The sequence below is a fragment of the Clostridium thermobutyricum genome, from assembly GCF_000371465.1.
GTDB classification, from domain to species: Bacteria; Bacillota; Clostridia; order Clostridiales; family Clostridiaceae; genus Clostridium; species Clostridium thermobutyricum.
Genome location: NZ_KB850956.1, coordinates 2572816 through 2630486 on the forward strand (window position 1 = coordinate 2572816; position 57671 = coordinate 2630486).

The following is a 57671-nucleotide window of genomic DNA, read 5'->3' on the forward strand; positions in this document are numbered from 1 at the left end:
CGCCTTGGTGAGCCGTTACCTCACCAACTAGCTAATGCGCCGCGGGTCCATCCTATAGCGGATTGCTCCTTTAATCCATGTATCATGCGATACTAGGATATTATGAGGTATTAATCTCCCTTTCGGAAGGCTATCCCTCTCTATAGGGCAGGTTACCCACGTGTTACTCACCCGTCCGCCGCTAATCCATTTTCCGAAGAAAATTTCATCGCTCGACTTGCATGTGTTAGGCACGCCGCCAGCGTTCGTCCTGAGCCAGGATCAAACTCTCAATAAAAAGTTTAATCTTTTAGCTCTTAAAACTTACTTATAAAAGAATTGTTGGTTTAAGTTTGCTTATATATTATTCTGTTCAATTTTCAAAGATCTTAGCTGTCTTTCGACTGCTTTATTATAATATCACTTGAACTTTTCTTTGTCAACAACTTTTTTAAGTTGTTTTGAAGAATTTCTTCAAGTTGTGTGCCTCATTTCCTGAGGACGTGTATTATAGTAACATGATTATTCTTTTATATATCCCTATTATTTCTATATTAAATAAATTTATTCATATATATCTCTATTTATCTTTTATTTTCTTTTATTTTCTTATAATGATACGCCTGGAAAAGTTATCACTATTTTTTCTTTTTTAAAACTATTTTTGTTAATATAGTTCATTTTTAGTATATAATATATACATATATATTGTAATTTTTAGGAGGGTAAAATGAGAAAATTATTTATATTATCTTTATTTACTTTAATGTCTATTTTTTTATTTGGTTGTAATAAAGATAATTCTGATGAAAAAAATATTTCTTCATCATTAAATTCTATAAATACTATTGATTACTCCAAAGAAAAAAAAGAAGTTTCAAATAAAAAAAACAATAAAAATTTTTTATTAACAGAAACTTCTGTTACTACATCCCCATTTATTTTAAATAATTCTATTTTATATTTTCCAAATTGGGACAACAATAATAAAATTTCACTTATAAATTTTTCAAATAAAAATTTTAAAATTACAAATAAATCTGTTGGTGAATTTTTCGAATACTCTACCAATTCTATGACTTTATTACATAATGAAATTTTTTTTGCTAATGGAAATGATAATTATAATTTTTCTAAAATTAATCTAACAAATAAACAAGTGACTAAAATAAATAATAAATCTGTTAGAGATATTTGCAATGATAATGTAAGAATATATTATGTAGATTATAAAACAAATGAACTATTCACTTATGACCCTATAGATAATATATCTAATAAAATAACCTCTAATAAAGTCGGCAAATTTATAGTTAATGGAAACAACATATTATATCAAAATGCAGATGACAAATATAAACTTTATAGAGTTACTATAGATGGATCATTAAATGAAAAATTACTTGATTATTCTGTTGAGAGTTTTGCTGTTTATAATGATAAATTATATTTTATAAATTCTTCTGATAACAACTATTTATATTATTTAGATCCTGAAACAATGGATACAAGAAGAGTTGCTATTATATCTGCTAGAAATATATCAGTTTATAAAAATAAGCTTCTATTTATTGATATTAATGATTTTAATAAACTTAAAAGTATAAATATTGATTTAAATAAAAACAAATTTAATACAAGCATTATTATTAATGATAGTATAAATGATTTCTATATATCTGAAAAAGGAATATTCTATAGAAAGGGAATTGATGTTAATAGTGCTTGGTATTTAATTACTCCTTAAATATTAAATTTTATTAGTTGATAATATTTTATTGATATAAAACTAAAATTTTAATATTACTTTAAATTAATTTTGCTGTAAAAGTTAAGGAACTGTTATTTCTATAACAGTTCCTTATATATTTTAATCGTTATTTATTTCTATCATTTTTAATATCTACTATAAACTTTGTATTATCTCTTTAAATTTGTTTCCTCTTACTGCGAAATTTGGGAACATGTCAAATGATGCACATGCCGGAGAAAGTGTAACTATATCTCCTTTTACAGCTATTTCTCTTGCTATATTTACTGCATCTTGTAAATCTTTAGCTTCTCTTATAGAAACTTTTATTCCTTTTTCTTTTTCTAACTTGTGGAAAGCATCTTTTATTTTTTCTTTAGTTGCTCCCATTACTATTAATTCTTTTATATATTTATATCCTTCTTCTGCTAATGGTGCAAATGGAATATGCTTGTCATATCCACCAGCTAATAATATAACTTTTGTATCAAATGCATGAAGTCCTGCAAGAGTTCTTGTTGGACTTGAAGCTATTGAATCATTATAATATTTAACTCCATCTATCTCTCTTACTAATTCACATCTATGTTCCACACCTGTAAATGTTTCTGCTACTTTTTTCATAGATTCTATACTTACATCATCTTTAGTAGCTAAGAATGCTGCTAAATAGTTTTCTACATTATGCATTCCTTTAAGAACTATATTATTTTTTTCTACTACCTCTTTTCCTTGTAAGTATAATTTTCCATCTTTATAGTATGCTCCATCTTCAATCACATTTTTTGAACTGAATTCTAGAACTTTCCCTTTTACTTCTGGTATAAATGAATGTGTTATTTCATTCTCTCTATTTAATATAACTATTCCATCTTCTTTTCCATATAAGAATATATTTTTCTTAGCATCTATATATTCTTGCATATCTTTATGCATATCTAAATGATTTGGGGCTAAATTTGTACAAACAGCTACTTCTATTGGTAAATCCATAGTCATTAATTGGAAACTTGAAAGTTCTAATACTACCATATCCTCTTCTTTAACTTCTTCTATCTGAGAAAATAATGGTGTTCCTATGTTTCCTCCAACCCAAGTTTTATATCCTTGTTCTATTAAAAGTTTTGATATCATTGTAGTAGTTGTTGTTTTACCATCACTTCCTGTTACTGCAAATATCTTACCTTTACAATATCTTACGAACTCTTCCATTTCTGATGTTATGTATGCGCCTTCTTTAGCTACTCTAACTAATGCCTCACTATCTATTCTCATTGATGGTGTTTTAAATACAACATCAAATCCTGTTAATGAGTCTAGATAATTATCTCCTAATGATAATTTTACGCCTTTATTTCTAAAATCTTTTGCAACATCTCCTAGTTGTTCTTCATTCTTTATATCAAAAGCAGTAACTTTTGCTTGTAATTCTACTAAAAAATTAATTAGCGGAATATTACTTACTCCAATTCCTACTACTCCTACTTTTTTATTTTTTATAAATTGTTTAAACTCATTAAAATCTTTTTTCATGTTAAATCCTCCACAATTACTACTTTTAACATTAATAATATGAACTATTTTTAATTTTGTCCCATTTATTTCTAATTATAACACTATATTTTTTTATTTTCAGTATTTTAAATTTAGTATATATTTAATTTAAAACTATTTTAAAATTGCCATATTTAAAATATATAAATTTTTCTATATCTTAAATATAGCAGCCTATAATAATAGGCTGCTAGTTAATTAAAACTCTAAGCTTTTTTCTATATAAGCTGATAAGTCTTCTATTTTTATTCTTTCTTGTTTCATTGTATCTCTATCTCTAACTGTAACTGCTCCATCATTTTCAGTATCAAAATCTACAGTTATACAGAATGGAGTACCAATTTCATCTTGTCTTCTATATCTCTTACCTATGCTTCCTGCTTCATCATATTCAATATTGAACTTCTTAGCTAAATCAGCATATACTTCTAATGCTTTTTCTGAAAGCTTTTTAGATAGTGGTAATATAGCTGCTTTATATGGTGCTAAAGCAGGGTGTAAATGCATAACTACTCTTGAATCTTTTTTATCTTCAGTTGATAAATCTTCCTCATCATATGCATCTACTAAGAATGCTAATGCAACTCTGTCTGCTCCTAATGATGGTTCTATACAATATGGTATATATTTTTCATTAGTTGTTGGATCTAAGTAGCTTAAATCTTGCCCTGAATGTTCTGCATGCTTTTTAAGGTCATAATCAGTTCTATCTGCTATTCCCCAAAGTTCTCCCCAACCAAATGGGAATAAATATTCTATATCTGATGTTGCATTTGAATAGAATGATAATTCTTCTTCACCATGATCTCTTAATCTTAAGTTTTCTTCAGTAACACCTAAGTTAAGTAAGAATTTCCAACAATAATTTCTCCAGTAATCAAACCATTCTAAATCTGTTCCTGGTTTACAGAAGAATTCTAATTCCATTTGTTCAAATTCTCTTGTTCTAAACGTGAAGTTTCCTGGTGTTATTTCATTTCTGAATGATTTACCTATTTGAGCTATACCAAATGGAACTTTCTTTCTAGTACTTCTTTGAACTGATTTAAAGTTTACAAATATACCTTGAGCTGTTTCTGGTCTTAAGTATATTTCATTTTTAGCATCTTCAGTTACACCTTGGAATGTTTTAAACATAAGATTGAATTGTCTTATATCTGTATAATTCATTTTTCCACATTTAGGACAAACTATATTGTGCTCTTCAATATATGCTTTTAGTTGTTCATTTGACATTCCATCAGCTGAAGCTACTTCTACTCCACTTTCTGTCATATGATCTTCAACTAATTTATCTGCTCTAAATCTTGATTTACAATCCTTACAGTCCATTAATGGATCTGAGAATCCACCTAAGTGTCCTGATGCAACCCAAACTTCTTTATTCATTAATATTGCACAGTCTACTCCTACATTATATGGACTTTCTTGAACGAATTTTTTCCACCAAGCTTTTTTAACATTATTTTTGAATTCAACTCCTAAAGGACCGTAATCCCATGAGTTTGCAAGTCCACCATATATATCAGAACCTGGGAATATGAATCCTCTGCTCTTACATAGTGCAACTATTTTATCCATAGTCTTTTCTACTGCCATTTTAATTCCTCCATTACTTCTATATATTTAAAATATAATTTTTTACAATAAAAAAAGCCTTAAGCACTTAAAGGGACGAAATTTTCTATTCCGCGGTTCCACCCTTCTTGGCTAAAGCCCAACTTTAATTAAATATACTAAAAAGCTCCCTTCACTTTAATTTATTGATAATTTTCACCAACCACTATCTCTCTAAAAATAATTTTAAAGCTACTCTTCTTTTATCATCGTATATATTGAATTATATATTAATTTTACCAAAAGACTTTTATATGTCAATATGTATTTATCTATTATTGTATAGAGTGTTTGTACTTACTATATAATATTATAATATAACATATCATTACTAAGGAGAAATTATTATGAAATATATATTAGATACAAAAGAAATTAAAGATGGGTTTCTTGTATATGATAATTACAATAATAAATGTTTTTCTATAGAAAAAACTCATCTTCTTTTTTCAGATACTATAAAACTTAAAAATATTAATGGAAGTATCTTATTTAAATTAAAAAAACATAAAGTTAATCACCATGAAATTTTTGAAATTTTTCGTGCAAATGAATCTTATGGTTATATTAGTGAAACTTTAATTTCTTCTACGAAATCACAATTTAATTTAATATATCACTTAGGAAAAATTACAGCTAATGGTGAATTTTCATCTGCTGACTATCTTATTTTAAAAAATAATGATTTTGTAATTGGAAAAGTTTATTCTGAAAATAATTCTATAATTGTTGAAAGTGATAAATTTAAAGAATTATCTTTAATTCTAATATTAATCTTTATTATTTATATTAAATATAGCAATTAAAATATTTTAAATAAAAAAAAGATAGCACTTGCTATCTTTTATTCATATGATATTCTTTTCTAAATCTATAAATTAATCAATTAATTAATTACTATTTATTTTAAATTTACCTCCAGATAAATTTTTAGTTTATTAAAATATTAAATTCATAATATAAATTATAATTACACTTCCCATAGCTACCTGAATTAGACTCTTACCTTTATAAGCTAAACATATCCCCACTATAGTCCCTATAATGGAAAATAAAATATTCTCAGTACTATAAAATACTGTTGGAAATGTCATAGATCCTAAAACACAATATGGCATGTAGTATAGCACAGACTTTATATAATTAGATTCTATTTGCTTATTTATAATAAGTGGAATAACTCTAGGTATATATGTTACTACAGCTAATATTATTAATGAAATTATTAAATACATATTTATTCTTCCATTATAGGTTTTAATTTTGCCATAATCAAAGCCCCAATTAAGGAACATATTATTATTGAAAAACCACTTGATATTTTATTCAAATAAGGAAAATAGAATATTATAAAACTAAATACTATTGATATTACTATTCCTAATGCTATATTTTTATCTTTTTTACCTGCTGGTATTATTATAGCTAAAAACATACCATATAAAGCTATGCCTAAAGCATCTTGTAGATTAGCTGGCATAAATTCTGTACTTATTGCTCCTATAAAAGTTCCTACAGCCCAACCCAAATAAGGTATTAATATAAGTCCAAACATAAATTTATAATTTATTTTACCTTCTTCTACAGAAGCTAAAGTATATGTTTCATCTGTTATTCCAAATGCTATTATCATTCTTTTTATAAGAGATGTTTTTTCTAATTTTTGTGAGATTGCAAATGACATTAGTGCATATCTTATATTTATAATAAATATTGTTAATGCTAACTCCATATATATTGCATTATTTAAAATCAAATCCACTCCTGCAAATTGACCTGCTGATGTCAAATTAGTCATTGATATTAAAACTGCTGTAGAAACATCTAATCCACCTCTTGCAGCTATCATACCAAAAGTTATTGATACAGATAGATATCCAAGTCCAATAGGTATTCCTTTTTTTATTCCCTCTCTAAAATAACTCTCTACTTTTAAATTTTCTACCCCTTCCATTTCTTCTCCCTTTATATTGATTATAATTATATTTTAACATTCATTTTTTATTTTACAAATATTTACTTATTTAATTTACGCATTAAAAAAAGTAGTGATCCCTCACTACTTAAAATTCAAATGGCTCCGCGAAGAGGACTCGAACCTCCAGCCTATCGGTTAACAGCCGAGTGCTCCACCATTGAGCTATCGCGGAATATTATTTATTTAATTTGTAATAATTGAATTAAAGATGGCTCCGCGAAGAGGACTCGAACCTCCAGCCTATCGGTTAACAGCCGAGTGCTCCACCATTGAGCTATCGCGGAATATTATCTTTATTTGATTTGTACTAAATGAATTAAAAATGGCTCCGCGAAGAGGACTCGAACCTCCAGCCTATCGGTTAACAGCCGAGTGCTCCACCATTGAGCTATCGCGGAATATTTAGTACACTAATTATTATATAGAATTATTTATAAATTGCAAGTACTTTTTTAAATTTTTTATATATAATTTTGTAAACATCTATGAAACAAGCTATTTGCTTACCTTTTTTAATAAAATTATGAAAATTAATCCTATTTATTCTTTAATATAAATAAAAAAGAGTATTCTTAAAGAATACTCTTTTTTATTCAAATTATTTGTTTATTGGTTTCATAGTTGGGAATAGGATAACATCTCTAATTGATGATGAACCAGTTAAGAACATTATCATTCTGTCTATACCAATTCCAAGTCCACCTGTTGGAGGCATTCCTGTTTCTAAAGCACTCATGAATTCTTCATCCATCATGTAAGCTTCATCATCTCCATATTCTCTTTCTTTAGCTTGTTGTTCAAATCTTTGTCTTTGAACTATTGGATCATTAAGTTCTGAATATGCATTACAAACTTCTCTACCAAATATAAATCCTTCGAATCTTTCTGTGAAAGCTTCATTCCCTCTCTTCTTCTTAGTTAGAGGTGAAATTTCAACTGGATAATCAATTAAGAAAGTTGGTTGAATTAAGTTTGATTCACCATATTCTTCAAATAACATATTAAGAACTTCCCCTTTAGTTACTTTATCAAGCGCTTTAGGGAATTCTAAATTCTTTTCTTTTGCTATAGCTTGTGCTTCTTCATCACTCGCTATTGTATTAAAGTCAATTCCAGCATATTCTTTAACAGCATCAACCATAGTTAATCTTCTCCATGGAGGTGTTAAATCTATTTCTGTTCCTTCGTACATTATTTTAGTAGTACCATTTACTTTTTCACAAACATATGCAATCATGTTTTCTGTAATTTCCATCATATCATTATAATCTGAATATGCTTCATATAACTCAATTGACGTAAATTCTGGGTTATGTCTTATTGAAACACCTTCATTTCTGAAGTTTTTACCCATTTCATAAACTTTTTCAAATCCTGCAACTATTAATCTTTTTAAGTATAACTCTGGTGCAATTCTTAAATACATATCTATATCAAAAGTATTGTGATGAGTTATAAATGGTCTAGCAGCAGCTCCACCAGCTATTGTTGCTAATATTGGAGTATCTACTTCTAAGAATCCTCTATTATCTAAGTATTCTCTAATTGCTTTTATTATTTTAGTTCTCTTTAAGAATGTATCTTTAACTTCTGGGTTAGTTATTATATCTACTTCTCTTTGTCTATATCTTAAATCTGGATCTTTTAATCCATGGAATTTTTCAGGTAATGGTTTTAATGCTTTACAAGTTAATAAAATACTTGATGCTTTTATTGAAACTTCTCCAGTTTTAGTTTTGAAAACTTCTCCTGTTACAGCTACAAAATCTCCTAAATCATATGTTTTGTATGCCTTTAATGTTTCTTCTCCTACTAAATCAACTTTGATGAATAATTGAATTTTTCCATCTCTATCATGAATATCTGAGAATACAACTTTACCTTGCCCTCTTTTAGACATGATTCTTCCAGCTACTGTTACTGTTTTTCCTTCTAACTCTTCAAAATTATCAATTACTTCTTTTGATGTATGTGTTCTTTCTACTTTATATACATCAAATGGGTCTTTTCCTTGATTTTGAAGTTCTACTAATTTTTCTCTTCTTAAAGCCTCTTGTTCACTATATTGAGCCTCTAATTCTTGTGTATTCATTTCATCCTCTAACATTTACATTACCTCCACACTATGATCTTTTTATTTCTAATATTTCAAACTTACTTACGCCGTCTGGAATAGCGATTTCAACAATCTCCCCAACTTTTTTTCCTAAAAGTCCAGCACCTACTGGTGATTCATTTGATATTTTAAACTCCATTGGATCTGCTTCTGCTGAACCTACTATTGTATATTCAACTTCTTCGTCAAAATCAAAATCTTTAACTCTAACTCTTGATCCCACTGAAACTATATCTGATGGGATTTCTGCCTCATCAACTACTTCAGCGTTTTTAAGCATGTTTTCTAATTGAATTATTCTTCCTTCTGTAAAAGCTTGATCGTTCTTAGCTTCATCATATTCTGAGTTTTCACTTAAATCTCCATATCCTAAAGCAACTTTAATTTTCTCAGTTATCTCTTTTCTTTTTACAGTTTTTAAGTATTCTAACTCAGCCTCTAGCTTTTGAACACCCTCATAAGTCATTATAAATTTTTTTTCACTCATATTTAACTCCCCTTCAATCATCATGGTAATTTATTCAAAATATATTATTAATTTCATTTATAATTTAGTTATTTTTTTAATAATGCGTTTAGGACATTATAAAGCAGCCTTTATAATATGTCAATTAAATGACTATGTTTCACTAATAGTATATTACTTATTATATATCCAGTTTTTATATAATAATACCCTTAAAAACAAAATCCACTATATTTTAAATAGAATTTTTCATTTTATTTTAAATAACAATTATTTTTGATTTATTTTCTATTGATAGTTTTAAGTTCTTCTTTATATTCTCTAAGTCTTTTTATTACTTCTTTACTGTCATCTAATCTATTTATTTCGTTTCTTATATCAGTGCATTTAGCTAATCCTTTTATGTACCAAGAAGCATGTTTTCTCATTTCTCTAACAGCTTTCTTTTCTCCATCATATTTTAAAGCTAGCTCATAATGTCTTATACACATATCTATTTTTTCTTCTGGTGTAACTTCTGGTACTTCTTCACCTTTTAACGCTTTTTCGATTTGCTTAAAAATCCAAGGATTTCCCATACTTCCTCTTGCAATAAGTATTCCATCACAATTAGTTTGTTCTTTCATCTTTATAGCATCCTCAGGTGTAAATACATCACCATTTCCTATTACAGGTATGGAAACACTCTCTTTAACCTGTCTTATTATATCCCAATCTGCTACTCCTTCATACATTTGTTTTTTTGTTCTTCCATGTATTGCTATAGCATCAGCCCCTGCTTCTTCCATAAGCTTGGCAAATTGAACTGCATTTATATGTTCATCATCAAAACCTTTTCTAAATTTAACAGTAACAGGCTTTGTTGAAACAGCTTTAACCTTTCTAACTATTTCCGCAGCTAAAAAAGGTTTAAGCATTAATGCTGAACCATCCCCATTTTTTACTATTTTAGGCGCAGGACATCCCATATTTATATCTATTATACAAATTTCATCAATTTTATTTAAATGTTCCTCAACAACCTTTGCCATTATATCTGGATCACTTCCAAATATTTGTACTGCAACTGGCTTTTCTTCATCTGCAATTCTTAAAAGAGCTTTCGTATTTTCACTTCCGTAATATAACGCCTTTGCACTTACCATTTCAGTACATACTAATCCACAACCTTGCTCTTTGCAAAGACCTCTAAAAGATATGTCTGTAACTCCAGCCATAGGTGCTAAAAATACATTATTTTCAAACTCTATATTTCCTATTTTCATTTTATTTTACTCCTTGTTCTTATTGTATATTATCCTTAAGCCCTCTAGAGTTAAATCGCCATTTACTATATCTATTACATCTGTTTCTTTAGCTATAAGATTTGCTAATCCACCTGTAGCTATAACAATTGGATCTGCTTTACACTTACGCTTCATTTCTTCTTTCATTTTTTTAACTATATATTCAACCTGCCCAATATATCCAAATAAAATACCTGCTTGCATACTTTTGATAGTATTTTTACAAATAACAGTCTCAGGAATTTCAAGCTCTATTCTTGGTAACTTTGCTGCTCTTTCAAAAAGTGCATCTGCTGATATTTTTATTCCTGGAACTATGCACCCTCCTAAGTAATCTCCTTTTTCTGTTATTCCACAGAAAGTAGTTGCTGTACCAAAATCTATTACAATATTTGGTTTTTTATATATTTCAAAAGCTGCTACAGCATTTACTATTCTATCTGCACCAACTTCCTTAGGGTTGTCATATTTAATATTAATTCCTGTCTTTATTCCAGGTCCTACAATAATAGGTTCCTTATTAAAGCACTTTTTTATCATATTTTCTAGAGAATGCATAATATTAGGCACTACAGATGAAACTATAATCCCTTCAACTTTTTTCATATCTAATCCAAATTGATGGAAAAGTTGAGAAACTTGTATTCCATACTCATCTGATGTTTTTTTAGAATCAGTTGAAATTCTCCATCCAGCTATATATTTATCTTTATCATGTATTCCCAAAACAATATTTGTATTCCCTACATCCACAAGCAAAATCATAAAAGCACCACCTTAATATAATTAAAAGCAGCTTTTTTAGCTGCTTTTATTTGGATAAAATCACTTGTTTTTAACAATATTAATTTTAACAATTCCATACCATTTGTCAAGGCTTTAACATCCTAAAATAAGCCTACTATATTCCCATTTTCTAATATATCCATCTTATTTGCAGCTGGTACTTTAGGTAGTCCTGGCATAGTCATAACATTTCCTGTTAAAACCACTATAAATCCCGCTCCATTAGAAACTTTTACCTCTTTTACTTTTATATTGAAATCAGAAGGTTTTCCTAGTAAATTCGGGTTATCTGATAAAGAATACTGTGTTTTTGCCATGCATATTGGAAGTTTATCTAAATTAAATTTTTCAAGTTCATTTATTTGTTTTAATGCAACTTGATCATAATCTACACTATTAGCTCCATATATTTCTTTAGCTATTTTTAATATTTTTTGTTTTATACTATCTTTTTCACTATATAAAACTTTAAAGTTTGATTTTTCATTTTCTAAAATTTCTATAACTTCGTTAGCAAGGTCTATTCCACCTTCTCCACCTTTTGCCCATACATCTGAAAGAGCTACTTTAACATTATTTTTTTCACAGAAATCTTTTATAAATGCTATTTCTTCCTCACTATCAGAAACAAATTTATTAATTGCTACTACAACAGGAACTCCAAATTTCTTTATATTCTCAATTTGTTTTTCTAAATTTGAAATCCCTTTTGATAAAGTTTCAACATTTGGAATATTTAATTCATCTTTTGAAGATCCACCATGATGTTTTAAAGCCCTTATAGTTGCAACTATAACAACACAATCTGGATTTAAATTCCCATATCTACATTTTATATTTAAAAATTTTTCTGCTCCTAAATCTGCTCCAAACCCTGCTTCTGTTACAACAATGTCACTAAGTTTAAGTGCCATTTTAGTTCCTAAAATAGAATTACATCCATGAGCAATATTAGCAAAAGGCCCTCCATGGATAATAGCTGGAGTATTTTCTAAAGTTTGAACTAGATTTGGCATTATAGCATCTTTCATTAACATTGCCATAGCACCAACTACTCCAATTTCTTTAGCATAAGCTGGGTCTCCATTTAACTTATACCCAATAACTATATTTCCTATTCTTTCTTTTAAATCTTCTAAACTATTTGCTAAACAAAGAATAGCCATAATTTCTGATGCAACAGTTATCATAAACCCATCTTCTCTTAAAAATCCATTTATTTTCCCGCCCATTCCAACAACTACTTGTCTAAGAGCTCTATCATTCATATCAATAACTCTTTTAAATGTAATTCGTCTAGAGTCTAATCCAAGTTCGTTTCCTTGATGTATATGATTATCTATAGCCGCACATAAAAGATTATTCGCTGCTGTTATAGCATGCATATCCCCAGTAAAATGTAAATTTATATCCTCCATAGGCACAACTTGTGCATAACCTCCACCTGCTGCTCCTCCTTTTATTCCAAATACCGGTCCTAATGAAGGCTCTCTTAAAGCAATACTTGCTTTTTTTCCTAATTTACATAGAGCTTGCCCTAATCCTACAGTAACTGTTGACTTACCTTCTCCTGCAGGAGTTGGATTAATTGCAGTAACTAATATTAATTTACCATCTTTTTTATCTTTATTTTTTTCTAAAACATCTAAAGATATTTTACATTTATTTTTCCCATACATCTCTATATCATCTTCAGATAATCCTATTTTCTCTGCGATTTTTAATATATGTTCCATTTTAGCTTCTTGAGCTATTTGAATATCACTCTTCATTTCAAACCCCTCTTTTCTTTTTTATTGTTCACCTTTTCATTTAATTTCATCACTTTTAACTTATTATATCATCTAATTTTTTCATTTCAAACCTATTTTTTCGAATATTATTTATAATTTTTACGCAATAATTCGTATTTATGATAAAAAATACCCTTAAGCATAAGCTTAAGGGTTAATATTACATGGCCTCACTATAAATTCTTTCAAATTCTTCACCATCAATTTTCTCTTTTTCTAGTAAAGCCTTTGCAACTGCATGAAGTCTATCTATATTTTCTTTAAGAATTTTTTCAGCTCTCATATAAGCTTCATCAACTAATAGCTTAACTTCTCTATCAATTTCAGCACCTATTTCTTCTGAGAAATTTCTATTCTTTCCTAAATCTCTTCCTAAGAAAACTTCATTTTGATCTGACCCATATGAAATTGCTCCAAGTTTTTCGCTCATTCCATATTCCATAACCATTGCTCTAGCTATAGCACTTGTTCTATCAATATCATTCTTAGCTCCAGTACTTATATCTCCTAAAATTAAAGCTTCTGCAACTCTTCCACCTAAAAGTCCTACCATATCATCTTTAAGCCTTAATTTAGAAGTATATGATCTATCCTCTTCTGGTAAGTGCATTGTATATCCACCAGCCATTCCTCTAGGAATTATACTAATTTCATGTACTGGATCAGAGAATTCTAAAGTTCTCATAACAACTGCATGACCTGCTTCATGATAAGCTGTAAGATTTCTATCTTTTTCACTTATAACTCTGCTTTTCTTTTCTGGCCCTGCCATAACCTTAGTTATTGCTTCTTCTAAGTTATTCATTGTTATTTCTTTTCTACCTTCTCTTACTGCTAAAAGTGCAGCTTCATTAGTTAAATTCTCTAAATCTGCCCCAGCAAATCCAGGTGTTCTTTTTGCAAGAACATCTAATCTTACATCTTCAGCTAAAGGTTTTTTTCTAGTATGAACTTTTAATATTTCTTCTCTACCTTTAACATCTGGAGCACCAACTAATATTTGTCTATCAAATCTTCCAGGTCTTAAAAGTGCTGGATCAAGAATATCTCTTCTATTAGTAGCTGCTATCATGATTATTCCTTCATTTTCTCCAAAACCATCCATTTCAACCAAAAGTTGATTTAAAGTTTGTTCTCTTTCATCATGGCCTCCACCAAGTCCAGCTCCTCTTTGTCTTCCAACTGCATCTATTTCATCAATAAATACTATACAAGGAGCATTTTTCTTAGCCTCAGAAAAAAGATCTCTTACTCTTGAGGCTCCAACCCCAACAAACATTTCTACGAAATCCGAACCAGAAATACTGAAGAAAGGAACACCAGCTTCTCCTGCAATAGCTTTAGCTAAAAGAGTTTTACCTGTTCCAGGAGGTCCTACTAAAAGTACACCTTTTGGTATCCTTGCTCCCATTTGATTATAAACTTCAGGATCCTTTAAGAAATCTACTATTTCTGCAAGCTCTTGCTTTTCTTCATCAGCTCCTGCAACCTCTTTAAATGTTACAGTTTTAGAATCTGGTGAAGCTATTTTAGCTCTACTTTTTCCGAAGTTCATAACACCTCGGCCTCCACCGCCACTATTATTTCCATGAGATTGCTGTGTCAATACAAATAACACTATTAAGAATAAAACAACCATTACTATACTTGGTATTATTGCAAGCCAAGCACTAGTATTTGAAGGTGGTTCAAATTCTACTTTTACATTTGATTTTTGTGATTTAGTCATTAAATTTGAAAGCATTTCTTGTGGAGCATATGTTATAAATTTTTTATCATCTGTTTGAACACCATCTATTGTCATTCCATCATCATGAACATATAAACTCTTTATACCATTATCATTCCACATCTGCTGGAATTGACTGTACGGAACTAACTGCGGTTTATTGCCGGTTTCCCATACTAATACAGCAGCAGCTACTATAACTATTATAAGTACTGCCCAAACTGCTGCACTTGAATATTTTTTCATTCAAGTTCCTCCCTTCTCAGTATTTTTTTATTTTTAAATCTGGTTTTCTATAAAAACAACGATACAAATATATACTCAATTATTACTTTGAATATACTTTCTCATCTAGTATTCCTACAAAAGGTAAATTTCTATATTTTTCTGCATAATCAATTCCATATCCAACTATAAATTCATTTGGAACTTCAAATCCAATATAGTCTACTTCAACTTCAGCAGTTCTTCTTTCAGGCTTATCTAATAATGTTATAATTTTTACACTATTCGCTCCTCTTCCATTTAAATATATTTTTAGATATGAAAGAGTATTACCTGTATCAACTATATCTTCTACTATTAAAACATCTTTTCCTTCTATTCCATTATCTAAATCCTTTAATATTCTAACTACTCCTGATGATTCTGTTGAATTTCCATAACTTGATACTGCCATAAAATCAATTTCACATGGGATTTTTATATTCTTTATTAAATCTGATGTAAAAAGTACTGAACCTTTTAATACTCCAACAACTAATAAGTCTTTACCTTCATAATCTTTAGTAATTTTTTCACCTAGTTCTTTACATTTTAACTGTAAATCTTCCTCTGTAAATAAAACTTTTTTAATTTCATCTCTCATCATAATTAAGATACCTTCCTTTTGTAAATTATTTTTAATATATTCTCAGTTTCATTTGTAACTTTATATATATTAGATAATTTAACATCTAATACCCATGCTATATTATCATCAAAAACTATAAGCGGAATTTCATCTCTAACTTCTTTTGGAATTTTCATATCTATGAAAATATCCTTAAGCTTTTTACTACCTTTCATTCCCAACGGAGTTATTTTATCCCCATTTTTCCTGTTCCTTATGATAACATACTTTTTAATTTTATCATAATCAAAATATTTAATTAAGTCATTATTGGTAATTTTTAATTTTTTTTGTGATTTTACAATTTCAAATTTAATTTCATAATTATTAAAATCAATTGAATTTCCATCTAAATCTTCTTTTAAAATAGTCACTTCTTCTGATTTTTTTATATTTATTTTTTCCCTTTTCTTTTTTATTTCTATTTCACCATAAACATTTTGTGCATATATTCCATTAGGTAAATCTATTTTTTTGTTTGTCCCAATATAAGCTAAGTTTATTACTTCTTCTATATGTTTATGCTCAAAATCATATGTGCTTTTTGAAACTTCTGTTAGAGCCTTTCTAATGACTCTATTTATTATAGCTTTATTTTCCTTAAATAAATTCTTATTTATTTTTATTTCATCATTTTCTTTATGGCAATATTCTTTAAATTTTTCTTTTGAAAAATCATTTATGAATTTGTTATCTTCCCACAATATATTGCTCATTCTATTAATTGCCATAACAACATCTTTATTAAAATTTTCTTTCATATATGGAAGTATATCTAATCTTATTTTATTTCTTGTATATATATTCTCTAAATTTGTTTTATCAATTCTAGGATTAAGATTAAAATCTTCACAATACTTCTCAACTTCCCATCTTTCCATACATAATATAGGTCTTATATATATTTCATCTCTTATTAAAGGAATTCCACATAACCCTTCTAATCCAGTTCCTCTCATCATTCTCATTAAAATAGTTTCTGCTTGATCATTTGCATTGTGTGCAGTGGCTATCTTATTATATCCATATTTTTTACTAACTTCATTAAATAAAGCATATCTTACATCTCTACCACCAGTTTCTGTAGAAACACCTTTTTCCTTTGAATATGCCTCTATATCAACTCTCTTACTATAAAAATCAACACCTAATTTATTACACATTTCTTTAGCAAACTTTTCATCTTCATTAGCAGCTTCTCCTCTTAGCATATGATTAAGATGAGCTGCACCTATTTTTAAGTTATATTCATCTCTTATACTACATAAAAGATTTAACATACAAACAGAATCAGGTCCACCTGACAAAGCTACCAAAATATGATCTCCATTTTTTATCAAAGAATTATCTTCTATGTATTTTATAAATTTTTTTTTCATATTATTCACTTCCTATTAAGCATTTATAATATATATAATACCTTATTACAACTTTATCTGCACAATATTTTTAAATAACTAAATGAATCATAATTTATATTTTTTAAAATAAATAAAGTTATTCCGCTTTCAATAGATACTTTAAAAATAAATACCTTTATTTTATATGCATTCTATTAAAACGAAATAACTTTAAAATTCTATATTATCTAATATAAAGCTTGTACCTTTGATACAATAACCGTCATATCATCTTTTATAGAGCCATTATTAAGTTTTTTAGATTCCTCTATTATATCTATAGCTAAATCTTTAGGATTACTTCCAGCTTTAATTAAATAATTCTCTAACCACTCACTATCTCCTATTTTACTTTTATCAACATCTAATACTCCATCACTTAAAGTAATAATAACATCTCCATTTTTTATTCTCTTATCAATTGAATCTACTTCTATTTTATCTACCAATCCAAAAGGTGGCATATTAGATGAAATTTTTATAATTTCCTTTCCTCTTTTTATGAAACTTGTTGTTGCTCCAACTTTAATAAATGATATTTTTCCACTATATAAATCTATTGTATTCATATCTAATGTAGAGAATTTTTCATCTTCATCAAATTTCATTGTCATTATTGAATTTACAGTATTTAAAGCTGTATCAATACCAAAACCACAATTAATAAATTTCTCTACTAAATCAACAGTCATCTTACTCTCTCTAGATGCTTCTGGTCCTGATCCCATTCCATCACTTAATATAGTTAAATATTTTCCATTTGCTACATTCCCAAAATTATAAGTATCTCCAGTATAATCTTCTCCTTCTTTTACACGCATACCTACATATGAGCTTACAGTATATTTAGGCATTTCTCTAACTGTTACAGTACAATCTTTATTATTCGGATTTATACTACATCCATCTTTTCCTATCATCATAGGTCTCTTAACTAATGAATTTACTACTGGCAATACACTTTTTGAACAATATCTACATCCAGAACAATTTGACATATTAACTTTTACTTTCATTTTTCCATCTTTATCTGTAAAACAAAATACATCTTTGTATTGTACTGAATTTTTATTTAACTCCCTTCTTATTGTTTTTTCTAAATCTGTACACATACTTATATCTTTTTTAAAATCATATAATATTCTTCCCACATTATCAGCCATAGTCTTCATATGTTCTGCAATAATTTTTCTACCTTCCTCTAATTTTTCTCTATTTATAGCTTCTGCATTCATACTTAAAACTAATTTATCTACCTCTCCTAAAAGCTCATATTTTCTCATACATTTCTTTTCAAGTTCCGCTGGGAAAACTGAATAATTCTCCTCCTTACCTCTTATTATTTTTTCAAAACAACTATAAGTTTGATTAAATTGAGTATTCCAACAATTATTACACATTTTACAATCTGAGCATATTCTATCTGCTAAATTATTTACTAAAGCTGTACTTCTATCTTTATATAATAACACCTCATTAGTTGATAGATTTGCAACTGATTCTGATACATTATTTAAAACTTCTCCTAACCCCTCTATTCTCTCTGAAAATTCAGTTTTTATTTGGTTCATGTGTAATTCAATTAAATCTTCATTTTTAGATTCTGTACTCATCTCCGTTTCTATACAATTTAATATTCTATTTGGTATTAATAAAAATCCAGCACCTCCAATTAAAATTTCTACTATTCCATTATCTATACTTCCTTTTGAATATAATGAAAGAATTATATATATTGTAATCGCTGATAATAAAGAAAAAATTTTCCCTGTTTCTTTAAACAAACCTGCTACTAATCCTAAGACCGAATAAAATCCCACACATTCAACTATTGCTCCATTAGATATTCCAAGAATAAGTCCCATTGCAATACCTATAGCACTTCCATTGGCAGCTCCTCCTACATAAGCTATTGATATAATAAATAAAATTGAAAATATCTCTCTTAAATGTATATTGAATATTGATAAATCACCTATTCCTCCTATAATTAAACAAAATACTATTCCTATACTAATCAACTCTTCAATATTAAAATAATAATTAGTATTATAATTTTCAAAACAATCTAACCCATATCTAATTACAAAATATATTGGTATTACTACTCCTGTATATATAAGTGATACAAATAAACTCGCACTTAAATCATATTTATTTATTAAAACTGAATTTATAATTTGAACTAAAAAATATATACTTAAAACGCTCTTTATCCCTATATATTTATTTCTTTTATTTAACACATAGAATGTCATTAAAGTTATCAGAGTAGTTATTATGTAAATAGCTGAGTTTCCTAATTCTTGTCCAATAGTTATATATCCAAGTATTGCTCCAAGAGAGCAAAATAACACTTTACTTTCATTTTTAGTTCTTAACATAGAAATTAAAAAAGCTAGTCCAAATGGTGCCATGCCAACAATATCTTCCTTATTTATATAAATCACTACTCTACTCAAAAGGAAAACAGCTAAAAAAGTTCCAAACAATTTTAATGGTTCTATCTTCTCTACCGCTAATTCTCTACTATTAAATTTTCCTCTTTCTTTTAATAACCCTTTACTAATTTTATATTGCATAAATTATCCCCTTTCCATTTTTTGTAATATAATTATATCAACTATAAAATTAATTTCTTGTCATTATATGCCTTATTTTTATAAAATCGATTGACATTATTCATTACATTTCACTTATTTATACAATATTATTTCATAAATTTCTTTACACATTTATCTATATATATTCAGTAAAATTCATCAAAATAGCACTACTACTTTATTTAACTGCATTTCTCTAAATTTGTAGACCATTGTAAAAATAAAGAGTTTATTAGAAAAAAATTTTTTCATAATAAACTCTACTTTGTGCATATACTATATGTTTATATTTTTTAACATTGATTTTTATAAGAATACTTCTAAATCTTTGAATAATATTTAATATCTAAATTACTTTTTGAATGTTAAATTAAAAATGAATAAAAAAATAGATCTAAGAAATCTTAGATCTATCTTGGTGCCGAAGACCGGAATCGAACCGGTACGGTGTTTAACCACCGCAGGATTTTAAGTCCTGTGCGTCTGCCAGTTCCGCCACTTCGGCTTGACAGTGGTAGCGGAAATAGGACTTGAACCTACGACCCTTCGGGTATGAACCGAATGCTCTAGCCAGCTGAGCTATTCCGCCACATAATGGTTGCGGGGGCAGGACTTGAACCTACGACCTTCGGGTTATGAGCCCGACGAGCTACCAACTGCTCCACCCCGCGATATTAAATTTTCTGTCATTTTAAAAAAACTTGGTGCCGAAGACCGGAATCGAACCGGTACGGTGTTTAACCACCGCAGGATTTTAAGTCCTGTGCGTCTGCCAGTTCCGCCACTTCGGCAAGACAACAAGTTTAAATGGTAGCGGAAATAGGACTTGAACCTACGACCCTTCGGGTATGAACCGAATGCTCTAGCCAGCTGAGCTATTCCGCCATGTAATGGTTGCGGGGGCAGGACTTGAACCTACGACCTTCGGGTTATGAGCCCGACGAGCTACCAACTGCTCCACCCCGCGATATTAAATTATCTATCAAGTAAAAAAAATTTTGGTGCCGAAGACCGGAATCGAACCGGTACGGTGTTTAACCACCGCAGGATTTTAAGTCCTGTGCGTCTGCCAGTTCCGCCACTTCGGCTTAAAATTTGTTTTGTCCCTGACGACAAGGTTTATTATATAGTATGTATATATTTATGTCAACGCTTTTTTTGAAATTTTTTTTATTTAATATATATTTTTTTATTTAATTTAATAAAAAGCCTTTAATCATGCTGATTAAAGACTTTTCTAATTCAATAGATTTATATAAATTCATTTCTTCAAATTAACTAATTAATAGTTCTTTTTACTGTTCTTTCCTCTGAATTCTTGGTGTTTTTTAACATCAATCATTCTTTCTTCGCTATCTTTTAGAAACTTAGAAAGTTTATCTTCGAAGTTTCCTGATACCTTTTTCTTTTCTGATGTCCAATCGAAGTCTGCAGGTTTAGTAGATTTTTTTGGTTTTGGTGTTCCCTGTTTTATAGATAAGCTTATTTTTCCATTATCTTCAATTGAAATAACTTTAACCTTAACCTTATCTCCCTCTTTTAAATGTTCTTTTATATCTTTTACAAAAGAATCTGCTACTTCAGAAATATGGACTAAACCAGTACTTCCACCTTCTACCTCTACAAACGCTCCGAAATTTGTGATGTTTACCACTTTACCTTCTAATATGTTTCCTGCCGCTAAGCTCATCTTTAAAAGATTCCTCCTTAATTTTAAATAAATATATATGCTATTAAATAATAATAACCTAATTTTTTGAATTTGAGTCACCTTTTTTGTCTTTTATTACTTCTTCACCTGGTTTAACCATGTCAAGTCTTTCTCTAGCTAAGGTCTCAATATATTCATCTGTATTTGCAATTTTTATTTTTTCCTCTAGTATTTTATTCTTATCTTTCAACTGCTGTAATTCAGTTTTTTTAGTGGATATATCTTTCTTTATATCATTCAAAGCTATCTCTTGCTTTACAAACCCAATAAGAAAAATTCCACCTAATAGTAAGAATATTAGATTTTTACCCTTTAACACCTTTCTCATCTATAGTACCCCATTTTTAATTCTCATATTTCCATTTTAAACATTAGTACATGTTTATTCAAGCCTTTTTTAGTATATTTATTCTTTATGTGTTGTTTTATAATATATAAATCTTATTGGATATGTTGCATTTTTATAGCTTATTCTCAATATTTTTCCTATAGAGCTCAATATAAATACTTCAAATGAATAAATAAATCTGCTAAGAAGCTTTAAGTATATTATTAATCCTACACATATAAATAGATATACATATGGCCCCATAAACGCATAGTTATTGTAAAGTAAAAATGCAAACACTATTACGGCACTTAGTGTCCAAAATAATATATCCTCTATTACTATAACTATTTTAAAAGTGTCTTTTCCGCGAATTATTCTATAAACATCAAATAAACTTCCTACAATAACACCAGCTAAAAGGCTATAAATAACTATATCTAACTGTACTCCCGTATTTAGAGGCATTATTCCACCCTCTTTCTACGTATAAGTCGAATTAAGCTTCTCTTCTTTTTGTCTTTTTTGTTATTGTATATAAGACTTGTTATATATCCATCTACAATAACATCTCCATTCTTTACATCAAGCTTATTCATTTTTAGGTTTTGTCCTTTTATGTTCAACTTCCCTAAAACTGTATTTAATATTATTTTCTCATCATTAAAGCTTAAAACCTCATTAACACCTGTTAATAGCATCTTTCTTCTGTTTTCTAATGATATACTTGAAACTTTTGTTTGAATAGGATTTTTTGTCTTATCCATAATTTTTCTCCTTTATAGAGTATTTCTCTTTATGAATATATGACAAATTATTTTACTATATTCTTTATTCTAAAATTAATTCTATACATTTTTTATAAATACTATTCAATTATTCTATACATTTCTTTTGCGTCATCTTTTCTAACATGTTCTGCTATATTTATTATTTCAGCTTTTAAACTTCTATTTGCAAAAGTTATCTCTATTACATCTCCTTCTTTAACAGTTGTTGATGATTTAGCTATTTTTCCATTTATAGTTACTCTTTCACTTTCACAAGCTTCTTTAGCTACTGTTCTTCTTTTTATTAACCTTGAAACTTTTAAATATTTATCTAATCTCATATTTTTTCTCCTTTTCTAAGTAGTAAAAAAACCCGAGTTACCTCGGGCTTTAAATTAAGTATTATATTTTAATTACTTATTGTTTACTTTTTCTTTAAATTCTTTACCAGCTTTGAATACTGGAACTGTTGAAGCAGCGATTTTTATAGTTTCTTTAGTTCTTGGGTTTCTTCCTTCTCTAGCTGCTCTTTCTCTAGTTTCGAAAGTACCGAATCCAACTAATTGAACTCTTTCACCATTTTCTAATGCTTCTTCAACGCTTTCAATGAATGCTTTTAATGCTAATTCCGCATCTTTTTTAGTTAATTTAGACTTTTCAGCCATACTAGTGATTAATTCTGCTTTATTCACAATTACATCCTCCTTAAATAACAAGCTATTTATTTATAGTACTTGTTAACTCTTAATTATGTACTATACTTACTTACCCTATTATATTATTACTTTTTTAACTAGTCTACACCGATTAATTAAATTATTCAATACTTTTGTAAAAAATTTAAATAATACAACTAGATTTACAGTATAGTTTTCAACAAAGTATTATATTCTCCACAAATTCTGAAATTCCTTCTATAGAGTGCTATTTTCTAATTTTTTCGCCTCTTCCCAAAGTTCATCCATTTCTTTTAATGTCATTTCATTTAGATTTTTACCTTTTTTTATAGAATTTTCTTCTATATATTTAAATCTTCTTATAAATTTCTTAATTGATAAATTAATAGCTTCTTCTTCATTTACGTTTAAAAATCTACTTACATTAACGCATGCGAAGAATAAATCTCCTATCTCTTCTTTTATTTTATCCTCTTCTCCAGTTTTATATACATCTAAAACTTCGTTTAACTCTTCTTTCACCTTATTAGAAGCCTCTTCTATTTGATTTTCTGTCCAATCAAATCCTACTCTACTAGCTTTCTTTTGAACTTTATGAGCTTTTATTAGTCCTGGAAGTGAATTTGCAATTGCCTCTAACTCTTCAGTTATTGTACTAAATCCTTTTTCAGTTTTCTTTAATTCATCCCAATTTTCTACTACTTCTTCTGCGCCAGAAACTTTCTCACTTTTAAATACATGAGGATGTCTATATATCATTTTTTCACATATTCCATCTATTATGTCTCCAAAATCAAAATAGCAGTCTTCTTTTCCTATTGCAGCATGAAAAATTACGTGTAATAATACATCACCAAGCTCCTCAATTAATGCATTATCATCTTCTTTATCTATTGCATCAGCAACTTCATAGCTTTCCTCAATTATTGCATTTCTAAGACTCTCATGAGTTTGCTCTGCATCCCAAGGACATCCTCCTTCACCTCTTAATACATCTACTATTTGAATTAAATCATAAATATCTTTTTTATTATTTATATCTTTTGGAATATAAATTGAAGTTAGATAATCTATATCTTCTTGCATATCAAGCTCATATAAAGGTATAGTTCTTATTCTTTCTACACCTTTTACACCTGCAGCTCTTACATAAATTATTTCTGTTTCATCTTTATAAGATTCTAATAATTTTAATTTAACTTCTGAAGCTATAAAAGGATTATAAACTTGAGTTATTATTGTTCCAATTCTCTTGTCTAATATCTGATTTTGTATATCAAAAGCATCTATTACCTTTAATCCTTCAATTGGATCTATTTCTAATCTATCCATCATAGCATCTATAAAACTTACAGCTGGAAGTATTTCATATTCTATGTTATTTTCATAACAAAGTCTCATAAGATTAGAAACAGATTTTTCTGCAACTAAAGGATGCCCAGGAACTGCGTATACTATGTCACTCTCAAGTTCTTTTTCTTTTATTATTAAATCTTTTGCAATGTTCATATAAACATCATCAAAACTATCATACTTGTTATAGTATTCATCATATGTTTCGAACTTTATATCCTTTTCCTTTATAAAATCAACAGTTGGGTGAATTTCTGTTCTAAAAAATATATTATCACTGTTTTCTAAAAGCATTAAAGCGCCTACTGTAAGTGCTTCTGGTGCTCCCGGACCTAATCCTATTATCTTAATCATATAATATCTCCTTTTTATTTAAATCTAGGTAATCTATTCATTACTTCGCTTACCTTAAATACTTTCATAAGCATAATTAACGTTATATATATTATAATACCTAAAAATATTGATATTAAGCAAGATATACCATTACTTCCTGTGTATAAAAACATAAATTTATATGACAAGAATACACATACTCCCATTCCTATGGAAGCGTAAACCGGTTTTATTAGGTTATTATGAACTCTTGTTCTAACCTTTAATACAAATTTTAATATTATTATATTCATTATGGCTACTACTATATATGCAACAATGCTTGCTATAACAGCTCCATAAATATTTATTTTAGGATTTGGTACTAAAACTAATGTTAATCCTAATTTTATTACACATCCTATTACTAAAGTTATTACTGGTAAAACATATTTACCTACACCTTGTAATATTGAAGTTGTAGTTTGCGTTAATATTATAAATGGTATAGTTATTCCCATATACCTTAAAATCTCTACCCCTTCAAATCTCCCTTGAAAAACTAATTTCATTATAGGTTCTGCTAATATAAATATTCCTATCATACAAGGTATTGCTACAACACCAGATATTTTAATAGCTAATTCAACTTTATTATTTACTTCTCTCTTCTTATTCAATATATAACTTTCAGCAATAATAGGAACTAAAGATGCACATAAAGCTATTGATAATGTCATTGGAATATTAACTATTACTGCAGCTTTACCTGTTAATTGAGCATAAAGAATTGTTGATTGCTGACTAGTATACCCAGCTTCTAATAATTTTTGTGGTATACATATAGAATCTATTAAACTCATAACTGTACTAACAGTTGCTGCTAATGAAATTGGTGCAGCTATTTTTAAAATTTTATCTAATATTTCTGGGCTTGTTTTTATTTTTTTTATTCCACATTCTTTTTTAACTTTTCTATATTTATAAAAAAGATATGATCCTCCAAGAATTCCACCTGCGGCAGCACCAAATGCTGCTCCTCCAGCAGCAAATTCTATTCCCATTGGTAACAATAACACTGCTAGTCCAACTCCACAAATTACTCTTCCAAATTGCTCTAATACTTGAGACACTGCTGATGGAGTCATGTTTTGTAAGCCTTGAAAAAAGCCTCTAAATATAGTCATTATTGATAATACTAATGGTGCAAATGATATTCCAATTAGAGAATAATAAGCTTTAGAATCCCATTTTAATAAGTGTATAATTGGCTTAGCAAATACAAATAATATAACACTTGTTACTGTTCCTAATAATAACATTAGATGTGTTGAAGATTTAACAACTTTAAAACTTCCTTCTATATCTCCAACGGCATTATTTTCAGATACTATTTTAGAAATAGCCACTGGGACTCCTGATGCAATAGCAACAAAAAACATTAAAAGTGGATAAGACATTTGATAAAAACCAATCCCTTCATCACCAATTAACATTATAAGAGGCCATCTGAAAAATAGACCAAGAAATTTCGCTATTATTCCAGCTACCCCTAAAACTAAACTTCCTTTTATCAAGGATTGCTTTCTCATAAAATACCTCCAAACTTTTCTTTTCTATTATTAGTATTTAAAGTTTAGAGGTATTATTACTATTTTTTAATTATGTACTATTATTCCATTTGTTTTCCTAAGAATGATGCAGCTGCTTCAGCAACTTTTAATTCAACTTCACCAAATTTGCTATCAGTTTTTGACATTATGATTACTGCTCCTATAGCATCTCCTTCAGCTATAATAGGTGCAATAACTTCTTCTTTTATTTCATTAGCAATTTCATCATTATGTAAAGGAATTACTTTATCTCCTGTTAAGTGAACAACTTTTCTTCCTTCCATAATTTCTTCTAAATCAGGACTTATTTTTCTATCAATATATTCTTTTTTAGAAGCTCCTGAAGATGATATAAATGCATCTTTATCAGCAATTATAACAATATTTCCTACTGTTTGTTGAAGGCTTTCAGCATACTCCTTAGAGAAGTCTGTTAACTCTCCAATTGGAGAATATTTTTTTAATATAACTCCACCTTCTCTATCAGTAAATATTTCTAAAGGGTCTCCTTCTCTGATTCTTAATGTTCTTCTTATTTCTTTTGGTATAACAACTCTACCTAAATCATCGATTCTTCTTACAATTCCTGTTGCTTTCATAATTTATATAAACCTCCTTAAAGTTTTAAAAACTAAAACTTATTTTCTTTATTTCCCTATTATTATTTGACTAGACAGAAATTTTATACCCATACAACCATTATTTATATTTTATTTTTACAAATTTATTTAATTTTTTGCATATTTAGTATATACAAATTAAACTCCTTGCATATATCCCCTTTTTAAGGAATATAATTAAATATTATCTATTCAACAAAATTTTATAAAAAAGAAACTACCGAAGTTACTTTATTCGGTAGTTTTTTCATTTAAAAAGGAAGATAGCTATTTAACTATCTTCCTAAATTTAAATTATTTATTTAATTTATCTGTATAAATTTTTACATTTAAATCTTTTTTCCAATTTTCTAAGTCTGTACTTAATTTAGTTTGTTGTTGTTGTTGAGTTAATTGTTCAATGATTTGTTTTTGAACATCTTTGAATGGTTGGAATGCTAATTTAACATTTTCAACTTTAATTATGTGCCATCCATATTGACTTTGAACTGGTTGTGAAATTTCACCGTTCTTAGTTAATGTTCTTAATGCTTGCATAAATGGTTGAACTAATTGAGTTGAATCATAATTTACGAATCCTAAGCTTCCACCTTTATCTTTTGAACCTGGATCTTGACTGTATTGTTTAGCAAGTTCTGCGAAGTTCTTACCATTGTCTTTTTTAAGATCTGCTTCTATTTTTTCTGCTTCTTCTTTAGTTTTAACTAATATATGAGAAACATCAGCTCCTGAATCTTTAGTTGTAAATTCCATTTTATTTTTATTATAGTAATCTTGAGCTTGTTGATCAGTTACTTTTATATCTTTATAAACATAGTTTTCTAATGTATTATTTATTATTATTTGATCTTTAATTTGTTTTTGGAACTCTTCTTGAGTTAAACCTGCTTGTTTAAGCGCATTTTGGTAACCTTCTTGACCACCATACATTTGTTCCATAAATTTTATTCTTTCATCTATTTGTTTTTGAAGATCAGCATCACTTGGAACAGTCTTTAATTTAACTGCTTCTTGAAGTACTATCGCTTGGTCTACCATACCATTTAATTGCTCTGTTTCAGCCTCTATATATTGTTGTTTAACTGATGCATTATCCATAAAGTTATCGCCGTATTGCTTTTTAACTTGTGCAAGCAATGGTGCCATAGATTTATCAAGATCACCTCTTGTTATTTTTTGATCTCCAACTTTAGCTAACACTTCGTTTTGAATTGCTTCTGGAGTTTTTTGTATCATTTTACAACCAACAATAGATAAACTTACTAAAGCAACTATTCCGATTGCAACTAAACTTTTAACTTTACCCACGTTTCTACCTCACTTTACTTAAAATTTTCATTGTTCACATGTTCTTCTTAGTATATCAATATTATTACATTAATTCAATTCAAGAAACTTTACATATTTATTACTTTTATAATATTATCAAACATTTCTTTAAAGAATGCCAATGTATCTTCTTTTTTTATACTGCTTTGCTTAAAATAAAATTCTGGACTTTGACCAAATTTAAGAACAAATTTATCTTTATATTTCTCAGATATAGCTTTAAATACTTCTATATAATCTTTATCATTTTCTACAAACTTAAATATTATTCCTTTAGGTGTTTCCTTTATTTCTTCAACTCCTAAAAGTTTAGCTTTACTTTTAATATAAGCTATATCCATAAGATTATAAACACTATCAGGTATTTCTGAATATCTATCTTCTAATTCATCTTTTATTTCCATATAGTCATCTATACTTTCAATAGCTGCAATTTTCTTATAAACTTCAATTTTAAGATTTTCATCTTCTATATATCCACTTGGAATAAATGCATCAACCTTAATATCTACTGTTGTTTCAACTGGTTCTTTTGATATTTCACCTTTTATAAGTTTAATAGTATCTTCTAACATTCTACAGTAAAGATCATATCCTATAGTTGCCATATGCCCATGTTGAGAAGATCCCATCATATTCCCTGCTCCTCTTATTTCTAAGTCTCTCATAGCTATCTTAAAACCAGAACCAAGTTCAGTAAAATCTTTAAGTGCCTTTAATCTTTTTTCAGCAACTTCTGTTAATACTTTATCTTTTGTGTATAAAAGATATGCATAAGCTATCTTATTAGTTCTTCCAACTCTTCCTCTTAATTGATATAACTGTGAAAGTCCCATTTTATCAGCATCCCAAACTATTATAGTATTAACATTAGGCATATCAATACCAGTTTCTATAATAGTCGTACATACAAGAACATCAAATTGATTATCCACAAAATTCATCATTTCAGTTTCTAATTGTCTTTCTGTCATTCTTCCATGAGCAAAAGTTACTCTTGCTTCTGGAACAAGATCTTTAATATAGGCTGCCATCTTTTCTATATTTTCAACTCTGTTATATACAAAAAATACTTGACCACCTCTATTCATTTCTCTTATTATTGCATCTCTTACAAGTTGGTCATTCTGTTCTATAACATAAGTTTGAATTGGATATCTTTCCTCCGGAGGTGTTTCTATTACAGAAATATCTCTTGCCCCAGTTAAAGACATATGAAGTGTTCTTGGTATTGGTGTAGCACTAAGCGTTAATACATCTATATTTTTCTTTAAAGATTTTATTTTTTCTTTTTGCTTAACTCCAAATCTTTGCTCTTCATCTATAATAAGTAGTCCTAAATCTTTAAATTGAATATCCTTTGCAACTAATTTGTGAGTTCCTATAAGAATATCTACATTACCCTCTTTAGCTGCTTGAATAGTTGCTTTTTGTTGTTTAGCTGTTCTAAATCTACTTATCATATCTATTTTAACTGGGAAGTCCGAAAATCTTTTTTTAAGATTTTTATAATGTTGTTCTGCAAGTATAGTAGTTGGAACTAAAAATGCTACTTGTTTATTATCCATTATAGCTTTAAATGCTGCCCTAACTGCAACCTCTGTTTTTCCATATCCAACATCTCCGCAAAGAAGTCTATCCATTACTTTGCTAGATTCCATATCTTCTTTTATCTCTGCTAATGATGTAAGTTGATCTGGAGTTTCTTCATGTGGAAATTCATCTTCAAATTGTTTTTGCCATTCTGTATCTTTACTATATTTATATCCTTTAACAGTTGATCTTTCTGCATAAAGTTTAACTAAATCTTGTGCAATTTCATTTATTGATTTTCTTGCTTTAAGTTTAGCCTTTTGCCATTCAGCTCCTCCAAGCTTATTTACTTTTGGAACTTTACCTTCTCCACCAATATATTTTTGAACTAAATCTAATTGATCAACTGGAATATAAAGTTTATCTCCTTTTTGATAAACTATATCAAGATAATCTCTCTTTATTCCGCCAACATCTATTTGTTTAATTCCTTTATAAACTCCAACTCCGTGATTTACGTGAACTACATAATCTCCTATTTTAAGCTCTGTAAAAGACGTTATTTTTGCTACACCTTTTTTGTTTTTAGGTTTCTTTTTAGGTTTTCTTTTTGCTTCACCAAAAACTTCTTTATCAGAAATAACACAAATTTTTTGTTCTGGATATTCAAATCCTTTTAAAAGATTACCAAATGTTATTACAACTTCTCCAAATTGTATATTATCTACTTCATCTTTATAAACACTTTCTATCTCTCTATCTCTTAAAACATCAACTAATCTTTCTCCTCTAGTTCTAGTTCCTGAAAGTATTAATGTCTTATATCCTAATTCTTTTTTAGCTTTAATTTCTTCTATAAGGATTTCTAACTGTCCTTGATAATTATGAAGTGTTATTTGCTTTAAATTAACTAATGAATGTGGTTTTAAATATTCTCTTGTTTTAGCGAAAATATCCATTGTAATTATTTCACTAGTTTCTAACTTTTCTATTACCTTTTCTTCATCCATTAAAAGCTTTGCTTGTGAAGGAAGTATATTTCCTTTTTCTAAGAACATAGTAAAGTTTTCTCTAAACTCTATATAAGTAGAATTTAATTTTCCAATACTTCTTTCAGTATCATCTAAAATAAATCTATAATTTTTTAAATAATCAAAAAAAGATTCCATTTTATCATAGAAAAATGGAAGATATGAATCCATAGTTTCAAAGCCTAGTAAATTTTCTAGACCTTCTATATTTCTATTTATAGTTGATGAAAGTTTTGATTTTAAATCTATATCACTTATTTTATTTACAGATTCAACTAATTCTTTTCTTATTTTTTCACTACTTTCTTTAACTATGTTATTATCTATAATAATCTCTTTTGCAGGAAATATTTCTAGCTTTTTAACTTTATCTATACTTCTTTGAGATTCAACATTAAATCTTCTTATCGAATCAATTTCATCTCCAAAAAGCTCAATTCTATATGGATATTCTTCATCAATTGGGAATACATCTAGTATTCCTCCTCTTAAGGCAAATTCTCCTTTACCTTCTACCATCTCTACTCTTTCATATCCACTTTCAACTAAAATTCTTGATATTTCTTTAAAATCTACCTCTTTTTCAACTTTTAACTTGATTATATGATTTTTATAATATTCTCTTGGTGTATAATTTGAAGCAAATGCTTCTATAGATGTTACTATTATTTTTTTCTTAGTATTAAGAATTTCTTTTATAACTTTAAGTCTAGCCCATCTTAAATCCCCTGAAATAGCATCTATATTATAAAAAACAACCTCTCTTACTGGAAAATAATAAACATCTAAGCTATAAAAGCTTAAATCTTCATATATATTTTTAGCTTCCATATCACTATGTGCAATGACAACTAAAGGCCTATCATCTTCTTCATAAATGCTATTTATAAAATAACTTCTCCCTGAATCTGATAAACCATATATAGCTAATGGAAATTTATTGTTTTGTATATTTGACTTTATTTCACTAAATTCTGTGCTAGTTATTAAAGGTTCCATTAAACCCCTTAATCTCATTGCATACATCACCTCTATACTATTTCTTTTGGTTTAAATCCATTAAACTTATTCATAGCAGTTTTTGTATCTTCTTTAATTACAGTCTCTGCTGCCTTTGCTACTGCTTCTAAACTATCATCTAAAATTTCTCTCTCTATTTTAGAAAAATTTCCTAAAACATGTTTAACTAAATCATCTTTAGGTTGTCCTACCCCTATTTTAATTCTTGAAAATTGATCTGTACCTAAATGACTTATGATACTTTTTATACCATTATGCCCACCAGCACTTCCTTTTTCTCTTATTCTAAGTTTTCCTACGTCTAAGCTTATATCATCATAAATAACTAAAATATCTTCATTTGTTAATTTATAAAAATCTATAACCTCTCTAACACACTCCCCACTTAGATTCATAAATGTAGTAGGTTTTATTATTAAAGTTTTTTCTCCACCTATAAAACCTTCTCCATATTCACCTTTAAATTTTTTCCTATTTATACTAATATTATACACTTCTGCAATTTTATCAATAGCATCGAAGCCTATATTATGTCTAGTACTATCGTATTTTTCTCCTATATTTCCTAGTCCTATTATTAAAAACATATGCTATCTCCTTGTAATTTATTTACTTAGTATTTCACTTATTTATCACTAATTATACTATAATTCAAATCACTCTATAATATTATACTAAATTTTAACAATAATAAAGAGACTTTAAAAAAAGCCTCTTTATTAAATGGTTATATTAACTTCTTTAGATTTTCCATCTCTTAGAATATCAAGTTTTATATTTTCACCTTTTTTCAATCCTTTTACAGATGTATAAAAATCTTCTAAACTATCCATATCTTTTCCATCAACTGATTTTATTATGTCAGTTGCTTTTAATCCAGCCTTTTGTGCGGGACTCCCTTCACCTATATTTGAAATATAGAATCCAGTTTTATTATCTAACTCTGCTCCTTCAACTCCAAGAACATTAGATTGATTTAATATATCCTGAACACTCTTAACAACTGCATCATTTCCAATTGCAAAATATAATCCATCTAAATTATATTTCTTAGTTAAGTACTCACTATTAAATCCTATCATTTGCCCTTTTGAATTACAAAGTACTCCTCCATAATTTTGTGAATCCATTATTGCATTAGTTTGAATTATACTATATCTTTCTCCATCTATTTTTATAGAGTAATTTGTTGAAGTTATTACTCCTGGAGTTATCATTCCAATATAATTATCTCCTGTTGCATTTCCCATAGATTCAACAACATCACCAGTTTTATAACTTAACTGATTTGAATATGATATTGGAGTTAAATTTTTTCCGTTAATTTTAAGAACTGCTATTCCAGTGTCTTTATCATATCCTAATAAAACTGCTTTTTCAGCTTTAACCCCTTTAGCAGGTAACTTAACATAAATATCTTTCATATCTTTTATAAAGTCATAACTTGTTATAATTAATCCTTCTTTACTTATTACTACTCCTGTAGTGTTATTAGGATTTACTTCTATTGTACTAAGATCTTTTTCTGAAGATCCTATTGTAACTAATGAAGGACTAACTTGTTTTATAATATTCGCTGTTATATTATTACTTTCAGAAGAATTTACTGCATTATTAATTAAATTACTTACTTTATTATTTACATATTCAGTTGTTACTACTCCAGTAATTATAGCTGTTACAATTATTATTATAAAAATATATAAGTTATTTCTGGTAAACAAAGGTGTTTTATTTTTTATATTTATTTTCCCTTGTCGTTTTTCCGTTTTTTTAGTATTAATACTCATCCTTACCACCAAACATTTATACTTTTTTTAATGTAAATTTAAATACAACTCCTTGGTCTTTACAGTTTTCCACCCAAATATCTTCTCCATGTTCTGATAATATAAGTCTTACTATAGGTAAACCTAATCCAGTACTTACCTTATTAGTTCTAGATATATCAGATTTGTAGAATCTATCCCAAATTTTCACTGTTTGCTCTTTAGTAAGTGTTGGTCCGTCATTATATATACTAATATAAACTTTATCACCTTTTGATTTAGTATTTATCTTTATATTACCATTTTCATAACCATATTTTAATGCATTATCAATTAAATTTGTTATAACTTGTATCAATCTATCGTTATCTGCATATACATACTGATGGGCCATTTCTAATGTTACATCAACATTAAAGCCATTCTCTTTTATTATTCCTTCAAACTTAGCTAGACATTGTCTAATCATATTACTTATATCTATTTCTTGAAGATTTAATTTTAATTTTCCTGTTTCCATAGTAGATATATCAAGTAAATCATTTATAAGTCTAGATAATCTTTCTGTTTCATCATAAACTATTTTTAAATAGTATCCTTCTTTATCTCTAGGAATTACACCATCTAATATACCTGATATAAATCCTTTTATTGATGTTATAGGAGATCTTAATTCATGAGAAACATTTGATATAAAGGCTTTCCTATTTTCATCTACAGTTTTTAACGACTCTGCCATTACATTGAAAGAATCTGCAAGTTCACCTATTTCATCATTTGATGTAACTGATATTTCCTCATTAACTTCACCTCTAGCAATTCTTCTAGCTGCTGTTTTTATTTTATCAATAGGCTCAATTAACCTTTTCTTTGCATAAAAATAAACAATTATTGCTCCAATAATTATAGCAATAAACGCAGTAAGCCAAATTACTTCGTTTGCTTTTATTAAAGATGAATTTATACTGCTCAAAGGAGCTATCATTACAATTATTCCACTAAAAGAAGCTCCTTTAAATATAGGCGTCATATACACATATTCATTTCCATCGTTACCTTTTATATTATTATATACAATGGATTTTCCTTGTTTTAAAATATTCATTTCCTTTTCAGGTATATTTAAATTAGAAAACTTATAATCTTCATGACTTACACTCGAAACAGCATAGGTATAACCTATCTGGTCAGCTATCAAAATATCCGCATTTACTGACTTACTAACAAAATCCATTACATTTTTTAAAGTAGATAGATTTGAGCTACTATCTAAAGTCAAATATGTTATTGCTGCATTTTCTATAATTGTGCTTTGGCTATTAAACTCTTCTTTCTTTTGATTAAAATAATAACTCTTAAACCAAATAGATAGAGTACCTGCTACTAGTATTGCTGTAGCTGCTAAAATCAAAGTAAATGTTATGATAAGCTTATATACTAAGCTAGTTTTTTTCATAATTATTTCACCTCGAATTTATAACCAACCCCCCAAACAGTTTCTATTTGCCAAGTGTCTCCTGAATGAAGTTTTTCTCTTAATCTTTTTACGTGAACGTCTACTGTTCTTGAATCACCTGGATAATCATATCCCCATACTTCGCATAATAATTGTTCTCTTGTGAAAACTCTGTTTTTATTACATGCTAAATAATAAAGTAATTCAAATTCCTTAGGTGGCATTTTTATTTCACTATTTTTGTATATAACTCTATATGAATTTGCATCTATAGTTAAATCATTATATTGAATAACTTCTTTATTAGTATTATCTGCTGTATATCTTCTCATTACAGCTTTAACTCTTGCTAATAATTCCTTTGGTTCGAAAGGTTTAACTATGTAATCATCTGCGCCTAACTCTAAAGCTAAAACTTTATCAAAAGTATCACCTTTAGCAGTTAACATTATTACAGGTGTAGTTCCTTCTTTTCTAATCCATTTTAAAACATCTATTCCATCTATGCTTGGGATCATAACATCTAATAATACAATGTCTGGTTTATACTCTAAGAATATTTCCTCAGCTTCTTTACCATTATTTGCAACCTTAGTATCATATCCTGCACTCTTAACATACATATTTATAACCTCGCAGATATTTTCATCATCATCTACGATTAGAACTTTTCCTAAAACACCGTCCATATTTTGGCACCTCCATATTTTACTTTTATTCTATAAACATTAAATTTAAATTGTAAATTTACAATTATAAATTTATCCAATTATAAATTTATCACTTTTTACTTCTTATTAATATAGTCTTATCTAATAAGTTACAAATTATTAACCTATATTGAAATTTTTTTCTTTTAAATTTTATACTTTTATAAGATAAAAAATGATTTAAGACTATTGACAAAGTGTCAATAGTCTTAAATTAATTTATATTAACTTAGTCTTTTTTTAATATAAAATGTAAAATTTATAATAAATAATTTATGATCTTATTTTAAATAGTTATTTTTAAACTTCTTAAAAAAATTTTCTCCTTTATTTTAATTTTTAATCATTAACTACTTTTTTATGAGTAATTCTCAAAATATTTTTATCTATATTTACTTCTTTACCTATAGAAAGCTCATATGCTATTTCTAAAATATTAATTCCTTGCTCTTTTGCATCACTTATGACAGTACCTGTTAAATTCCCATTCTTTATAGCTTTCAATCCTTCTTCAGTTCCATCTACCCCTATAATTACTGGTTTATAATTTTTTTTATTTTTTTTATTAAATGTTTCTATTTCTGTAATTGCTCCAAGCGCCATTTCATCATTATTACTAAAAATAACTTCTATTTTTTCTTCATACTTGCCTAACCATTCCTTCATAATTACTTGAGCATTAGTTTGTCTCCACGCTCCTGTTTCACTATCCACCTTCTCTAATCCTATCCCTTCATTGTATAAAGTTTTTATACAATATTCAGTTCTTAAGGTTGTATCTTGATGCCCTTGCTCTCCCTCTAAAATTGCATATTGAATTTTTCCATCCCTATTCTTATCTACACTACTTTTATTATTTTTATATTTATCTATTACCATTTCCCCTTGCATTTCTCCAGCTTCTTTAGCTTGAGTTCCTACATAATACACTTTATCCCATCTCTTCATATCATCTTCTACAATTTCTCTATTAAAAAATATTAAAGGTATATTAGCCTTTTTACACTTATCTATAATAGTTGCACTTACTGTTCTATCTACTATATTTACACAAAGAACATCGTATTTTTGCTTTATCAGATTTTCTACTTGATTGCTTTGTTCAAACATATTTGCTTTTGCATCTAATAAATCGACTACTATCCTTATTCCATCTTCTTCTTCAATTTCCTTAGCTTTTTCTTTAATAGCTTTTGATATAGATGATACAAAAATATCTTCTTGATTATATAAAGTAACCCCTATCCGTATCTCTTTTTCTTCTCTTTTTACACTACTACATCCTACTAAAATAACCATATTAATCAATATTAAATTTATTAACACCTTCCCCTTACTTCTCTTCACAACATTTCCTCCAAAGAATACATTAATTCACAAATGGGAATAAAATCTTTTGATTATAGTCATAATACATATTCTCACAATTTATCATTCTTGAATCTATTATTACATCTTCAAAAGTATTTTTTTTAATTAAATCTACAGCTGCTTTTACCCCTAAATACCCCATATTAAATTCACTTTGCACAGAAAACCCATTTATAATACCCTTTTCTAAGGCAGATATTATATAATCATTTGTTCCTACACCATAAACTTCTATTTTACTTTCTTTAAATAACCCTTCTTTAATTTTTGCAATATCTTCTAATAATTCCATATCAAAAGTAACTATTATATCACTTTTATTTTCTTTAAAAATTCTTTCAATTTCTTCTTTTCTTTTTACCTGTAAAAACTGAACCATATTATTAGTTAACTTAATTGACTCTATAAACCCTTCTTTTCTTTTCTGTATATAATCTACATCATCTTCTATTAGCACTAAGATATTCTTTTTAAAATGTCCTCTACTCATTATTTCATCAGCTAGCTTATAACCTATTTTATAATTGTCATAAGGTATATTAATTACTTTTGAATCCTCTACCTTCGTTTCTAAAACTACAATTGGTGTTTTCTTCTTACTTTTATCAATTTCATCTTTTATATAATTATATTCAATAGGTTGAATCAATATTGCATCAACCTCTTTATTTAATTCTTCTCTCAATACTTTTATTTGTTCTTCCTTATTTTCTTTTCCCTCTAAATTAATAAAATTTATATTTACACCCATTTCTTTTTTTGCTCCATCAATACCACTTTTCAATCTAGAAAAACTATTTATTTTTCCACCTTTTGTAATTACAGAAATATAAAAAACTTCGTCTTTTTCCTTTAATAAAATTGCTTCATTTATAAAAATTATTAAAGATATTACAGCAAGAGAAAATGTAAAAACCAAAATACGCTTCTTTCTTTTTTTCATTTCTTAAAATCCCTCTCATCTACATTATTTATATCTATGCAAGGCATATGAATTCTTACTGTTGTTCCTTCATCTAATTCACTATATACTTCTAATCCATATTCTTTACCAAAATATATTCTAATTCTTTCATGAACATTTTTAAGTCCAATTCCTGATCCCTTTCCTTTTTCCTTAGAATAATTAGTTAAAAGTGATTCTCGTACTTCATCTAACATTCCCATTCCATTATCTATAACATCTATATAAATACTATTATCCTTTTTATAGGCTTTTATAAGAATTTCTCCATCTCCATCCATGTCTTCCATTCCATGAAAAATTGCATTTTCAATAAGAGGTTGTACTATAAGTTTTATAGATGCACAATCTTCTACTTCCTTTTCTATTTCAAAGGAGTAGCTAAACTTGTTTTTATATCTTATTTTTTGGATAGTTAAGTAATTTTTAGCATGCTCTAATTCATTTTTTACAGTTATTATATTTTTTCCTTTACTTAAGCTTATCCTAAAAAATTTTGCTAAAGCCCCAACCATAATTATGCTATCATTATAGTTTTCTTTTTCAATCATCCATATAATCGAATCTAAAGTATTATATAAAAAATGAGGATTTATCTGCGCCTGTAATGCATTAAGCTCATTTTTCCTCTTAGCTTCTTGCTCTATAACTACATTCTCCATTAATAAATTCATTTGCATAGCCATAGATTTTATAGCTTTTCCTAAATGCTTTACTTCTGAACTTCCACTAATCTCTATATCTATATCCTTAATATCATTCTCTAATCTTTTTACAGATCTTTCTAATTTCATTATAGGATAAGCTATTTTTTGAGATACAAAAACATTTACAATTGCTAATAAGAATAATGTTAAACACATTATAAATATAAAGAATATTTTTATTTCTTTTTGGTCCGATATAATATCCTTCATAGGTGTTACATTAACAATTTTCCAACCTGTATATCCAACAGTTTTTACTGTTGTCATCCTCTCTTCATTTAAAAACACTTCTCTATGAACTCCATCCTCATAATTAGCTGCTTGTATATTATTTTCTTTTTCTATATCTGAATAAATTAATTGTTGCCTTGGATGATATATTATTTCTCCATCCCTACTTATTAAGTAAGTATAACTATTTTTACTAGTTTCATTTTTACTAAATATACTTTCAATGCCTAAAAAGTTCATATCAACTAAAAGCACACCTTGAGTAGAATGTCCACCTCTAGTTATCTCTACAGATCTACTTAAAGAAACTACCCAATTATACTTATTTTGATTATATTCATATAAGTTCTGTATATGTGGTATTGAAAAATGCAAATTTTCTTTTTTATTTATAGCATCCTTAAACCACTTACTTTCTCTAGCTTTAACATCCTTTTTAAGTTCCCTTAAAGGATAAGATTCAATTCCCTTTCCTTCCTCAGAAAATAAACAAATACTAACTAAAGATTCTTTATTTTCCTCATATAATAAACTCATTTCTAAATCTATATTTTCTTTTTCTAAATCTTTCTTTTTTATTCCTCTATAATATACAGTATCTGATACTTTCATCATCTTTCTTAAATAATTATCTAAATTTAAGTTAATCTGTTCTAAGATTTCAACATTATTTTCTGATACCTTTTCCTCTAACTCTTTTGTATATTTAAAATAAAGTATAGTTCCTATAAGTATCATTCCTACTATAGCCACTAAAGTAAATGCAATTGAAATTATTTGTCCAATATTTAATTTTCTATATATTCGCCTTATTCTATCTATTGAAAACTTTTTCATAAGAGGTCTCCTTTAACTTTTTCTATATTTTGAAGGAGCTACCCCATATTTTTTTCTAAATACATAGCTAAAATAATTTGCTTGAGAATATCCAACCTTTAAAGCTATCATATAAGCTTTGTCATCAGTTGAATTTAATAATTTTATTCCTTCTTCTAATCTTACATGGGTTAAATAATTTACAAAGCTCATTCCAACCTCTTTTTTAAATAAACTTGAAAAATAAGTTGAACTTACATGTAAATGAGAACAAACTTGCTCAACTGATAATTCACAATCACTAAAGTTTTCACTAATATACTTTTTAGCATCTTCAATTAAAAGCTTAGAAGAATTTATTCTATTTCCTTTTATATGCTTATTTATCCTTTTACCTATTATTTTAAAAGTCTTTTCTACTTCCTCTAATGAAGTTATATTTTCTAAATAATTATAATAATTAAAGTCTTTCTCTAAAACATCTTCCATCTTTAAATTATAGCTTTGCATAAGCTTTATAATAGATATCATAATTTCCATTAAGTATATTTTATACCCATTTAAAGGCATAAGATAATTTTCTAAATTCTTAAATATATTTCCTATAACTTTCTCAATTTCATCTTCTGTTGAAATTTTTATAGTATCTAATAATTTCTTTTCCTCTGCTCCTGTAAATTCTAAGTTGATAACTTTATTAGGTTCTACATCCTTTATGTAAGTAACTTTACCTCTTCCTAATATAATTCTATAACTTAAAGCATCTTCAGCAGCTGTAAATGAATTCTTTAGCATATTATATTCATTAAATATGTTTCCTACCCCTATAGAAATAGTCTTATTAAATATTTTGTAAAACTCATTACAAACTTCATTTAACCCCTTTATAAGTAAATCTATTGTATACTTTTCATCTAAACTAGCTATTAAAATAACTCTATCTAAGTAAATAAACTTAGTATATATACTATATTCTTCCATAGTATCTTCAATAATTTTACTTATAGAAACATTAGCTAATCCTATATTTCCTTCAAAAAGATTTTCTTTTTTTAGATTCTTTCTCTTATCAAAATGAATTATACAAAAGACTAAGTCTCCCTTTAAAAACTCTAACTGGAATCTTTTTATCTCTTCTCTCCATCTCATCTCCTTTATTTTACCTTCAATTGCACCAATTAAAAATTGCTCTCTCAATATAGGTAAACTTTCTTTATAATATTTTTGTAGAGTTTCCATATTACTTTTTTCTTTGTACTCTTCATCTAATTTATTTTTAACCTTCTTTAAAACTGCAGAAAGCTCCATAGCACTTACTGGTTTTAATATATATTCTATAACATTTATTTTTATTGCTTTTTGAGCATATTCAAAATCATCTGAACCTGAAAAAATTATTATTTTTATTCCTGGCATACTTTCTTTTAAGATTCTACCAAGCTCTAACCCATCCAGAAATGGCATTGAAATATCAGTAAGAACAATATCAAGCTTTAATTTTTCAATCTTATCTAAAGCATCTTTTCCATTCTCAGCAGTCCCAACCACTTCAAACCCATACTCTTTCCAATCTAATTTTCTAATAATACCTTCCCTAACTTCTTCTTCATCATCAACAATTAGTACTCTATATAAATTCACTCTTTCATCACCTTCCATAAATTTATATCAATTACTTTTATTACCTTTAAATTATAACATAGATTCACTTTAAAATTTAGAATTTAAAATTGAAAATAAAAAAAGCTGGCACAACAAACCAGCTTTCTCTACATTCTTAATTTCATATTTTAAATTCTAAATTTCCAATTTTAAACTAGAATTCCTATTACTAAAGAAAATCCTAATAAAACAAACAATATTATTAAAACTCTATCCATTGTTTCTAGTGACACATCTATACGTCCATATAAAGTATCTCTAACAGTTTTCTTTTTTTCTTTAATTCCTTCTAGTTTCTCCTTTTCATTCATACTATTACCTCATTATTTTTTCGCTATATATTTTCTTACATCTAAAGCAACAGCTACTATAATAATTAACCCTCTAATTATATATTGCCAATATGCATTTACTCCTATAAAGTTTAATCCATAGTTGATAACTTGTAATAAAACTGTTCCTAAAAGAACTCCAGGAATAGTTCCAACTCCACCTGAGAATGAAACTCCTCCAACTACACACGCAGAAATTGCATCAAGTTCATAGTTAAATCCTGTAGCTGTTGAAGTAGAACCTGCTCTTGCAGCTTCTAAGAATCCTGCTAAACCATAAAGCATTCCAGATATAATAAATATTATCATTATATTTTTAACTATATTAACACCAGAAACTGCTGCTGCCTCTGGATTTCCACCAATTGCAAACATATTTTTACCTAAAGTTGTCTTATTCCATATAAACCACATAATCAATGCAACTATTGCTAAATAAAAAACTAAATTTGGTATTTCAACACTTCCAAGCTTTAAAGAACCATTTACTGCATTTGTATATCTTGAATCTAAGTTTGCTACTGGTTGAGCCCCTAATGGCGGTCTATCAATATAAAGACAAGAGATACCAAAAGCTATAAGCTGAGTTCCCAAAGTAATTATAAATGCATGTACTTTCAGTTTAGCTACTCCAAATCCATTAATTGCTCCAAATATTCCACCAATTACTATTGCTAATATTAATGGAAGAGCTAATGGCAAGATAGGTAAATCTGGATACATTCTCGCTGCATAAGTTGATGATTGTAATAAAGAAGCTGAAATTATAGCAGTAAGTCCTAAAATACGTCCTGCTGATAAGTCAGTTCCTTGTAAAACTATAAGTCCGGCTACTCCAAGAGCTAAAATACCACGTGTTGATGCTTGACTTAAAATATTAGTAAAATTCTTTAAGGAAAGAAATCCTGGTTCCTTTACAATAAAGAAAATAATCATTAAAAATAAAACTATATATAAAGCATAGTTAAGAAGAAAATCTATAACTTTCTTTTTATCTATCTTTTTTTCCACTTTACTATTTTCCATAAATAAACTCCCCTTTTAAATATATTTTGCAGCCATAGTCATAATATCTTCTTGAGTAAGTTCTTTTGTATCACCTACTCCAGCAACTCGCCCATTTGACATAACTAAAATTCTATCGCAAATTCCAAGTAATTCTGGCATTTCTGAAGAAACAACTATTACGCCTTTACCCTTTTTAGCTAAATCTATTATCAATTGATATATTTCATATTTAGCTCCTACATCAATCCCCCTAGTAGGCTCATCCAATAGAAGAATCTCTGGCTTAGTTAAAAGCCATCTTCCTATAATAACCTTTTGTTGATTTCCTCCTGATAATGTTTTTATAGCTGTCTTTGAACTAGGTGTTTTTACCCTCATACTTTCTATAACCCATTTTGTATCTTCTTCCATCTTTTTAGAGTTTAAAACACCTTTACTGCTATATCCATCTAAATTAGCTATAATTGAATTAAAATTTATAGATAGCTGTCCAAATATTCCTGTTGCTCTTCTCTCTTCAGTAAGCAATGCAAAACCATTTTTGATTGCTTTTCTTGAATTAGAATTATCTACCTTTTTCCCATGAAGAATCACTTCTCCACTACTATGTTTTGCTATTCCAAATATAGTTTCTAAAAGTTCTGTTCTCTTAGATCCAACCAGTCCTGCTACACCTAAAATTTCACCTTTTCTTAATTCAAAAGAAGCATCTACAATAGATGGTTGATACATTCCAGTCAAATTTTTAACTTCTAAAATAACTTCCTCTGGCTTATTATCCTTTGGAGGAAATCTATCGCCTAAATCTCTTCCTACCATTAATTTAATTATCTTATCTGTAGTAAGATTTTTAGCTTCTATAGTATCTATCCATTTACCATCTCTCATAATAGTTACATCATCAGAAATCTGTAGAATTTCCTCCATTTTATGAGAAATATAAATTATTCCACACCCTCTATCTCTAAGCTTATTTATTATTCTAAATAAATGAGTTACTTCTTCTTCAGTTAAAGAAGATGTTGGCTCATCTAACACTAAAATCTTTGCATTATAAGAAACTGCCTTTGCAATCTCTACCATCTGTCTTTGAGAAACTGATAATTTTCCCATCTTTATTCTTGGATTAATATCTATTTCTAATTCATCTAAAACCCTTTTAGTTTCATTGAATAATATTTTCGAATCTACAACTCCCATTTTCCCTGGAAATCTTCCAAGCCAAATGTTTTCCATAACATCTCTTTGTAAAACTTGATTAAGCTCTTGATGAACCATTGCTACACCATTTTCCATAGCTTGCTTTGGATTAGAGAAATTTATCTTTTTACCTTCTATAAAAATCTCACCTTCATCTTCTATATAAACTCCAAATAGACATTTCATTAAAGTTGATTTACCTGCTCCATTTTCACCCATAAGAGCATGTACAGTTCCTGCTCTTACTTTTAAATTAGCCTTATCTAAGGCTTTAACCCCGGGAAAGTTTTTACATATATCTATCATTTCAAGAATATATTTTTTATCTTCCATTAAATTCTCACCACTTTTCATTATTATTTATAAGATCTATTCCAATGTAAAATTTAAAATTATCCTCCTATCTTTCACTATTATTTTATAAGCTACATAACAATAGAAACATTGCTATGTAGCTTTTCTTAAGGGGAACTATTTTGATCCTTTTATAAATTCTTTGTATGGTATACGAATTGAAACTTCAGTATCATCAAATTTATACTCAGTTCCTTCAATAGCTGATTTTCCTTCAACTAAATTTAATCCACATTCTAAAAGAGCTTTAGCCATTGCTTCTGCATCTTGAAGAACTGAACCTGTCATTAAGCCTCTTTCAATTAAATCTTGAGCTGCTTCAGTTGCATCAACACCAACTACAGGAATAGTCTTTTTAGCATCTCCATTGTTATATCCTTGAGCTTGTAATGCTGCTATTGCTCCTTGAGCCATACCATCATTATTTGCTATTACAACTTCAATATCATCTTTATATCTTGATAACCAAGCTTCAGTAGCATTTTGAGCTAATGCTTGATCCCAGTTACAAACTTGTTGAGCTAACTTTTCAGTCTTGATTTTTGCTTCATTAATAGTATCTACTGAATATTTTGTTCTTGCTATAGCTTCTGGATTATCAGGTTCACCTTGAAGCATTACATATTGCATTACTCCATCACCATTTTTATCTATAGCTTTTGAATCTTTTTGCCATAATTTAGATAATATTTTCCCTTGTAATACACCAGCTTCTTTTGCATTAGTTCCTACAAAAATAGCTTTGTCGTAAGATTTTATTGCATCAGTAGTTCCCGGCTCTCTATTAAATAATACTACTGGAACTTCTTCAGCCTTTATTTTATCTACTACAGTTTGTGCTGCTCCTGTATCTACTAAGTTAACTAGCAATAAATCCATTTCCTTTTGAAGAAGTGTATCTATACTATCATTTTGAGTAGCTTGGTCACCTTTTCCATCAACTATAGTAAGTTCTATTTTCTTATCATTTTCCTCAGCAAGCTTTTCTATGTTTTGTCTTACTGTAGAAATATAAGTATCATCAAATTTATAAAGACATACTCCAACCTTAATAGTGTCTCCTGCCTTTGCATCTCCATCAGATGTAGCTCCTCCACATCCAACTAATGAAATAGTCATCATTGCTGTTGCCATAGCCATAGCTAATACTTTCTTTACATTTTTCATAAATCCCATTCCCTCCAAATATATAAATTCTCTTAGTTATCGTTTACAATTATATTATATTTAAATAACCATTTTTTTACATATAAAATCCTACACACTTTTATCAAAATTCTTAGGTGTTTTAAAAAAACTACCTTGATAAACTTCTATTAAATATTCATCAAATGAATTCCTTTAATTTCATAATTTAAATTTTCAATTTTAGATTCTCTATAGCTCCTCTTCCATCATTAACTCATTTAAATACACAGTAACGTTCTAATACTTTAGAAAATACTTCTACAATCCCAATTTGAATTAAATTATCTTCACTAAATGTATTTTTCTTTTTTATTTATCTAATCTAAATGAATTTTCAAGCTATAAGTTAAATTATCTTTATATTTTTCTTTATTTATTTAATATCTTTTCTCCAAAATCACTTAGACTTTCTCTCTTTTTAGAGTTCACTCTAATTAAAGTTCAATAAATTCTCTAATATTTCTATTAATGAATCTAAAGGTATGAATTTATCAAAAATAAACAGCGCATATGGTATAGAAATATTTTTTTAAATTTAAAATAAAAGAGCCGTTACAAAATGATTATTAATCATTTTGTAACAGCTCCTTTATATTCTATAAATTATACTTCAAATAATTTACTAATTGGTTTATCATCATATATTCTTTGAATAGCTTCAGCAAAAATAGGTGCTACTGATAATGATTTAAATTTATTTTTATCAATATTTTCTGGAAGATCAATTGTGTTTAACATAACTAATTCTTCTATTGCTGAATTATTTATTCTTTCAAAGGCTGGTCCTGATAAAACTCCATGTGTACAACATGCATAAACATTTTTTGCACCTAAATCTTTTAAAGCATTAGCTGCATTTGTAATTGTTCCAGCAGTATCAATCATATCATCAAGAAGTATACATCTCTTTCCTTCTATATCTCCAATAATATTCATTATTTCTGATACATTTGCTTTTGGTCTTCTTTTATCTATTATAGCTATAGGTGCATGTAATTTATCAGCAAACTTTCTAGCTCTTGTAACACTTCCAAGGTCAGGTGATACAACTACTACATCATCTTGATCATCCATTCCCTTATCAATAAAATACTTAGCTAATATTGGTGATCCAACTAAATGATCAACTGGAATATTGAAATATCCTTGTATTTGTGATGCATGTAAATCCATAGTTAATACTCTATTTGCTCCAGCAGTTGTTAAAAGATCAGCAACTAATTTTGCTGTTATTGGATCTCTTGACTTAGCTTTTCTATCTTGTCTTGCATATCCATAATAAGGTATAACAGCTGTTATTCTTCCAGCTGAAGCTCTTTTAAAGGCATCTATCATTATTAATAATTCCATCAAATTATTATTAACTGGTGATGAAGTTGATTGAACTATAAATACATCAGCACCTCTAACAGTTTCATTTATATCAACTGATATTTCTCCATCACTAAAAGTTCCTACTTTTGAATCTCCTAATTCTACTTCTAAAATTTTAGCTATTTCTTTTGCTAGCTCCGGATGAGAATTACCTGTGAATATTTTAATATTATTTCCGTGAGTTACCATTATTTGAAGACCTCCTAATTATTTAACCATTTAAATTATTTTTTTAATCCTTTTTTTTCAACCCAACCCTTTATATTTCTTTGTTTAGCTCTTGCTATGGCAAGATCTCCTTCAGAAACTTCATTAGTTATTGTTGAACCTGCTGCAATATATGTGTTGTCTCCTACTTTAACTGGTGAAACTAAATTTGTATTACAACCTATAAAGCTATTATCTCCAATTATAGTTTTATGTTTTTTCTTTCCATCATAGTTTACTACAACTGTTCCACAACCAAAGTTACATCCGCTTCCTACTTCTGCATCACCTATATATGTTAAGTGAGCTACTTTAGTTTCATTTCCAATGTTAGCTTTTTTAATTTCTACGAAATCTCCTATTTTCACATTATTCCCAATGCTACTTTCTGGTCTGATATAAGCGAATGGCCCTACATTAGTATTCTCTCCAACTTTACTTTCTAATATTACTGAAGATTCTATTGTTGCTCCATTTTCTATAATACTATCTTTTATTCTTGTATTTTGGAGTATTGTACATCTTTGACCGATTTTTGTGTTTCCTTCTAATATTGTATTTGGATAAAGAATAGTATCTTTTCCTATTACAACATCAGCTCCAATATAAGTTGATCTTGGATCAATTAAAGTTACTCCATTATCTAAATGTATTCTATTTATTCTATTTCTTAATATTTCTTCTGCTTCTGCAAGTTGAGCTCTTGAGTTTACTCCTATAGTATCCTCATAATCAGTTACTACAGCTCCAACTTTTTTACCTTCTTCTTTAACAATTCCAATGGCATCAGTTAAATAGTATTCACCTTGTACATTGTCATTTGATATTTTTTCTAAAGCATTTACTAAATCTTCAATATCAAAGCAATACATTGCTGCATTCATTTCATTAACTTTTAATTCTTCTTCATTACAATCCTTATGTTCTACTATTTTTAAAACTTGCCCATTTTCATCTCTTATTATTCTTCCGTATCCTGTTGGATCCTCTACTAATGCACTTAATAAAGTTGCTGAATTATTATTTTCTTCATGATACTTTATTAATTCTTTTATAGTGGTTTCTTTTGTTAATGGAGCATCTCCTGCAAAAATAAGTACAGTTCCTTTTTTTCCTTTTAAAAATTCTGCTGCACATTTAACTGCATGACCTGTCCCTAATTGCTCTTCTTGTAAAGAATATGAAACTTTTCTACTTTCTGTTTCTTTCTTTACTAATTCTGCGCCTTTTCCAATGATTACATTGACATCCTCTATACTAGCCTTTCTCATGTTGTCTATAACATGATTAACCATTTCTTTTCCACATACTTTGTGTAAAACTTTTGGTATATCAGATTTAATTCTTGTTCCTTGACCTGCTGCTAGTATTAACGCACATCTATACATCTTACCACCTCTATTTTACAATTATTTACCATTGATTTTCTTTTATTTTATTTAAAAAAATTTTTTTCTTTATATCTATATTATTATATTTCATAGATGCTTGTATTTCAACCTTTGGTAAATATTAAATAGTCAATCTATGGAATTTTAAACATAAAAAAAATAAAGAGTTTCCTCTTTATTTTTTCAAATCTTCAATTTAATTAATAATTTTTTAAAACCAAATTTTCATAAAATTATAATAATTTAAATTAATTCTATTACCTTATTCAAATAATTTTGAAGGTCTTATATCTGATATTATTGATTCTTCAACTGAATGTAACTCTACTATTGATACATAATCATCTACAAGTTTTTTATTAACTTCTTTATTATCAACTAAAACTCCAATACCAATTAGTTCACTATCAAATTCTTTTAAAAGGTCTTTTATCCCTAAAGCTGTTCCTCCCCCTTTCATGAAGTCATCAATAAACACACATCTTGAATTATTCTTCATAGCTTTCTTTGAAAGAGACATTTGTTGAAGTCTTTTGCTTGTTCCTGAAACATAGTTAATTGTCATTGTTGGTCCTTCTGTTACTAAAGTATCTCTTCTAGCAATAACTAACTGTATACCTAAATTTCTAGCTACTTCATAAGCTAATGGAATTCCTTTTGTTTCCACTGTTATTATATAATCAATTTCTTTATCATTAAACCAAGCTGAAAGAATAGTTCCAGCTCTACTTATTATTTCTGGGTTATACATTAAATCAGTCATATAAATTCTATCACCTGGTATAACTCTTCCTTCATCTTTTAAAATATCACATAAATTTTCTGCAAAATCTTTAGCCATAGAATTACCTATTCTAGGTATATATTTTATTCCACCTGAAGCACCTGAAATAGTTTCTACTTTTCCCATTTCTAATTTATCTAATATTTCTCTAACTATAACTATATCTTCACTTATAGTTGATTTTGCAGCATTTAATAATTCAGAAAATCTATTAAGACCTATAATTTTATTAGGATTTTCTGTTAATATTTTAGTAATAGCTACAACTCTACTGTTTCTGCTTAACTTCTCCATTATAAACTCACCTTCATTTTATATTTATACGAATTATTTTTATATTTTCATTGTTTAATATTCATATTTTATTCTATATTCATATTTTTATCAAGATATTTGAAGTGATATTTTTCTCTCTATTATTCTGTTTTTTAGCTATTGTATATATATATAGAATAAAAAATTTCTATAAATTAAGGAAATTTTTTTAAATATTCACCTTTTTGTTGTGTTCAATTTTCAAAAAATGTATATAATTATAAATGAATTAATAAGGAGAGGTGATTTTTATGTCATTCGATTTTATAAAAGACAAACAAAAGAAAGTTCACTTTATTGGAATTGGTGGTATCAGTATGAGTGGTCTTGCTGCTGTACTTTTAAATAATGGATTTAAAGTTTCAGGTTCTGATTCAAAAGAATCTAAAATTACAAATAGTCTTAAAGAAAAAGGTGCTGAAATATATATCGGCCATAAAAGAGAAAATTTACAAAATGTAGATTTAGTTGTTTATACTGCAGCTATTCCTAATGATAACCCTGAAATTCTAGAAGCAAAAGAAAATAATATTCATTTAATGGATAGAGCAGAATTTTTAGGATTAATAATGAAGGGACATAAATACAATGTAGCTGTTGCTGGTACTCATGGGAAAACTACAAGCACTTCTATGATAACTAACATAACATTAAAAGGAAATCTTGATCCTACTATATTAGTAGGTGGAGAATTAGATATTATTGGAGGGAACTATAGAATTGGTAGCAGTGATTACTTTGTTACTGAAGCATGTGAATACAAAGAATCATTCCTAAAATTCTATCCTTATGTAGGTATTATCTTAAATATTGATGCAGATCATCTTGATTATTATAGAGATTTAAACCACATAATAGAAACTTTTAAAAAGTTCTCAACTCTAATACCAGAAGATGGTTATCTAATTGGATATAATGGTGATAAAAATGTTAGAGGAATCCTAGAAGAAGCTAAATGCAATACTTTAAGTTATGGTTTAGAAGATGCAGATGTAACTGCTAGAAATATAGAATTTAACAACAAAGGTTGTGCTACATTTACAGTTAATAAAAAAGGTGAGGACTTATTTACTGTAAGTCTAAATATGCCTGGAACTCATAATATTTTAAATGCCCTTTCAACTATTTGTGTTGGATTAATATTTAATATTCCATTTGAAAAAATAGCTGAAGGTCTTAATGAGTGCAAAGGTGCTCACAAAAGATTTGAATATAAAGGAGAAATTGATGGCATAACAATTATTGATGATTATGCTCATCATCCTGTTGAGATACAAGCTACTCTTAACACAGCTAAAAAAATTCCTCACGGCAAAACTTATTGTGTTTTCCAACCACACACTTATACAAGAACTAAAACATTATTTGATGAATTCACTACAGCATTTAAAGATTCAGATGAATTAATATTAATGGATATATATGCTGCAAGAGAAAAAGATACTGGACTTGTTTCATCTGATGAATTAGGTGATGCAATAAGAAAAACAGGTTTAAAATGTACAAACGTTCATTCACATGATGAAGCTGTTGATTATTTAAAAAAGGTAGCAAAAAAAGATGATATGATATTAACAGTTGGTGCTGGAGATGTTGTTATTGTTGGAGAAAAATTCTTAAACTTATAAAATTCTAATAAAATAATAAAATTTATTATTTATCATATTATATTTAAGCTAATTATGTAGTTAATACATAATTGGCTTTTTCTTTATTTATCTGTTATATTTCCTATTTCATCCTTAATACTTTTTTCATATATTATACATGTTTTGTCAAAAAAATTTATTTTTTTCTTTAATTTTATTCATTTTTAGTTTATAATTTAATTAATTAATTCAAATTTGAAACACTTTATATAATTTTTTCGACATTTTTCACATTTCTGAAATTTTTTCAGAAAACATTTACTAATGATTTATAAAGGTTTCGTAAATAAACTACAAAGGAGAAATGAAATTGAGCAGATTTATAGGTTTATTAGGTATTGCTGTTATTATTGGAATTGCGGTATTATTCTCTGAAAACAGAAAGAAAATAAATTGGCGTCTTGTTGGGACAGGTCTTGGTCTTCAAGTTGTTTTTGCTGTTTTCATATTAAAAATTCCTGCCGGAGCAAAATTTTTCAATTTTATTAGTCAGGGTATTACTAAACTTCTTGATTTTACAAAAGAAGGGTCATCATTCTTATTCGGTCCATTAATGGATACAAATACAATTGGATCAATATTTGCACTTCAAGTTTTACCAACAATAATATTCTTCTCAGCTTTAATGGGAATACTTTATTATTTAGGTATAATGCAATTTATAGTTAAAATTATTGCTAAAGGTATTTGTAAATTACTTGGTACTTCTGGAGCTGAAACTTTAAGTGCAGTTGGTAACATATTCTTAGGTCAAACTGAAGCTCCTCTTTTAATTAAGCCATTTATTAGTGATATGACTCGTTCAGAGCTTATGGCAATAATGGTTGGTGGTATGGCAACTGTTGCTGGTGGAGTTATGGCAGGATATGTTGCAATGGGGGTTAATGCTGGAGATTTATTAGCTGCTAGTATAATGGCTGCTCCTGCTGGATTAATACTTGCTAAAATTTTAGTTCCTGAAACTGAAGAACCAAAAACTAAAGATGTTAATGGAATAAAAATAGAAAATACAGCTTCTAATGTTGTTGAAGCTGCTGCTAATGGAGCTAGTGAAGGTTTAGGATTAGCACTAAATGTTGCTGCTATGCTTCTTGCATTCGTTGCACTTATGGCTTTATTTAATGCAATATTAAGTGCAGTAGGTGGATTCTTTGGAGCTCCATGGCTTAGCTTCCAATGGATACTTGGTAAGATATTCTCTCCACTTACATTCCTTATGGGAGTTCCCGCTTCTGATATAACTACAGCTGGTAGTTTATTAGGACAAAAAATAATGCTTAACGAATTCGTTGCATACTCAGAACTTTCAAAAAATATAGCTCATGCTGCAGGATATCAAATACTTCAGCCTAAAACTATACTTATAATGACTTATGCATTATGTGGATTTGCAAATATCAGTTCAGTTGCTATCCAAATAGGTGGAATTGGTTCGCTTGCACCTGAGAAAAAAGGACTAATTGCTAAACTTGGTTTCAAAGCTCTACTAGGGGGAGCACTTGCTACTTGTTTAACTGGAACAATAGCTGGAGTACTTTTCGCAGTGTAGTTTAAATAAAAAATAATTAAAAATAATATTCAAATTTAAAATCGTCTTAATTTAAATTAAGACGATTTTTTATTTAATCAAATTTATTTCTGTTTTATTTCTGTAAAAGTTTTTATATTAAATATTTATGTCTAATTAATATTAAAATTATAAATTAATAAAATCCTTGATTTATGTCAAGGATTTATAAATCTATAAGTGATAACATTAGCCCCGTAAAAAGAAAAAATTTCTAATTAATAAAGGAGATGTTTATATATGAAGACAACTGTTGGTGATTATTTAATAGATAGTTTAAAAGAATATGGAGTTAAACACATTTTTGGTGTTCCTGGAGATTATAACTTAAGCTTTCTAGATCAAATAGATGACTCTGAAGATATAGAATGGATTGGTAACTGTAATGAATTAAATGCATCTTATGCAGCTGATGGATATGGAAGAATAAAAGGTATGGCTGCTATTGCAACAACTTTTGGAGTTGGAGAATTAAGCGCTGTTAATGGAATTGCAGGTTCCTATGCTGAAAATGTTCCAGTTGTAAAAATTGTTGGAATTCCTTCAAGCAAAGTAGTAGAAAATAGAAAATTAGTTCACCATACTCTAGGAGATGGAGAATTCTATAGATTCAATGAAATGTTTAAAGAAGTTAGTGTTGCTCAAACAATATTAAATGAAATAAATGCTAAAGAAGAAATTGATAGAGTTCTTAGAGAATGCTATTTATATAAAAAACCAGTCTATATTGGAATGCCAGTAGATTTAGCAACTAAAGTAATAAATGTTTCTGAAAAAACTTCTTACAATCTAGAGAGTGATAAAAATAGTTTAAATAATTTCATTTCAAATGTAAAAAGTTTAATGTCTAAATCTAAAAAGCAAATGATTTTAGCTGATTTTGAAGTTAATAGATATAATTTAAATAAAGAACTTCAAGAATTTGTTGAAGCCTCAAATCTTCCTGTTTCTTCATTGGCTATGGGAAAAGGTGTTATAGATGAAACTCATCCTAACTTTGTAGGAGTATATAGTGGTTCTTTAAGTAATGAAAATATTACTAATCTAGTTAAGAGCTGTGATTTAGCATTTTTAATTGGAGTTAAACTTACAGATTCAATAACTGCTGGTTTTAGTTATATAAATAAAAATATAACTCTTATAGAAGTTCATCCTTTATATTGTAGAATAGGTGAAAACTTATTTAGTAATATTTTAATGAAAGATGCTTTAGAATCTTTAAAAAATTTAAATATTGAATTTTCTAAAAATGATACACCACATGTTTCATTAATAAATAATTTTGAAGCTAAAAATACTCCTCTAACTCAAAAAAGATTTTTCCAAGGAATTGAAAGTTTCTTAAATGAAAATGACATATTAATTGCTGAACAAGGTACTTCTTTCTTCGGTTCTTGCTTAGTTAACATGAAAAAAGGTTGTACATTTGTAGGACAACCACTTTGGGGTTCAATTGGATATACTGTAGGTGCTTTATTAGGAACTCAAATCGCAGATAGAAATAGAAGAAATATTCTTTTAGTTGGTGATGGTTCTTTCCAATTAACAGCTCAAGAAGTTTCTACTATGATTAGAGAAAATCTAAGCCCTATAATAATGGTTATAAATAATGATGGATATACTGTTGAAAGACTTATTCATGGCCCTAACAGAAAATATAATGATATAAATATGTGGGATTATTCAAAATTAGTTTCTGTATTTGACTTAGAAGGAAACAGAAGTATTAGCTTTAAAGCAAAAACTGAAATTGAATTAATGAATGCTTTAAAAGAAGCTGACAATAATAGAGATAAACTTACTTTTATAGAAGTTTGTATGGATAAAATGGACTCCCCTCAATTATTAAAAGATTTAGGTGAATTATTCTCAAAACAAAATAGCTACTAAAAGTAAAAAAGACTTTTTCATTATAGAAAAAGTCTTTTATTTATATATTATTTTTTACCACTCGCATTTTTCTGAAACGAACTCATTTTTCTTAAAATTTAGAACCTCTCCTCCTAAATCTGAAAAATCAAACTCTACATAACCTAAATTTGAAACTAAAATAAACATTTCTCTAGCATTTTTATAAGATAAATCTTTGTAATCTTTTATAAATTCATTAATCTTCTTATCTGAAATACCATTTTTACTATAAGTAACTTTCATTCCATAAGGTTCTTTTTCAGTATATAATTCAAGTTTGTCGAAATAAATATTTCCCGGTAAATTATTCACTAATTTTATCATATCTGAATTATTTCCAACTAAACTTCCACTTAAAGACGAAAGTTTCTCTGTATCTATTTTAGTTATTTCTTCTGATTTATTATTAACTGATATATTTTCATTATTACATCCAATTAAAACTAATGCCACTATAGTAGCACTTAATATCTTAATTAAATTTTTCATAAACTCTCCCCTTATTAACCACTATATAAAAATAAATAATCTAAAATTTATATATTATCTATTTTTTTATCTTAAACTATTTTATAACTGTTACTTCTTTGCTAACACAGTTTAATACTTCATGACCATCTTTTGTTACTAATACTAAATCTTCTATTCTAACTCCAAAATCATCTTTTAAATACACTCCAGGTTCAACTGAGAATATCATTCCTGGTTCTAAAACTTTATCATTTACACCACTTACATCTCCAAAATCATGACAATCAATTCCTATGCAATGCCCTGTTCTATGTGTAAAATATTCTCCATAACCATTTTCAGTTATATATTCTCTTGCCGCTTTATCTATATCACTAAATTTTACACCTGGTTTTACAGCTTCTATAGCTCTTTCATTTGCTTCTTTAACTATTGAATAAATTGATTCATGCTTATTTGAAGGAACTTTTCCAAAGAAAACTGTTCTAGTCATATCAGAACAATAATCGTTATATACACATCCAATATCTATAACAATACTATCTCCAATTTTTAATCTTGTATCATCTGTTTCATGGTGTGGATCTGCTCCATTTGGACAAAAAGCTATTATTGGACTAAAAGAAAACTTGTTTGAACCATTTTTTTCATAAAGTTCTTTTAAAAGATCAACACATTCAAGCTCTGTCATACCTTCTTTTAAATGTCCCCATAATTCTTTCATAGTTTTATCATTTATTTTTGATGCTTCTTTCATAAACTCTATCTCTTCTGCATCTTTAATCATTCTAAGTTCATCTATTATAACTGAAGAATTCTTGTATTCCTTTGCCGCATTAAGTTCCATTAACTCTATTAAGTAATGTGATGGCCAAGTTTTATCTATTCCTAAATTTGAAGTATTGTCTATATACTTAGATAAAACTTCAGTTGGATTATCTGTATCTTCATACCAAACAATATCTACCCCTAAATCTTCATTTACTGGGAAAAGCTTATTATTTATTAATTTATGGTCTCCATTTGATTTAATAAGAAGAACTATCATTCTATTTCCTGGATGAAACCATTTCCCTGTTAAATAAAATAATGAAGATGGTGCTGAAACAAGAATTTGATCTAAATTTTCTTCTTTCATCTTATCTATAACCTTTTTCACTCTATTTTCTTTCATATTTCCCTCCTATTGTTTATAACTTTATTATTAATTACTATTATACACCTTTATATAGATTTTATATAATGATAAAATATTCTTTAGATATGTTTGTCATAAAAAATTATATATAATCTTTCAGGAGGATTTTATTATGAAGATTGCAGTTATATCAGACATTCATGGAAATATATATTCCTTAATGAAAGTCTTTGAAGATATAGATGATAATAGAGTTGATAAAGTTATTTGTTTAGGGGACTTAGTTGGATATGGACCACATCCTAATGAAGTAATAGCTTTAATTAAAAGAAGAGAAATTACTTGTTTAAAAGGAAATTATGATGCCTCTGTTTGCGATGGAGATTTCACATATATAAGAGATAATAATATAAATTCTTTTTCACTTCCTTGGGCAGTTGAAGAAGTAAGAAATTCAAATAAATATTTTTTAGAAAACCTAGAAACTGAATATAGATTAAAAGTTGGAAAAAGAGAAATTCTTTTTGTACATGGAAGCCCAAATTCAATAAGTGAATATCTTTTTGAAGATGGAAGCAATACTGAAGAAATTATGAAAAATTTAAATGCTGATATTTTAGTGTGTGCTCATACTCATATTCCATCATGTAAAATGTTTGGAGATAAACTTTTCATAAATGATGGTAGTGTTGGTAAACCTAAAAATGGTTCACCTAACGCAACTTATTGCATATTAGATATAAATGAGGAAACTGGAGAAGTAAAAGTTAAATTTAGAAATGTTGAATATGAATTTAAAAGAATAGTAAAAGATATGACTATGCTTAAATTTCCTTCTAATCTTATT

At 27.9% G+C, this 57671-nt stretch carries 47 protein-coding genes, 10 tRNA genes and 1 other annotated feature (1 of these 58 running past the window's edge); of the genes, 6 read left to right on the forward strand and 51 right to left on the reverse strand.

What is annotated here, in order from left to right; genetic code table 11:
- The first annotated feature begins 709 nt into the window (after positions 1 to 709).
- Complete coding sequence (locus HMPREF1092_RS12070) at positions 710 to 1726, forward strand: DUF5050 domain-containing protein (RefSeq protein WP_002598955.1); 1017 nt, start codon at positions 710 to 712, stop codon at positions 1724 to 1726.
- A gap of 159 nt (positions 1727 to 1885) precedes the next feature.
- Here HMPREF1092_RS12070 and murD read toward each other — a convergent pair whose 3' ends face one another.
- Positions 1886 to 3262 carry a UDP-N-acetylmuramoyl-L-alanine--D-glutamate ligase gene (gene murD, locus HMPREF1092_RS12075; RefSeq protein WP_002598956.1) on the reverse strand — a complete coding sequence of 459 codons (1377 nt, stop codon included), beginning with the start codon at positions 3260 to 3262 and terminating at the stop codon, positions 1886 to 1888.
- Between the two features lie 219 nt (positions 3263 to 3481).
- Positions 3482 to 4882, reverse strand: coding sequence for a glycine--tRNA ligase (locus HMPREF1092_RS12080; RefSeq protein WP_002598957.1), 1401 nt, complete (start codon positions 4880 to 4882; stop codon positions 3482 to 3484).
- Between the two features lie 68 nt (positions 4883 to 4950).
- Positions 4951 to 5119 (reverse strand) — a binding site (T-box leader).
- Between the two features lie 128 nt (positions 5120 to 5247).
- On the opposite strand from HMPREF1092_RS12080, the gene HMPREF1092_RS12085 reads away from it, so the two are divergent.
- Positions 5248 to 5706 carry an LURP-one-related family protein gene (locus tag HMPREF1092_RS12085; protein WP_002598958.1) on the forward strand — a complete coding sequence of 153 codons (459 nt, stop codon included), beginning with the start codon at positions 5248 to 5250 and terminating at the stop codon, positions 5704 to 5706.
- Positions 5707 to 5838: 132 nt separating this feature from the next.
- Here HMPREF1092_RS12085 and HMPREF1092_RS12090 read toward each other — a convergent pair whose 3' ends face one another.
- The 47 genes from HMPREF1092_RS12090 to purR form a co-directional block, all read right to left on the reverse strand.
- Positions 5839 to 6135 (reverse strand): AzlD domain-containing protein, encoded by a 297-nt coding sequence (locus tag HMPREF1092_RS12090; RefSeq protein WP_002598959.1) that lies wholly within the window; start codon positions 6133 to 6135, stop codon positions 5839 to 5841.
- A 2-nt stretch (positions 6136 to 6137) separates the two neighbouring features.
- A complete protein-coding gene (locus HMPREF1092_RS12095) occupies positions 6138 to 6854 on the reverse strand; it encodes an AzlC family ABC transporter permease (RefSeq protein ID WP_002598960.1) in 717 nt (238 codons plus the stop codon).
- 121 nt (positions 6855 to 6975) lie between these two features.
- Positions 6976 to 7050 (reverse strand) — tRNA-Asn (locus tag HMPREF1092_RS12100).
- A 37-nt stretch (positions 7051 to 7087) separates the two neighbouring features.
- Positions 7088 to 7162 (reverse strand) — tRNA-Asn (locus tag HMPREF1092_RS12105).
- 39 nt (positions 7163 to 7201) lie between these two features.
- A tRNA-Asn gene (locus HMPREF1092_RS12110) sits at positions 7202 to 7276 on the reverse strand.
- A 200-nt stretch (positions 7277 to 7476) separates the two neighbouring features.
- Positions 7477 to 8985, reverse strand: a complete 1509-nt coding sequence (lysS, locus tag HMPREF1092_RS12115) for a lysine--tRNA ligase (protein ID WP_002598961.1) — start codon at positions 8983 to 8985, stop codon at positions 7477 to 7479.
- 16 nt (positions 8986 to 9001) lie between these two features.
- A complete protein-coding gene (greA, locus tag HMPREF1092_RS12120; protein WP_002598962.1) occupies positions 9002 to 9481 on the reverse strand; it encodes a transcription elongation factor GreA in 480 nt (159 codons plus the stop codon).
- Positions 9482 to 9741: 260 nt separating this feature from the next.
- Complete coding sequence (gene dusB, locus HMPREF1092_RS12125) at positions 9742 to 10725, reverse strand: tRNA dihydrouridine synthase DusB (RefSeq protein WP_002598963.1); 984 nt, start codon at positions 10723 to 10725, stop codon at positions 9742 to 9744.
- Between the two features lie 6 nt (positions 10726 to 10731).
- Complete coding sequence (locus HMPREF1092_RS12130) at positions 10732 to 11511, reverse strand: type III pantothenate kinase (protein ID WP_002598964.1); 780 nt, start codon at positions 11509 to 11511, stop codon at positions 10732 to 10734.
- 122 nt (positions 11512 to 11633) lie between these two features.
- The gene (locus HMPREF1092_RS12135; RefSeq protein WP_002598965.1) at positions 11634 to 13304 is read right to left on the reverse strand and encodes a formate--tetrahydrofolate ligase; all 1671 of its coding nucleotides are present in this window, start codon (positions 13302 to 13304) and stop codon (positions 11634 to 11636) included.
- A gap of 181 nt (positions 13305 to 13485) precedes the next feature.
- Positions 13486 to 15300 carry an ATP-dependent zinc metalloprotease FtsH gene (gene ftsH / locus HMPREF1092_RS12140; protein WP_002598966.1) on the reverse strand — a complete coding sequence of 605 codons (1815 nt, stop codon included), beginning with the start codon at positions 15298 to 15300 and terminating at the stop codon, positions 13486 to 13488.
- Between the two features lie 82 nt (positions 15301 to 15382).
- Positions 15383 to 15922, reverse strand: coding sequence for a hypoxanthine phosphoribosyltransferase (gene hpt / locus HMPREF1092_RS12145; RefSeq protein WP_040414239.1), 540 nt, complete (start codon positions 15920 to 15922; stop codon positions 15383 to 15385).
- A 5-nt stretch (positions 15923 to 15927) separates the two neighbouring features.
- The gene (gene tilS, locus HMPREF1092_RS12150) at positions 15928 to 17325 is read right to left on the reverse strand and encodes a tRNA lysidine(34) synthetase TilS (RefSeq protein ID WP_002598968.1); all 1398 of its coding nucleotides are present in this window, start codon (positions 17323 to 17325) and stop codon (positions 15928 to 15930) included.
- Positions 17326 to 17534: 209 nt separating this feature from the next.
- Positions 17535 to 19928: a stage II sporulation protein E gene (gene spoIIE / locus HMPREF1092_RS12155; RefSeq protein WP_002598969.1), complete on the reverse strand. Its 2394-nt coding sequence runs from the start codon at positions 19926 to 19928 to the stop codon at positions 17535 to 17537.
- Between the two features lie 437 nt (positions 19929 to 20365).
- Positions 20366 to 20454, reverse strand: a tRNA-Leu gene (locus HMPREF1092_RS12160).
- 7 nt (positions 20455 to 20461) lie between these two features.
- Positions 20462 to 20538 (reverse strand) — tRNA-Met (locus HMPREF1092_RS12165).
- Between the two features lie 6 nt (positions 20539 to 20544).
- Positions 20545 to 20620: transfer RNA gene (locus tag HMPREF1092_RS12170), tRNA-Met, on the reverse strand.
- Positions 20621 to 20651: 31 nt separating this feature from the next.
- A tRNA-Leu gene (locus HMPREF1092_RS12175) sits at positions 20652 to 20740 on the reverse strand.
- 17 nt (positions 20741 to 20757) lie between these two features.
- A tRNA-Met gene (locus HMPREF1092_RS12180) sits at positions 20758 to 20834 on the reverse strand.
- A 6-nt stretch (positions 20835 to 20840) separates the two neighbouring features.
- A tRNA-Met gene (locus tag HMPREF1092_RS12185) sits at positions 20841 to 20916 on the reverse strand.
- A 32-nt stretch (positions 20917 to 20948) separates the two neighbouring features.
- Positions 20949 to 21037: transfer RNA gene (locus tag HMPREF1092_RS12190), tRNA-Leu, on the reverse strand.
- Positions 21038 to 21231: 194 nt separating this feature from the next.
- On the reverse strand, positions 21232 to 21639 hold the full coding sequence (locus HMPREF1092_RS12195; RefSeq protein ID WP_002598970.1) for a S1 domain-containing RNA-binding protein: 408 nt from the start codon (positions 21637 to 21639) through the stop codon (positions 21232 to 21234).
- 58 nt (positions 21640 to 21697) lie between these two features.
- On the reverse strand, positions 21698 to 21988 hold the full coding sequence (locus HMPREF1092_RS12200) for an FtsB family cell division protein (RefSeq protein ID WP_002598971.1): 291 nt from the start codon (positions 21986 to 21988) through the stop codon (positions 21698 to 21700).
- A 78-nt stretch (positions 21989 to 22066) separates the two neighbouring features.
- Positions 22067 to 22456, reverse strand: coding sequence for a spore cortex biosynthesis protein YabQ (gene yabQ, locus HMPREF1092_RS12205; protein ID WP_002598972.1), 390 nt, complete (start codon positions 22454 to 22456; stop codon positions 22067 to 22069).
- Entirely contained in the window at positions 22456 to 22755 is a 300-nt protein-coding gene (gene yabP, locus HMPREF1092_RS12210; protein WP_002598973.1) for a sporulation protein YabP, read from the reverse strand. Before yabP ends, yabQ begins: the two co-directional genes overlap by 1 nt.
- A 101-nt stretch (positions 22756 to 22856) precedes the next feature.
- Positions 22857 to 23099, reverse strand: coding sequence for an RNA-binding S4 domain-containing protein (locus HMPREF1092_RS12215; RefSeq protein WP_002598974.1), 243 nt, complete (start codon positions 23097 to 23099; stop codon positions 22857 to 22859).
- A gap of 72 nt (positions 23100 to 23171) precedes the next feature.
- Positions 23172 to 23450 (reverse strand): HU family DNA-binding protein, encoded by a 279-nt coding sequence (locus tag HMPREF1092_RS12220; protein ID WP_002598975.1) that lies wholly within the window; start codon positions 23448 to 23450, stop codon positions 23172 to 23174.
- 222 nt (positions 23451 to 23672) lie between these two features.
- A complete protein-coding gene (yabN, locus tag HMPREF1092_RS12225; RefSeq protein WP_002598976.1) occupies positions 23673 to 25142 on the reverse strand; it encodes a bifunctional methyltransferase/pyrophosphohydrolase YabN in 1470 nt (489 codons plus the stop codon).
- Positions 25143 to 25156: 14 nt separating this feature from the next.
- Positions 25157 to 26695, reverse strand: coding sequence for a putative polysaccharide biosynthesis protein (locus tag HMPREF1092_RS12230; RefSeq protein ID WP_002598977.1), 1539 nt, complete (start codon positions 26693 to 26695; stop codon positions 25157 to 25159).
- A gap of 80 nt (positions 26696 to 26775) precedes the next feature.
- Complete coding sequence (gene spoVT / locus HMPREF1092_RS12235; protein ID WP_002598978.1) at positions 26776 to 27315, reverse strand: stage V sporulation protein T; 540 nt, start codon at positions 27313 to 27315, stop codon at positions 26776 to 26778.
- A 315-nt stretch (positions 27316 to 27630) separates the two neighbouring features.
- On the reverse strand, positions 27631 to 28644 hold the full coding sequence (locus tag HMPREF1092_RS12240; RefSeq protein WP_002598979.1) for a peptidylprolyl isomerase: 1014 nt from the start codon (positions 28642 to 28644) through the stop codon (positions 27631 to 27633).
- A gap of 89 nt (positions 28645 to 28733) precedes the next feature.
- The gene (gene mfd, locus HMPREF1092_RS12245; protein WP_002598980.1) at positions 28734 to 32246 is read right to left on the reverse strand and encodes a transcription-repair coupling factor; all 3513 of its coding nucleotides are present in this window, start codon (positions 32244 to 32246) and stop codon (positions 28734 to 28736) included.
- 14 nt (positions 32247 to 32260) lie between these two features.
- Positions 32261 to 32836 (reverse strand): aminoacyl-tRNA hydrolase, encoded by a 576-nt coding sequence (gene pth, locus HMPREF1092_RS12250; RefSeq protein WP_002598981.1) that lies wholly within the window; start codon positions 32834 to 32836, stop codon positions 32261 to 32263.
- A 132-nt stretch (positions 32837 to 32968) separates the two neighbouring features.
- The gene (locus HMPREF1092_RS12255; protein WP_002598982.1) at positions 32969 to 34039 is read right to left on the reverse strand and encodes a S1C family serine protease; all 1071 of its coding nucleotides are present in this window, start codon (positions 34037 to 34039) and stop codon (positions 32969 to 32971) included.
- Positions 34040 to 34055: 16 nt separating this feature from the next.
- Positions 34056 to 35474, reverse strand: a complete 1419-nt coding sequence (locus tag HMPREF1092_RS12260) for a sensor histidine kinase (RefSeq protein WP_002598983.1) — start codon at positions 35472 to 35474, stop codon at positions 34056 to 34058.
- A gap of 2 nt (positions 35475 to 35476) precedes the next feature.
- A complete protein-coding gene (locus HMPREF1092_RS12265) occupies positions 35477 to 36163 on the reverse strand; it encodes a response regulator transcription factor (protein ID WP_002598984.1) in 687 nt (228 codons plus the stop codon).
- A 360-nt stretch (positions 36164 to 36523) separates the two neighbouring features.
- Positions 36524 to 37531: a galactose ABC transporter substrate-binding protein gene (locus HMPREF1092_RS12270; RefSeq protein WP_002598985.1), complete on the reverse strand. Its 1008-nt coding sequence runs from the start codon at positions 37529 to 37531 to the stop codon at positions 36524 to 36526.
- A 22-nt stretch (positions 37532 to 37553) separates the two neighbouring features.
- Entirely contained in the window at positions 37554 to 38498 is a 945-nt protein-coding gene (locus HMPREF1092_RS16600; RefSeq protein ID WP_002598986.1) for a substrate-binding domain-containing protein, read from the reverse strand.
- Positions 38495 to 40294 (reverse strand): cache domain-containing sensor histidine kinase, encoded by a 1800-nt coding sequence (locus HMPREF1092_RS12280; protein WP_002598987.1) that lies wholly within the window; start codon positions 40292 to 40294, stop codon positions 38495 to 38497. Before HMPREF1092_RS12280 ends, HMPREF1092_RS16600 begins: the two co-directional genes overlap by 4 nt.
- 12 nt (positions 40295 to 40306) lie before the next feature.
- Complete coding sequence (locus HMPREF1092_RS12285) at positions 40307 to 41914, reverse strand: response regulator transcription factor (RefSeq protein WP_040413723.1); 1608 nt, start codon at positions 41912 to 41914, stop codon at positions 40307 to 40309.
- Positions 41915 to 42084: 170 nt separating this feature from the next.
- The gene (locus HMPREF1092_RS17270) at positions 42085 to 42246 is read right to left on the reverse strand and encodes a hypothetical protein (protein ID WP_002598989.1); all 162 of its coding nucleotides are present in this window, start codon (positions 42244 to 42246) and stop codon (positions 42085 to 42087) included.
- A 12-nt stretch (positions 42247 to 42258) separates the two neighbouring features.
- A complete protein-coding gene (gene mglC / locus HMPREF1092_RS12290) occupies positions 42259 to 43293 on the reverse strand; it encodes a galactose/methyl galactoside ABC transporter permease MglC (RefSeq protein WP_002598990.1) in 1035 nt (344 codons plus the stop codon).
- A 15-nt stretch (positions 43294 to 43308) separates the two neighbouring features.
- On the reverse strand, positions 43309 to 44808 hold the full coding sequence (mglA, locus tag HMPREF1092_RS12295; RefSeq protein WP_002598991.1) for a galactose/methyl galactoside ABC transporter ATP-binding protein MglA: 1500 nt from the start codon (positions 44806 to 44808) through the stop codon (positions 43309 to 43311).
- A 138-nt stretch (positions 44809 to 44946) separates the two neighbouring features.
- On the reverse strand, positions 44947 to 45996 hold the full coding sequence (locus tag HMPREF1092_RS12300; RefSeq protein WP_002598992.1) for a galactose ABC transporter substrate-binding protein: 1050 nt from the start codon (positions 45994 to 45996) through the stop codon (positions 44947 to 44949).
- 624 nt (positions 45997 to 46620) lie between these two features.
- Entirely contained in the window at positions 46621 to 47580 is a 960-nt protein-coding gene (locus HMPREF1092_RS12305) for a ribose-phosphate diphosphokinase (RefSeq protein ID WP_002598993.1), read from the reverse strand.
- Between the two features lie 35 nt (positions 47581 to 47615).
- Positions 47616 to 48986: a bifunctional UDP-N-acetylglucosamine diphosphorylase/glucosamine-1-phosphate N-acetyltransferase GlmU gene (glmU, locus tag HMPREF1092_RS12310; RefSeq protein ID WP_002598994.1), complete on the reverse strand. Its 1371-nt coding sequence runs from the start codon at positions 48984 to 48986 to the stop codon at positions 47616 to 47618.
- Positions 48987 to 49251: 265 nt separating this feature from the next.
- Positions 49252 to 50067: a pur operon repressor gene (gene purR / locus HMPREF1092_RS12315; RefSeq protein WP_002598995.1), complete on the reverse strand. Its 816-nt coding sequence runs from the start codon at positions 50065 to 50067 to the stop codon at positions 49252 to 49254.
- 272 nt (positions 50068 to 50339) lie between these two features.
- Here purR and murC point away from each other — a divergent pair, with 272 nt between their 5' ends.
- The 3 genes from murC to HMPREF1092_RS12330 all read left to right on the forward strand — a co-directional run bounded on the left by murC (position 50340) and on the right by HMPREF1092_RS12330 (position 55194).
- Positions 50340 to 51716: a UDP-N-acetylmuramate--L-alanine ligase gene (gene murC, locus HMPREF1092_RS12320; protein ID WP_002598996.1), complete on the forward strand. Its 1377-nt coding sequence runs from the start codon at positions 50340 to 50342 to the stop codon at positions 51714 to 51716.
- A 331-nt stretch (positions 51717 to 52047) separates the two neighbouring features.
- On the forward strand, positions 52048 to 53286 hold the full coding sequence (locus HMPREF1092_RS12325) for a NupC/NupG family nucleoside CNT transporter (protein ID WP_002598997.1): 1239 nt from the start codon (positions 52048 to 52050) through the stop codon (positions 53284 to 53286).
- A gap of 258 nt (positions 53287 to 53544) precedes the next feature.
- Positions 53545 to 55194 (forward strand): alpha-keto acid decarboxylase family protein, encoded by a 1650-nt coding sequence (locus tag HMPREF1092_RS12330; protein ID WP_002598998.1) that lies wholly within the window; start codon positions 53545 to 53547, stop codon positions 55192 to 55194.
- A gap of 54 nt (positions 55195 to 55248) precedes the next feature.
- Here the strand turns inward: HMPREF1092_RS12330 and HMPREF1092_RS12335 are convergent, their stop codons facing one another.
- Together HMPREF1092_RS12335 and HMPREF1092_RS12340 are read right to left on the reverse strand one after the other, a co-directional pair.
- Positions 55249 to 55704, reverse strand: a complete 456-nt coding sequence (locus tag HMPREF1092_RS12335) for a DUF4825 domain-containing protein (RefSeq protein WP_002598999.1) — start codon at positions 55702 to 55704, stop codon at positions 55249 to 55251.
- Between the two features lie 76 nt (positions 55705 to 55780).
- Positions 55781 to 56860 (reverse strand): M24 family metallopeptidase, encoded by a 1080-nt coding sequence (locus HMPREF1092_RS12340; protein ID WP_002599000.1) that lies wholly within the window; start codon positions 56858 to 56860, stop codon positions 55781 to 55783.
- A gap of 136 nt (positions 56861 to 56996) precedes the next feature.
- On the opposite strand from HMPREF1092_RS12340, the gene HMPREF1092_RS12345 reads away from it, so the two are divergent.
- Positions 56997 to 57671, forward strand: the 5' portion of a protein-coding gene (locus HMPREF1092_RS12345) for a metallophosphoesterase family protein (RefSeq protein ID WP_002599001.1). 30 nt of this gene lie beyond the right edge of the window; only the first 675 of its 705 coding nucleotides appear in the window; it begins with the start codon at positions 56997 to 56999; its stop codon lies off the right edge, out of view.

What these genes read in the sequence shown, in the direction of transcription:
- yabP (WP_002598973.1), bottom strand. Translation starts at nt 22,755, where the DNA reads ATGGATAAGACAAAAAATCCTATTCAAACAAAAGTTTCAAGTATATCA.
- mglC (WP_002598990.1), bottom strand. Translation starts at nt 43,293, where the DNA reads ATGGAAAATAGTAAAGTGGAAAAAAAGATAGATAAAAAGAAAGTTATA.
- HMPREF1092_RS12090 (WP_002598959.1), bottom strand. Translation starts at nt 6,135, where the DNA reads ATGTATTTAATAATTTCATTAATAATATTAGCTGTAGTAACATATATA.
- HMPREF1092_RS12305 (WP_002598993.1), bottom strand. Translation starts at nt 47,580, where the DNA reads ATGGTAACTCACGGAAATAATATTAAAATATTCACAGGTAATTCTCAT.
- spoIIE (WP_002598969.1), bottom strand. Translation starts at nt 19,928, where the DNA reads ATGCAATATAAAATTAGTAAAGGGTTATTAAAAGAAAGAGGAAAATTT.
- ftsH (WP_002598966.1), bottom strand. Translation starts at nt 15,300, where the DNA reads ATGAAAAAATATTCAAGTGCAGCAGTTTGGGCAGTACTTATAATAGTT.
- HMPREF1092_RS12085 (WP_002598958.1), top strand. Translation starts at nt 5,248, where the DNA reads ATGAAATATATATTAGATACAAAAGAAATTAAAGATGGGTTTCTTGTA.
- HMPREF1092_RS12230 (WP_002598977.1), bottom strand. Translation starts at nt 26,695, where the DNA reads ATGAGAAAGCAATCCTTGATAAAAGGAAGTTTAGTTTTAGGGGTAGCT.
- HMPREF1092_RS12195 (WP_002598970.1), bottom strand. Translation starts at nt 21,639, where the DNA reads ATGAGCTTAGCGGCAGGAAACATATTAGAAGGTAAAGTGGTAAACATC.
- HMPREF1092_RS12260 (WP_002598983.1), bottom strand. Translation starts at nt 35,474, where the DNA reads ATGAAAAAAACTAGCTTAGTATATAAGCTTATCATAACATTTACTTTG.
- HMPREF1092_RS16600 (WP_002598986.1), bottom strand. Translation starts at nt 38,498, where the DNA reads ATGAAAAAAAGAAAGAAGCGTATTTTGGTTTTTACATTTTCTCTTGCT.
- HMPREF1092_RS12130 (WP_002598964.1), bottom strand. Translation starts at nt 11,511, where the DNA reads ATGATTTTGCTTGTGGATGTAGGGAATACAAATATTGTTTTGGGAATA.
- HMPREF1092_RS12335 (WP_002598999.1), bottom strand. Translation starts at nt 55,704, where the DNA reads ATGAAAAATTTAATTAAGATATTAAGTGCTACTATAGTGGCATTAGTT.
- HMPREF1092_RS12080 (WP_002598957.1), bottom strand. Translation starts at nt 4,882, where the DNA reads ATGGCAGTAGAAAAGACTATGGATAAAATAGTTGCACTATGTAAGAGC.
- yabQ (WP_002598972.1), bottom strand. Translation starts at nt 22,456, where the DNA reads ATGCCTCTAAATACGGGAGTACAGTTAGATATAGTTATTTATAGCCTT.
- HMPREF1092_RS12300 (WP_002598992.1), bottom strand. Translation starts at nt 45,996, where the DNA reads ATGAAAAATGTAAAGAAAGTATTAGCTATGGCTATGGCAACAGCAATG.
- mglA (WP_002598991.1), bottom strand. Translation starts at nt 44,808, where the DNA reads ATGGAAGATAAAAAATATATTCTTGAAATGATAGATATATGTAAAAAC.
- mfd (WP_002598980.1), bottom strand. Translation starts at nt 32,246, where the DNA reads ATGAGATTAAGGGGTTTAATGGAACCTTTAATAACTAGCACAGAATTT.
- lysS (WP_002598961.1), bottom strand. Translation starts at nt 8,985, where the DNA reads ATGTTAGAGGATGAAATGAATACACAAGAATTAGAGGCTCAATATAGT.
- murC (WP_002598996.1), top strand. Translation starts at nt 50,340, where the DNA reads ATGTCATTCGATTTTATAAAAGACAAACAAAAGAAAGTTCACTTTATT.
- glmU (WP_002598994.1), bottom strand. Translation starts at nt 48,986, where the DNA reads ATGTATAGATGTGCGTTAATACTAGCAGCAGGTCAAGGAACAAGAATT.
- greA (WP_002598962.1), bottom strand. Translation starts at nt 9,481, where the DNA reads ATGAGTGAAAAAAAATTTATAATGACTTATGAGGGTGTTCAAAAGCTA.
- spoVT (WP_002598978.1), bottom strand. Translation starts at nt 27,315, where the DNA reads ATGAAAGCAACAGGAATTGTAAGAAGAATCGATGATTTAGGTAGAGTT.
- HMPREF1092_RS12265 (WP_002598984.1), bottom strand. Translation starts at nt 36,163, where the DNA reads ATGGACGGTGTTTTAGGAAAAGTTCTAATCGTAGATGATGATGAAAAT.
- tilS (WP_002598968.1), bottom strand. Translation starts at nt 17,325, where the DNA reads ATGAAAAAAAAATTTATAAAATACATAGAAGATAATTCTTTGATAAAA.
- HMPREF1092_RS12330 (WP_002598998.1), top strand. Translation starts at nt 53,545, where the DNA reads ATGAAGACAACTGTTGGTGATTATTTAATAGATAGTTTAAAAGAATAT.
- pth (WP_002598981.1), bottom strand. Translation starts at nt 32,836, where the DNA reads ATGTTTTTAATAATAGGACTAGGAAATATAGGAGAAAAATACGATAGT.
- dusB (WP_002598963.1), bottom strand. Translation starts at nt 10,725, where the DNA reads ATGAAAATAGGAAATATAGAGTTTGAAAATAATGTATTTTTAGCACCT.
- purR (WP_002598995.1), bottom strand. Translation starts at nt 50,067, where the DNA reads ATGGAGAAGTTAAGCAGAAACAGTAGAGTTGTAGCTATTACTAAAATA.
- HMPREF1092_RS12070 (WP_002598955.1), top strand. Translation starts at nt 710, where the DNA reads ATGAGAAAATTATTTATATTATCTTTATTTACTTTAATGTCTATTTTT.
- HMPREF1092_RS12095 (WP_002598960.1), bottom strand. Translation starts at nt 6,854, where the DNA reads ATGGAAGGGGTAGAAAATTTAAAAGTAGAGAGTTATTTTAGAGAGGGA.
- HMPREF1092_RS12340 (WP_002599000.1), bottom strand. Translation starts at nt 56,860, where the DNA reads ATGAAAGAAAATAGAGTGAAAAAGGTTATAGATAAGATGAAAGAAGAA.
- HMPREF1092_RS12135 (WP_002598965.1), bottom strand. Translation starts at nt 13,304, where the DNA reads ATGAAGAGTGATATTCAAATAGCTCAAGAAGCTAAAATGGAACATATA.
- HMPREF1092_RS12255 (WP_002598982.1), bottom strand. Translation starts at nt 34,039, where the DNA reads ATGAGTATTAATACTAAAAAAACGGAAAAACGACAAGGGAAAATAAAT.
- HMPREF1092_RS17270 (WP_002598989.1), bottom strand. Translation starts at nt 42,246, where the DNA reads ATGAATGAAAAGGAGAAACTAGAAGGAATTAAAGAAAAAAAGAAAACT.
- hpt (WP_040414239.1), bottom strand. Translation starts at nt 15,922, where the DNA reads ATGAGAGATGAAATTAAAAAAGTTTTATTTACAGAGGAAGATTTACAG.
- murD (WP_002598956.1), bottom strand. Translation starts at nt 3,262, where the DNA reads ATGAAAAAAGATTTTAATGAGTTTAAACAATTTATAAAAAATAAAAAA.
- yabN (WP_002598976.1), bottom strand. Translation starts at nt 25,142, where the DNA reads ATGATTAAGATAATAGGATTAGGTCCGGGAGCACCAGAAGCACTTACA.
- HMPREF1092_RS12200 (WP_002598971.1), bottom strand. Translation starts at nt 21,988, where the DNA reads ATGAGAAAGGTGTTAAAGGGTAAAAATCTAATATTCTTACTATTAGGT.
- HMPREF1092_RS12280 (WP_002598987.1), bottom strand. Translation starts at nt 40,294, where the DNA reads ATGAAAAAGTTTTCAATAGATAGAATAAGGCGAATATATAGAAAATTA.
- HMPREF1092_RS12215 (WP_002598974.1), bottom strand. Translation starts at nt 23,099, where the DNA reads ATGAGATTAGATAAATATTTAAAAGTTTCAAGGTTAATAAAAAGAAGA.